The following is a 57,671-nucleotide window of genomic DNA, read 5'->3' as shown; positions in this document are numbered from 1 at the left end:
ACGACCATCATCTTCCCAGTAAGGCATTGAATCTTATCAAGTAACTGTTGAAACCCATATTGATTATGAGCGATCTCTCCCTCGTAAAGACATATTTGATCTTGATAAATAACGGCATAGCTTTTCCCCATTGAAACATCTAAGGCCATGATAAACTCCATATTTTCCCCTCTTTTCTAAGGCTTTGAAAGTTCTTCACTTATTCATTCCGATTCTAATTTCCTATACACGAGCTCTATGGCCCCAACATACTTAAACCTGATTCAAAAATGAAAGTGAAGAAGCCCTGTTTTTTATTCGGATTCGTAATCCCTGAGACTTTGGCCGGGCTTTCTTTCACTCCTCACTATAACTTAAAAAAGAAATAGTGGGTAAGATCACCCGTCGATGACCTTACCCACTAATCTTAGTATGTTTTTCTAGAGATTTGCCACAATCTAGCGCTTCGAACCCACTCCCTGGTAGGGGATTTATTTAGTGGAGAAATAGATATCTATACATTCCCTAATCAGAAACGACTTGAATTTCAAAATCATTAAGTCCGTACTGATCGAACAGATTTCCGAAGAAGCTTCAATCTATGAATGCGAAGATTGTTCAGGGTGCCCATTCCGTTCATCATGTACAAAAGTAAAAGAAGGCACCCACCGAAAACGAAAGCTTCGCGTTAATGGCAGTGAATATAAAACACTGCCAACAACTAAGAGAATAGAAGAATTACACGTAAAATAGGAAAAGGTGAATTTGAGCTACTTTGATTCACCTTTTCCACTATTAGACGCTAGTTATGTCCTACCTCTTTTCGTCATTATGATTAATCTTCCATTGTCGATAAATCACCGGTTGGCAAGTCTAGTTCCCATGCTTTTAAAACACGTCGCATGATTTTACCACTTCTCGTCTTCGGTAATTTTGCTCTGAATTCAATTTCACGAGGTGCAGCATGGGCTGCTAATCCTTTCTTCACGAATAAACGGATTTCTTCCTCCAGCTCCGCTGTTACCTCATACCCATCACGTAAAGCAATAAATGCCTTAATGATTTCTCCTCTAACGGGATCCGGCTTACCAATGACACCTGCTTCAGCGACTGCTGGATGCTCAACAAGCTTACTTTCTACTTCAAATGGGCCAACACGTTCACCAGCCGTCATAATGACATCATCTATACGGCCTTGGAACCAAAAATAACCATCCTCATCCATATAAGCTGAATCTCCTGAAACATACCAGCCTTCTAACCGAAAATAACTATCATACTTCGGCTTATTATTCCATACCGCTCTCATCATGGACGGCCAGCCGACTTTTAATGCTAAATTCCCCATACGATTTGGAGGTAATACATTACCTTGGTCATCAATAATGGCTGCTTCAACACCTGGAATTGGCTTACCCATTGAACCTGGTCGAATTTCCATCGATGGATAGTTACAAATCATTTGTGCTCCCGTCTCAGTCATCCACCATGTATCGTGAATTCGTAAATTGAAAACATTCTTTCCCCATTTAATTACTTCTGGATTTAATGGCTCACCGACACTCAAAATATGCCTTAATGAAGATAAGTTATACTTCTTCACTATTTGATCTCCAGCACTCATTAACATCCGAAACGCGGTTGGCGCACTATACCATACCGTAACTTGATACCGTTCTAACGTTTCATACCAATCTTGTGGACTAAACCGACCACCACGTATAACATTCGTTGCTCCTGCTAACCAAGGACCAAAAATCCCATAGGACGTTCCTGTCACCCATCCAGGATCTGCTGTACACCAATATATATCATCCTCTTTTAGATCTAATACCCATTTTGCTGTTTGATAGTGCTGAATCATTGCATTATGTACATGTAGGACACCTTTAGGCTTTCCTGTTGACCCAGATGTATAATGCAAAATAAGCCCATCTTCACGATCTACCCATTCAATATCGAACTCTGAGCTAGCTTCATTTAATCGTTTTTTGAAATCCAAATAAGAATCCTGCTCAGTAAACTCATCATCGACAATAAAAACCGTTTCGAGATGAGGAAGATCTGCTACTGGCACACGCTCTAATAAAGCAGGGGTTGTGACTAACACTTTAGCTTCACTGTCCTCCAAGCGATCTCTTACTGCGCCTTCCATAAAGGCTTCAAAAAGCGGTCCAACAATTGCCCCGACCTTTAGTGTACCTAGAAAGGCAAAATAGAGCTCTGGGGAACGTGGCATAAAAATAAACACACGATCGCCCTTTTCCACTCCAACACTTTTCAATACATTTGCAGCCTTGTTTGACTGTTCCTTTAATTGTATAAACGTGTATGATTCATCTCTTTTTGCATCACTGTAATAAAGAGCTATTTGATCAGCCTTTCCATTATCAACATGGCGATCAATCGCTTCATAAGCCATATTAACAAGTCCTGTTTCAGCCCAACTAAATGTTTCTTCAGCATCTTTCCAATTAAATGATTGGTTAGTACCCTCATAGTTTGTAAGATTAAATGTTCCTTTTTCAGACGGAAGCGCTTGCATTTTCATCACACATCTTCCCCTCTATTGATAAGTTTTCAATTTACATTATAATAGTAACTGAAAACGTATTCAAATTCAAACTGTAAACCTTGACTTCTTATGAGAAAATATTCCTGAAATTCTTTTCTCAAAATATCGTTGTTTACTCGTTTTTAATAAGGTGGTTACAAACATGCAGCATTTTAAAACCTACTTTTCTATGAATCTCCCCTTCCATGGAGACGAAGTACTAATTGAAGGACCAATATCACCCAACCGATTAAAGGAGTTAGATTTCCATGAAGATTTAACATCCTTTCGCCCACCATTAGAGCAAAAAGAAGCACTAATTGAAATTGCCGAGCTTCCTGAAGGACGAATTAATGTCATTTGTGATAATCAAATGATCATCGGCTATGTCACTTTTGTTTATCCAGATCCCCTTGAACGCTGGTCAGAAGGGCAAATGGAGAACTTAATTGAGCTTGGAGCGATTGAAATAGCTCCAAAATACCGAGGTGCTAAGCTTGGTAAGCATTTACTACAGTTTTCAATGAAAGATGAAGCTATGGAAGATTATATTATTATAACAACTGAATATTATTGGCATTGGGATTTAAAAGGTAGTGGACTTGATGTATGGGAATATCGAAATATGATGGAGAAGATGATGAACGCCGGTGGCCTCATATGGTATGCAACGGACGATCCTGAAATCTGTTCACATCCAGCGAACTGCTTAATGGCCAGAATTGGTAACCGTGTCAGCCAAGAGTCGATGCAACAATTTGATCAGATTCGCTTTCAGAATCGCTTTATGTACTAAGTCGTCTAACCGTGTACGAATTGAGATAGAAAGGTTGTTTTCAATGTTAATTAATCAAATAATGAAAGAAAACGTCATTACGCTAGAAGAAGATGCTACGATAAAAGACGCTATGCAAACAATTGAGTTAAGACAAATTAGACATATACCGATTGTAAATAAATCCAATCAGCTTGTTGGAATTATCTCTGATCGAGATATACGAGATGCTAGCCCTTCCATTTTCCATTCAACTGATCATTTGGAAGATTTCCTAAAACCTCTCTCTTCTATCATGGCGCGTAATGTCATTACCGCACATCCTCTCGATTTTGTAGCTGAAGCGTCTATCTTATTCTATGAGCATCACATCGGCTGTCTACCAATCGTTCAAGATAATCAACTAGTAGGCATTATTACAGAAACTGATATCCTCCATACACTAGTTCAATTAATGGGAGCCCATCAGCCTAGTTCACACATTGAAGTAAAAGTGGAGAATATTACAGGGAAGCTAGCTGATATCGCTAGCATTTTTAAAGAGAGGAAAGTTCCTATTACTAGTGTACTCGTCTATCCTTATCCTGATCCTCAATTCAAGGTATTAGCATTTCGAGTACAAACGATTGATCCAAGGCGTATTATTAGAGAAATTGAGAAAAGTGGCTACCATGTCATTTGGCCAAAAGGACCAGAGTGAGCTTGATGAAAAAGGATAGTATTTATATTTATTCAAATAAACAGCTCGGTTATCGTTTTAATAAGAATCATCCTTTCAATCATATTCGCCTTGAATCAACATTTGATTTATTGCAACACCTGGATGCCATAGACTCGAACGATGTCATTCCACCTCGAATAGCCTCAGATGAGGAGATTGCTTTGATTCATCAGGAGGATTATATCGAAGCTGTTAAAAAAGCGAGTAAAGGGGAATTAAAAATGGCAGAACCGTTCGGTTTAGGAACGGAGGATACTCCCATTTTTCCTGACATGCATAACGCTGCAGCCTTAATCGTCGGAGGAACGTTACAAGCTGTTGATGAAGTAATGGAAGGAAGAGCACAACATGCCTTACATTTAGGTGGTGGCCTCCATCATGGCTTTAGAGGGAGGGCATCGGGCTTTTGCATTTATAATGATAGCTCCATTGCGATTGAATATATGCGTAAACACTACAAGGCACGTGTGCTCTATGTAGATACAGACGCTCACCATGGTGATGGTGTTCAATGGACCTTTTATGATGATCCTGATGTATGTACACTAAGCATACATGAAACAGGTAGATACTTATTCCCAGGAACAGGTCAAGTCCATGAAAAAGGAAGTGGTCAAGGATACGGCTTCTCCATTAATGTACCTATTGATGCCTTTACGGAAGATGAATCTTTTTTAACATTATACGAAACAGCCTTTAGAGAAGTAATCGATTTTTTTAAGCCTGATGTCATACTCACTCAAAATGGAGCCGATGCCCACTTTCTAGATCCACTCACCCACCTTTGCTCTTCTATGAAAACTTATAAAAGAATTCCACAAATTGCACACGAGTTAGCTCATCAGTTTTGCAACGGTAGGTGGATTGCTGTAGGAGGTGGAGGTTATGACATTTGGAATGTTGTACCACGAGCTTGGTCATACATTTGGTTAGCAATGACGAACCAATTGGACAATTTACCAGAAGAATTACCAGAGAAGTGGATTGAACGTTGGAAGCAGCAGTCAAAAACGCCTCTACTCCGTTCATGGATAGACAATCCGGACACGTTTCCAGACATACCACGTCGAGCAATTATAACAGAAAAAAATTCAACCATACTCGACCAAGCACTATATCATATTCGAAATGAAAACAAGAGAAAAAAATAAGAAATATTCATAATACTAGAGAATTGAAAATATTGGTTTTCTTTTTCAGTATCCTTAAAGCAATGGACGAAACCGGTCCCTATTTTAAAAAGCCATTGCTAGGCAAATTAAAGAGCACTGAAAAAGTTGACTTGTACTTTTTCAGTGCTCTTTAAAACCAAGCTTTTCAGTGGACTTAGACCACTTCACTTTTTTGAGTCCCTATTAACGAATAGAGATCATGACATGTTCTTAATCATATTTGAAACAATTAAACGAGATTGCTCACTCGCTAGTTCAGTGAATTCTGTAAAACTCATAGAAGCTTCACCATTAGCTTTATCAGAAATCGAACGAATGATAACAAATGGAATGTTATTTAATGTCGCCACTTGAGCTACTGCCGAACCTTCCATTTCGACGCATACTGCATTAAACGTATCTCTTAAATCTCTAACCAATTCCGCATTTGCAATGAACTGATCGCCACTGACGACACGTCCCTTTAGTACTTTACGATGAACACTTGCTGTAGAGCTCTCTTCCGCTAGCTTGATAAGCTCAGTGTTTGCTTTAAAGTCGGATGATATAGGAAACATTGGAATCTCACCTCGTTTAAAGCCTAATGGGCTTGCGTCAATGTCGTGTTGCATCGCACTCGTTGAAATAATAATATCGCCAACCTCTAATTGTTCTTCAACAGCCCCCGCTACTCCTGTAAAGAGAATATGCGTTACTTGGAAATGGTCAATTAGAACTTGTGTCGTTAAAGCCGCATTGACTTTGCCGACACCCGATTGACAAAGGACTATATCCTTTGTAGACATTTTTCCTTCATAAAATTGAATGAGAGCAACCTCTGTTGATTGATGTATCGTCATTTCTTCCTTTAAAGCTGTGATTTCTTCTGCCATTGCCCCTATAATTGCAATTTTCATTTTAAATCGTCTCCTTACGCAAGATGTCCTATGAGTTCTTTATTAACCTCATAGGACATCTCTATCAATTTAATACGTATAGCCATCATCGTAAGACGGATCTGAGATGACAATAACAACACGCCGATTCTGACTCATATTTTCTGCCGACGTATTATCAACTACTGGACGAGTATCACCATATCCAGTAGATATGAAGCGATTCGGTTCTAAATCATACTCATCAATTAAATAACGAATCACACTACTTGATCTTGCACCAGATAGCTCCCAGTTAGATGGATAACGAAAGGTTGAAATCGGTCTACTATCTGTATGCCCTTCAACTTTCACGATATTAGGAATAGCTTCTAATAATGTTCCTACTTTATTTAAGATAAGCTGAGCCTCATCTAACAACTCCGCTTCACCTGATTCAAATAACGAGCGTTCTTGCAAAACTAATACGACACCACGATCATCTCTTGTTGCTGATATTAAATCATTTAAATCATTTTCATTAAGAAATTCATTGACCTCCTCTAACAGCTCGTCCATCTGTGCCTCGTTTGGAACATCATCTTGTTCTTGAGGGTCATCAGTACCTTGCTCGTCAGATTCCATATCTACATCAGCATCTCTTAACTCGTGGTCTCTTATTTCATTCGGATCTTGAAATTCAATGGCGGATGGCATGAAATCAAAAATTTGACGCTGTTGAAATGATTCAGCAATCGCTCGAAATTTTTGCGCATCGACAACGGACATTGAAAATAATAGAATAAAAAAGACGAGAATCAACGTCATCAAATCAGAAAAAGTAACCATCCATTTCGGAGCGCCTTTTTCCTCCTTTTTTCGCCTACGATTCAACATTTTCTTCTCCTGTTTCTTCTTTTTTATCTTTTTCACTAATAAAAGCACTGAGCTTTTCTTTTAAGATCTTAGGATTTTGTCCTGATTGTACTCCAATAACACCTTCAATAATAATTTGCTTAACAAATACTTCTTCATCGGTTTTATTATTTAGCTTATTTGCCATTGGAATAAACACTAAATTAGCAAGTACAATTCCATACAAAGTCGTTAACAAAGCAACTGCCATATTAGGTCCTAATGTTGAAGGGTCATCTAAGTTTTGTAGCATGAGGACAAGACCAATCACGGTTCCAATCATCCCCCATGTAGGTGCGAAATCTCCCGCTTTTTCTAAAAGAGCTCGTCCTTTTCTATGACGTTCTTCCATTGCAACTACTTCAGCCATCATAATGTCTTTAATAACATCTGGTTCAATTCCATCGACAGCTAGTAACACACCTTTACGAATAAATGGATCTTCTACTTCATCAGCACTTGCCTCAAGAGATAACAACCCCTCACGCCGTGCCTTACCTGAAAGATCAACAAATGTATCAATTAAATCATTTAAATCATGATTGTGTGAATGAAATGACTCCTTTAATACTTTTGGTATAACTTTGAGTTCTTGTAATGAGAACGAAATAATAATTGCGGCTGTTGTACCTCCACCAACAATTAGTATGGAAGCAATCTGGATAAAAAAGACAACCCCTCCAGCACCCGCATTATTAAAGATAGCTAGTAATAGGACAGAAATCCCCAAGAAGATTCCTATTACTGTCATCAGATCAAATTTCTTCATATTCCTCTCCCTATCTCTCTAAACGTATCTACTTATGATTTTGTTGATTGTCTAAGCTCAATACGATGAGGTAATACGACCGTATGTTCACTCACTTCCTCTTTATTCATATACTTCGTCAATAAACGCATAGAAACTGCGCCTATATCATAAATAGGTTGAACAACAGTCGATAGTGTTGGTCTAATCATTGTTGCAAGTCTTGTGTTGTCAAAACCAATTACTTCAATATCTTCAGGAATGCTTAATCCACGGTCTTGAGCACCATGAATAACGCCCAAAGCCATTTCATCAGTCGCTACAAAAATAGCACTTGGCTTTTCGCCAGAATCAAGGAATTGGTTCATTGCCTCAATCCCAGAGTCATACGTGTAATCACCAATTTTCACTAAATTTTCATTAAATGTTAAACCAGCTTCTTCAATGGCCCTACGGTAGCCTATGAATTTTTGGTACCCATTAACAGGGTCATCTAGAGTTCCTGTTACCATACCAATATTCTTATGCCCATTTTCGATCAAATGAGTAATGGCATCAAATGCAGCTTGTTGATAGTCAACATTAACGGAAGGCACTTCCAATTCCTTATCGAAAGTAGCAGCTAATACAATTGGAACAGGTGAACGTTTAAAATCTGTTACATGATCTTCTGTTATCTGACTTCCCATAAAGACAATTCCATCCACTTGTTTTTCAAGCAGTGTATTAATTAAATGAATTTCCTTTTCTTTATTTTGATCAGAATTACATAGAATAATATTATACTTATACATCGTTGCAATGTCCTCAATACCTCGTGCTAACTCAGCAAAGAAGATACTTGAAATATCAGGGATGATGACTCCAACAGTCGTCGTTTTCTTGCTCGCTAAACCTCGCGCTACAGCATTAGGACGATATCCTAATCGCTCAATTGCCTCAAGTACCTTTTTTCTTGTTGTTGGTTTTACATTTGGATTACCATTAACAACACGTGATACGGTTGCCATAGATACTCCTGCTTCTCTTGCTACGTCATAAATAGTCGTGTTCACTGTTATCCTCCTTATTTTTCATTCCTAATTATAGTTATCATACGACACTAAGTAGACGTTCGCAATGTCTTATACTACTTATATCGACAAGGAATGAAAATATTTTCATTATATTTTCATTTTTTTCAATAGTATATCCTTCCATACGGACAAATTAACGGTTCTTTCAAAAAAAATTGAAAGACAACACAATGAATACAATGCCAAAAAGGACTCGATATCGAGACCACTGAAAAGTACCAATCAACTTTTTCAGTACCTTTGATTTGACTAGCAATGACTTCACTCGTTACTCACTTGATACGAGAAACCCACTTTCAAACTTCTCAAAATAGGAAACGGTTTCGGACATTGCTGAAAGGGCACCGAAAAAGTTGAAAATCAAACTTTTTTCGGTGCCCTTTTGGCATTTAAGATGATCCAATTAGCGCTTATACAATCCAGAAGCTTGTAATTCATTTACAAACGTATTAAATTGGTCAATGTCCATTTGTTGTGCCGAATCAGAAAGAGCTACAGCTGGATCTGGATGAACTTCAGCCATAACCGCGTCTGCCCCAATCGCTAGTGCCGCTTTCGCACATGGAAGTAACAAATCACGACGACCTGTTGAATGCGTTACATCAACTAATACAGGTAAATGAGTCTCCTGCTTTAAGATTGGAACTGCAGAAATATCAAGAGTATTACGTGTTGCCGTTTCATACGTACGGATACCTCGCTCACACAGCATCACTTGGCTATTTCCCTTTGAGACAACATATTCAGCTGCATGAATGAATTCTGAAATCGTACCGGATAACCCTCTCTTAAGTAAAACAGCCTTATCAACTGAACCAACCGCATTTAATAATTCAAAATTTTGGGCGTTTCTTGCACCTACTTGAATAACATCAACATACTCTAACGCCATTTCCACATGCGCTGGATTAATAATTTCGCTAATGACAACCATACCTAGCTCATCAGCCACTTTTCTTAAAATTTGCAATCCTTCTTCTCCAAGACCTTGGAAATCATATGGAGATGTCCGAGGCTTAAAAGCTCCTCCACGTAATAACGTAATGCCACGCTCTTTTAATGCCTTAGCAACGGTGTACACTTGCTCGTAGCTTTCTACTGCACAAGGTCCCATAATCAAACGTTGCTCCCCGTCACCAATTGTCTCACCTTTTAAGTTTACAATTGTATTTTCTGGATGCTTTTTACGAGAAACTAGTAATGCTTTACTATTATCTTCTTCTTGTAGCTCAAGGCTAGCTTTGAAAATTTGTTTGAAAATATGTTGCAATGTTGAGGTCTCAAATGGACCATTATTATTGGCAGCAATATGATCAAGCATACTGCGTTCTCTCACAGGGTCGAAGCGATTGACACCTTGCGTCCCTTTAACTTTTCCAACCTCTTGTACAAGGCGTGCACGTTCATTAATTAAATCAAGAAGCTTCAGATTCACCTCATCTAATTCTGATCTCAACAAATCTACTTTCTCGTTACTCACTATACTCCACTCTCCCTTTATCTTTGGCTTCTTTTTAAGAATTTAACGTTATTATATCGGAAATCGACAAGAATGTCACGAATTTTTTCTTTATTAATTAAACGCTTTTAAGCGCTAAAGTGCTATTTATATCTTTTTCCTTACGTTTTCTTGAAATCTCTAGTAAAATATAAGGATATAATCGACAAAATACGGTTGAAGGTGTGGATCTTCATGACAACAAATCAAACAAACTCTCCTCTTTTTGCCTTAGATATAGGTACACGGTCTGTAGTAGGACTATTATTGCAACAAGAAGAGGATACTTTCTCACTGCTAGAATCATATACAAAAGAACATGACGAGCGCGCCATGCTTGATGGACAAATTCATGATGTTCCTTCTGTCGCTAAAGTGATTGAAATAATTAAACAGAAATTAGAAGAAAAACACGGACCACTAAAGAAGGTTTGTGTGGCAGCAGCAGGACGTTCATTAAAAACAATTCGAGCAAAGGTGTCAATTAATATCGACGCAAAGCCCATGCTGACTCGCGATGATTTATTACACCTCGAATTAAGTGCCGTTCAACAGGCACAATATGAGCTTGCAAATGAACGAACAGATTCTAGTACTGATTATTATTGTGTCGGCTATTCCGTTTTAGCCTATTTACTTGACGATGAACCAATTGGAAGCCTAATGGATCAAACAGGTACAGAAGCCTCAGTGGAAGTCATTGCAACATTCCTGCCAAAAGTGGTTGTTGAATCTCTTCTCGCCGCCTTGTCTCGAACGAATTTAGAGCTAGAAGCATTGACGTTGGAGCCAATTGCTGCCATTAATGTGCTGATTCCTCATTCGATGCGTCGACTAAATGTCGCTTTAGTTGACATTGGAGCAGGTACATCTGATATTGCACTGACAGAAGAAAATACCGTCACTGCTTACGGTATGGTTCCCGTTGCAGGAGACGAAATAACTGAAGCGATTAGCGATCACTTCTTACTCGATTTTCCTGACGCAGAAAGAGTCAAACGCGAACTATCGACTGAAGATGCTGTAACGATTACAGATATTCTTGGAATGGAAACCGTTCTTAATCGTGATGAAGTCGTCTCACCAATTGACGATGCGATCCGTCAGTTAGCTCAATCCATTAGTGATGAAATCCTCCGTCTTAACGGAAGATCACCAAAGGCAGTCATGCTAGTTGGTGGTGGGAGCTTAACACCGAAGCTCCCAGAGTACATCGCTTCAATTCTCGGGTTACCAGCGAATCGAGTTGCTATACGTGGTGCGGATGCGATAAAGCAATTGCAAAAGAATGATCAACAAACATACGGACCAGACCTAGTAACACCGATTGGCATTGCAATAGCAGCCAAAGAGAACCCAATTGAGTACATAAGTGTGACGATTAATGATCGTACATTAAGATTATTTGATGTCAAAACGTTAACAGTTGGCGATGGACTACTTGCTGCTGGAATTGATATTGCAAAATTGTATGGAAAGCCAGGATTAGCCAAAATGGTGACAATACAAGGGCGACTCATTTCAATACCAGGTGAACATGGGACACCACCTCGTATTTTGAAAAATGGGGAGAGCGCCAGCTTAGATGATTCTTTAAAGCCGAATGATTGTCTAACTGTTGAAAGAGGACAAGATGGGAAAGAGGCAACGATTACGATTGCTGAATTAGTAGGCGAAGACCCGACAGTCGTGGTTCATTTAAACGGTGAAAAGCAGGAGCTATTAGCTAAGATTAAACAAAATGGTCAGTTTGCATCCTTAGCAGCATCTGTTAACGATCGTGACCATATTGTCATTGAACAAGTAACGACCGTTCAAGAATTACTAGAACAATTTGGACATTCATTACAAGCCTTTCACCCATTCGAAATTGAATTAGATGGTAAAAAAATGTCTTTTACAAATCATATTCCTACTATCACCGTAAATGGAAAAACAGCAACATTACAATCAATACTGCAGCAATATGACAAGGTTCATGTTGACTATCCAACAAATGAAAGTAGCATTTATACCGTTCAAACGATGATCACTCTTCATCAGTTAGATGCCATGCAACAAATAACCGTTTCCTTTAATCAAAATCAGGTCCAATTAGCTAAACCTTTGTTATCCTTTATCCGAAACGGACAAAAGCTCTCTTTAGACGATGTGCTTGAAAACGGGGACACACTTAAAACGGCCCTGCAACAAACGGAACCGTTTATTTTACAAGATATTTTCTCAGTTGTGAACATTGAGCTATCTAGCTTATCTGGTAAATCATTTTCCATTCTGCTTAATAATGAAAAAGCATCCTTCACAAGTGAAATCAAACACGGTGATCACATTGAAATAAAATAATCTATTAAACAACGATTTCAATCGATTTCTATGTTGAATTAAAACTAAAAAAGAGACTGCGAAACAACTAACTATTAGTTGCCGTAGCCTCTTTTTCACTATTAAGATTTCACTTCGCTTACTTCTTTCGCTACCTTATCCTTAACGTCCGCAGCCTCTTTTTGAACATGATCTTTGACCTCGCCATGTGCAGATTCAACTGTTTCTTTTAAATCATCTGCAAGCTCTTCTCTTGAACTTTGAACTTGATTGGCAACGTCCTTTACTTTCTCTACTACTTGATTAGACTGGTCTGATACGACCTTTGCAATAGAGGAAGATTTATCCTTCGCATATGAAGCCCATTCGCTCCCTTTATCATATGCAGTTGATGTGAATTGACTTGTTTTTTCTTTTGCTAATTGTGCTTGTTCTGTTAAATCACTACGTAATTCTTTACCTGATTTAGGAGCAAGAAATAAAGCGGCTGAAGCCCCAACAATTCCTCCGATTAACGTTCCAATTAAAAAATCCTTCGTATTCATGTCACCCATCATTATTCCTCCTTCATATTTTTCGCGCTCTTCTTTTCCTTGTATCTAGTATAAAGATCAAGAGCAGCATTGCCCCATTGAATCACTTGAGCAACTTGATCTGACTGCCTATTCGCTTGATTGGAAATCGTCGTCGACATATGACGAATCGTATGTGTAAATTGTCCAACAGAATCCCCTAGTTCGTTCACAGAAGTAAATACAGCGTTAATCGAATTCGACTTACCTTGAATATCGTCTGCTAATCGATTCGTTCTCTGTAGTAGTGCTTCCGTTTCTTTCGTAATGCCATTCATTTGAGTTTCAATTCCAGCCATAGTATTTGCTACATGCTCCAACGTGCGATTAGCTGATTTCAACGTACGAACTAAATAAATAACAAGTACTGCAAAAGCTATTGCAACAATTAATGCGCTTATGTACAAAATGATCACCTTCGTCTTTCACCTCCTGTACAATGCATTGTTATAATGTCTAATACCCATAATTGTAACATTCTAAACATGAATCACAACAATAAATTCGAAATCCATGAATTATTTTCCTGTTCATACATATAAATAGGAGTTGTATGTTAAATAGTTTGATACAATTAATAGAAGAAGAATAGCAATATGTTAATAAATCTAACATAAAAAAGGAGAATAGTATGAAAGATCCTCGTATTCAACAATTAGCCCATAACCTTGTTACATATTCCATTAATGTTCAAAAAGGAGAGCGTATCCTTATTGAAAATTTCGGCTTACAAGGAGAGCTTGTAACAGCAATCGTACGAGAAGTATATAAAGCAAAAGGACATCCCTTTGTCTTATTAAAAGATCATCAAGTAGATCGTTCACTTCTCATGCAAGCAACTGAAGAGCAGCTGACTTTGCAAGCGAGCTTCGAAGCAAATATGATGAGCCATATGGATGGTTATATCGGTTTAAGAGCTGGTGATAACATTTCTGAGCATAGCGATATTCCAAGTGAACAATTAGCATTGTATAATCAAACAGTTGGAACAAAAGTCCATCGTGAAATTCGTGTACCAAAAACGAAATGGTGTGTCTTACGTTACCCTAACTTCTCAATGGCTCAACTAGCTAACATGAGCACTGAGGCATTCGAAGATTTTTACTTTAACGTATGTAACTTAGACTATCAAAAGATGAGTCGAGCCATGGATGCACTTGTCGAACTCATGAATGAGACGAATGAAGTATTCATTACAGGACCTGGGACGGAATTACGCTTTTCCATCAAACAAATCCCTGCTATTAAATGTGCTGGAACGTTCAACATTCCAGATGGTGAGGTTTTCACAGCGCCGATTAGAGAATCGGTCAACGGGACGATTACCTTTAATACAGCCTCACCTTACCAAGGATTCACTTATGAAAACATTTCATTTACATTTAAGAACGGGAAAATTATCGAGGCTCACGCTAATGACAGTGAACGCCTTAATCAATTACTTAATACAGATGAAGGTGCACGTTATATCGGAGAGTTTGCAATCGGAGTAAACCCGTATATCCAACACCCTATGAAAGATATTCTCTTTGATGAAAAGATCGATGGAAGCTTTCATTTCACACCTGGCCAATGCTATGAACAAGCATCTAATGGAAACCAATCAGCTATTCATTGGGATATTGTTATGATTCAACGTCCTGAATACGGTGGTGGTGAGATTTATTTTGATGGGAAGTTAATTCGAAAAGATGGTCGATTTATTCCAAAATTATTACAACCTTTAAACCCTGAGAATTTGACTTAATAGACATTCCTCTTTGTAGAAGGTCACTGAAAAAGTACAAATAACTATTTCAGTGGTTCTAAATTTATGAAAGGGCATGGCGAAAGTTGAAAAATCAAACTTTTGCCATGCCCTCCTTTACAGAACCCCTTTTCCACTTCATTGGCTATTAAGTTTATGAATGTCTAGCCCCTAAAGTGTCCTCGTATGCTCTTTGGAATTTCTGAACATCCCCAGCACCCATAAATAATAAAATACTACTTTCATGCTGACGTAAAACTTCAATTGATTCTACCGATATTAATTGCGCACCGGGAATTAATCTCTGCAAATCCTCAATTGACAGTGTACTGTTTTGTTCACGTGCAGACCCAAATATATCACAGAGATACACATAATCAGCAGCATGCAAAGAGTCTGCAAACTCTTGTAAAAACATTTCAGTTCTTGTAAATGTATGAGGCTGGAAAACCGCTACAATATCTTGCTTCGGATACTTTTGCCTCGCTGATTCAATCGTTGCAGCAATTTCAGTAGGGTGATGAGCATAGTCATCAACCAACACTTGTGTTCCGACTGCTTTTTCACTAAACCGTCTTTTAACTCCTTGGAATGTTACAATATGTTCCGCTGTCACTTCGACAGGAACTCCTTCATAGTGACAGAGAGCAATGACAGCTAACGTATTTAGAATATGATGATTCCCAAAGCGATGAATCGTAAATTTCCCATAAAGATGATTGCGAATATAAACGTCAAAATGAGTTCCTTCACTAGATGTTTCAACATGACGAGCTTGAAAATCATTTTGTTCACCGAAACCATAATAAACGACCGGGACATTCGCTTGAATACCTTCTAAATATTGATCATCACCACAAGCAACAATCGCCTTCTTTACTTGCTTCGCCATTTCCTGAAAAGCTAAGAACACATCATCTACGTCCTGAAAATAATCAGGATGATCAAAATCGACATTCGTCATAATACAATAATCAGGTTTGTAATTTAAAAAATGCCTTCTATACTCACATGCTTCGAATACGAAATAACGAGAATCCTCTTCGCCTTTTCCAGTACCATCCCCAATTAAATACGAAGTAGGAAACGCTGCGCCTAATACATGAGATAATAAGCCTGTCGTTGATGTTTTCCCATGCGATCCTGTAACAGCTACACTTGTAAATTGTTGAATGAAATTCCCTAGAAACTCAGGGTATTTCTGCACATTCAATTCAAGCTCTCGTGCCTTCTTCATCTCTTCATGGTCTTCACCATAAGCAGCAGACACGACTACCTGTTGTCCTTGTTGAATATTGCTTTGATTAAATGGTAATAATGCTATTCCTTTTTGTTCTAGAGGCTTTTGTGTAAAAAATGTCTTTTCGACATCAGAACCTTGCACAGAAAGCTTCATATCATGTAGTACTTGTGCCAGTGCACTCATACCTGAACCTTTTATTCCTATAAAATGATATGTCATAATTGGACCTCCGTCACTCACATGGTATTGTTGCGCCATGGACGCGCTTTACTTCATCCTCCAAATCGACGCGCTTAATAACAGTCATTTACGCTGCACTTCTTTTCATCCAATAGTATATGTAAAAAGTGTCAGAAAAGACCCTTTACAGCTAATCCTGTCTTAATCAACTAAAGTTAGTCGTGGATTATCCCTAAATCTTCGGCCCGCCTTAGCCTCATGTTCTCCACCTATTCGCACATTATCACCAGTAAACCCAATATTAATCTTCAGTAAGCTGCCACCTACTCCATAAATATCGATAGGTACACCAGCCTCCTCGTATTTTCGTATACGATCAGCATTAAATCCACCAGTTGCAATGATTTTGACGTGCTGAAAGCCTTCTTTATCTAGTGCTTCACGCAGCGCAAATAAAAGAGTTGGATTGGCTCCTCTGGGATCGAACGTTCCCATCACTTCTGGATTTCGACAGAAAAATTGGTCAACCATCATAGCAGAAGTATCAACCCGAACCCCTTTCAGATCAGCACCAAACTCTCTCGCCACTTTTAACGAGTCCGTGATAACATCATTATTATAATCAACAAGTGCCATTAGGTCATCTTCAGGATACGTTTCTTTATAGGCTCTCGTTGCCTCAACAATATCTCCTTCAAAAAGCTGTATAAGAGCATGTGGCATCGTCCCCATCCCTTTTTTCCCCCACCATTCATTCATCGCATGAGTCGCTTGGGCTTTTGATCCGCCAATAAACGCTGCATAACCGTCACCTGCTTGTTGAGTGAAATGATCATCACGATCTCCCATAAAAATAACCGGCTTCTGAAAGCCTGACTTACGAGCGGCCTTGACAACATTATAAACATTCGTTGCCACAGATGTTCTTCTCGCAAAGATCCCATCAATGATTCCTTCTAAATAACCAAAATCCTCATAGTTACCAGTAATAGTAAACACTGTTTCATAAGGCTTTATTTTATCGCCATCTTCTAAAGACCGAAGCTCTAATTGCTCTGGATTATTCGCAAACGTTTTAATCAATGCAATCACTTCATCTGTTCCACAAAGAACAGAATGTTCCTTTTGAAAAAACTGCATCGTGACGGCACGGCCTGGGCGATACCTTTTCACGATTTCTCGTGTTTTCAAGAAATAGACAGCGGAAAACCAGCCATCCTTAATACGCTCATCAAATTTAAACGTTTCATTCGTTAACCGTTTAATTTCTCCATTTAGTTTAAGTGTGATTTCTTTCATAAGATTGAGCTCCTTGTTATTCCTCAACTATTCTCCATATCTATATATCATATAGAACCTTGATCGTGAAAACAAGTTCAAAATAATTATGTCGATTCATGATATAAGACCTCTTCTAATTGAATCGAATCAACAAGGATATGACGCGGCTTACTGCCCATTGCTTCAGATACGATACCAGCATCCTCCATCATATCAATTAACCTCGCTGCTCTGTTGTAGCCAATTCGATACTTTCGTTGTAGACTTGAGGCCGAAGCACCACCTTGCTCGACTACATAATAGCAGGCTTCTTCAAATAATTCATCATCTACATCATCTGTTTTTGCTACTTTCATTAATTGCTCTTGTTCAAGTAAATACTCAGGCTGGCGTTGCTTTTTCACAAATGATACAACTTCTTCAATTTCTTCATCAGACACAAAGGTTCCTTGTACACGAATCGACTTCGGTGAACCATTTTCGTAGAAAAGCATATCTCCCCGACCTAATAAGCGTTCTGCACCACCAGAATCTAAAATCGTTCTTGAATCGGTTTGACTAGAAACTGAAAAAGCAATTCGTGTAGGGATATTTGCTTTAATAAGACCTGTAATGACATCAACAGAAGGCCTCTGTGTTGCAAGTAATAAATGAATCCCACATGCTCTCGCTTTTTGCGCAATCCGACAAATTGAGTCTTCTACATCCTGTGGTGAAACCATCATTAAATCAGCAAGTTCATCAATAACAACCAACATATACGGAAGTGCCGGTTTGTCAGGTGATTCAGAGTATAAGTCATTATATCTCTTCACGTCTCGTACACCATATTGACTAAAGAGCTCATATCTTCGTTCCATTTCCTCAACAACCCACTTCAAAGCAATCGTTGCTTGTTTCGCATCCGTTATGACTGGCGTTACGAGATGAGGTAATTCATTGTATGGTGCTAGCTCAACCATCTTCGGATCAATGAGCATAAGCTTGACTTCATCAGGAGTCGCTTTATATAAAAGGCTAATTAATATTGAATTAATACAAACACTTTTCCCCGATCCTGTGGCACCCGCCACTAACCCATGAGGCATTTTTTGCAAATCCGTCATAATCGGTTGCCCTGAAATATCTAAACCTAGCGCAACCGTTAATGGTGAGCTTTCTCTTATAAATAAATCTCTTCGCAACAATTCTCTTAAAAAAACCGGAGCTGATTGCTGATTGGGAACTTCGATTCCGATCGTATTTTTCCCTGGTATCGGAGCCTCAATTCGAATGTCCTTTGCAGAAAGAGCTAGCTTCATATCATCGTTAAGTCCTGTTACCTTCGTAACCTTCACACCTTTTCCAGGTTGAATTTCAAACCGTGTCACAGAAGGGCCCTGTGTGACATGAACAACCTTTGCTTCAACATTGAAACTATGTAACGTCTCTTCTAAAATGTACGCCTGCTGATGAAGCCATTCTTGATTATCCGCTTGCTTCTTCTCAGGGAAACGCAAGAGTTGAATCGAAGGAAATGTATACATGAACTGGTCTTCCTTCTTACTTTCCTTTTCCTCTACTTTGTTATTTGTCACTCTATCTTTTGGTAACATCATGACATTATAAGGAACCGTTTGTTCTTTTTGCTCCTGATTCGTTTTTGCAGTCCGTTGCTCAAGCTTGCGACGCATTCGTTCTTGATGATTTCTACTTTTCCCTTCATCTCCCATACTACCCGTTGCTGACGACCATTCATCTTTTACTTGCTCATGATCCCCGGTTAATTTTTCTTTACCTGTCATTCCTTTATGAACAGAGTCATCAGCTGACTCATTCATTTTTTCACGTTTAACAGTCTCCTGTTTCGTAGCAATTGACTCAACCCTTTTCTCGCGTTTGCGTGAGGTTAGGTCATTCGTTTCTATTAATTGTTCAGAATGCTTTAATTCAATGTTCGGTTCCTTTTTACTTTGCTCAACAGATTTCTGTTGGTCCTTGTAACCGTATATAGGAGATGGTGTGATCGTCCATTTATAATCATTTTTTGGAGTCGGAGTTTCACGAGATTCATAAGGAACAAAATGTTCTTCATGATTATCAACGGTTTCGGTTTGTTTTCGCACTTTATCCTCAATAACAGGAAAACGAAATTTGCCCTTACTAGGGTAATCGTACTTTACTCTAGCATTATTATTTGATTGCTCTGTTGAATAATGATACGAACGGCGCTCCTGTTCTTCTTCCATCATCTGCTCTTTTTCATCAAATAATTGTTTTATTTTTCTAACCCAGTGACGTAACATGCCCACTTTGTTCACCACTTTCTTTCAATGACATGTAAGAAGAGTTGCTCTTTAAATGAGAACAACTCCTCTCTTCTATTCAGGTCAACTTTATCATTTAGACCAATATATTGTTTTTTATTATATCATGTCCAAATGATCCTGTTCCGGTTTTTTTAAAAATCACGACTTTGGTTTACGCTGCGCTAAAATAAATGTCGGTTCTAACTCTCCATCTCCATACATAAATGGTAATGCTGTTACAGGGACGCGTCCTTCACCAAAGAATTGCAAAGCAATTTGTGCTAATACATCATAGCCTCTTTCATTTACTAAATCAGCAAAAATAAGCACATCCTGATGCGGTATCGAAACACCTAACTGTCCTACCGCTTGACGATTCATTTTCTCCAATAACGATTGGTCAAGGACTCTACTGGCATCGTAGCCATCCTTTGCACGCAGAAAATAAAACTTATTTCCTGCCACCTCGTCCTCTTTCAGAGGCTGATCTAATGAGCGAAGGTTAAATGTCGCCATTTCTCTAATCTTCGTTTTCGTCCACGATGTTTGTTCGAGTAATTGCTCATGAATAAGAGTATAAGACTCTCCTAGATCAATGACATAGTAAATCCTTGTCTCTGCTGTATGCTCGTCAAATAAAAGGACTTGCCCTTCTTTAGTCTCAGTCGGGAACGATGTCGCACGAATAATAGGAAAGATATTTCTCTCATTTCCATCGAGCATTGGCTTTGTACGCATTGATTCAAGCCCAACTTCTACATACCTAACGACCTCATCAATCGAATCAAATTCCTTCCGTTCCCACTTTGCTAACAATGGCTTTAAAGCTAAAGTGACCCCTTTTTTAATTTCTGTATCTTCAATGCGTAATGTTGCTTCTTTATGATCATAAAAAAGAGTCCATCCGTCTTTTTCTAACATTTGTTCAATCTTTTTACGGAATTCTCTCATTTCCATTTTCCATCACTCCTACTATCACTTGAATTCCTATTCAATCATGTTTCGAACAGAATCGCAACCTTTCTACTTAGTATAAAGCAAAGGCTCTTCTTAATTACGTCACGCGTTGTCGTCACAAGAACTTGAGCTATTCTGAATTGGAACACACTCTATCATGATTAAATGTCTAAGAAAATAATAAATTCTTTCTTAATTAAAAAGAAGGTCACTCTTATTTCATCACGAGTGACCTTCTTAACTCAACCGATATGCGCTTCTGCTTTCGTTAAAAATTCAACAATTTCTTCCTCGCTTTTGCGTTCCTTGCTAACAAAGCGCTCGACTTCTTTTCCATCCACATATGCAAGAAAGCTCGGAATTCCTAATATGTCTAATTCTTGACACAAGTCAATACATTCATCACGATCAACATAATAAAACGTGAAGCTCGGGAAATCCGCCTCAATACGTGGCAATAAAGGTTCAATCACCTTACAATCAGGACACCAATCGGCTGAAAAGACAAATACAGCTGACTCCTTAGTTGATATTTCCTTAAACTGTTCTACTGATTTAATCGATTCCATCTCTTTCTCTCTCCTTATTGGTCAATTTTCATATCACCAAAACGAATAAGACCCTTCTTCCTCATCCATTCTGACACAAGCAAGCTTATAACAGCTGGTCCGACAAAATGAAGCAATCCGATCGCAACGATTACATTGGTCGTTAAGCCCATCTCAGAAATGGTTAAAATCGGCCCAACTAATCCACTTGTTCCCATTCCAGCACCAGCGGCACTGTTTGACATTTGAAACATAACAGTTGCAAAAGGGGCTAGGATCGCTCCAGCTATAACAGGTGGTATAAGAATAAGTGGGTTCTTCATCACGTTAGGTACTTGTAGCATCGATGTTCCCATGCCTAAAGCGACCAAGCCTGACAAACGATTCTCACGATAGCTACTTACAGCAAATCCAATCATTTGAGCTGCGCAGCCTACTGTCGCTGCTCCAGCAGCCATTCCATCTAGCTCAAGCATGATAGCTAATGCAGCACTCGAAATTGGTGCTGTTAATGCTAACCCCATTAATGTCGCAACAACAATGCCTAATAATATTGGTTGTTGTTCGGTTCCCCATTTTATCAACTCTCCAAATTGTGTTAATGCCAATTGAATCCATGGTCCAATAAAATAGGCTGTAAGAAATCCTGAAACAATTGTAACAAAAGGCGTTACAATAATATCGATTTTTGTCTCTTGAGAAACAAGTTTTCCAATCTCAACGGACAGGACAGCAGCGATAAAGCTTCCAGCAGGTCCAGCAAGCTCAGCCCCAGCAGCTCCAGTAATAACAGCAGCAAATACGACTAGCCTCGGTGCTTTTAGACCATAAGCAACAGCCACACCAATGGCAGGACCCATTAAGCCCATCGCTAAATCTCCCATATCGACTAACAATGAAAATGCCGGAATATACGGTTCAATATTCTCTCCAGCCGTTTTCATAATCAAACCAATAATAAGAGAGGCAAACAAGCCTAATGCCATATAGCTAAGACCTGTAATAAAATATGTTCGCCATGAACATTCGATCCCTTTTCTTTTTAAGAACGCTCTCACGCATGCTCCTCCTATGACGATTCTTCAACATCAATTAATTGATAGGAATGAATCATTTTTGTCATTAGCTCAATATCTTCTACTAACTCCTCGTAAGTGGAAAGCGCAGATACTTTTACTCCACCTATCGAAACCAAAACAAATAGCTGATCTTCTTGCTGTGATTCTTCATCACTTTCTATTTCTTGCACATCTTCTTCTACTTCATCCTTTGAATTAACATAATCCTTAACAACTAGGAAGGAAAGATACTCATCGGTTTCAACCACTTCAAAGATAATGGCATCTTCTTCTAACTCTCTGTCACGCTCTAGATTAAACGAGCTCGTCTTAGGCTCTGTTGGATAATGAAATAGCAGATAACGTTGATCACCTTGTTGTTCCTCAATCAACATATTGAAGGGAGTGCTTTCCGATACAACTAAATGATCTGGTAAATACAAAGCAACGCCCTCTTCCTCTATGTTCGTCTCATTAGGCTCTTGTTGGATAAGATCCATATACGTCTCATAGCCTAATTCAAGCGCTTCTTCGTCTGATACTGAACACCCTATAATCAACATCGTTCCAAAAAGCAAAAAAACAATTCCAACTCGAGTCAACCACCGGTTCACTTTCAAAATAAGGACACTCCTTTAAAAGAACTTAAAGATACCTCCTTTATCATACCTTTATCCTATAGGGCTGACAAGAACCGTTTACAGCTAACATGACAGAATTTAATGTTTCTCGCTCAAAAGATATTGTCCATAAAGGAGTTTTACAATATGAGAAAACATTTCTTTTCGATCAACAAATCCATGACTAAATACGCCAATAGCCCCTTGTTTTTTTCGAACTTCTCGATCACCAACATACTCTGCCATGACATTCCCGAGCTCCTGACCGGTACGAAGTTGATTCGATATGTCTTCTGGGAGAGGAATTCGAGCCCCTCCGGCAATCCATTCTCTTCCATCCTGATGAAGAAGCACCCCCCAATTACATAACATAAGACCGAAGCGAGTCTCAATGACTCCACCTTCTAATCCGAAGGCCATTGTTGAAGTACTCAATTGTAGAAGAGCATCCTTCGCACGGTTTCGTGCACCTAGAATCGTCTCTTCGTCAGAAAAAGGTTGTGAGTCCACACTTGATTTAGCAGCTATCGGAATAAAGCGAATCTCTTCTTGAATAAGAGTAGCTTGAACAGCATGAACCTTTGCCGGATTTTTTGATCCAATTGCAACTATCATCTCATCCCTCCTTATTTCAATGGCACTGAAAAAGTTTAATTTTTAACTCATTTGATGTCCTCTTCTTCTCAAGGTTATACACTCTCTTGAATGGATCGGATTGTAGTCATATCAGTCGCTTTCACTAATTTCATTAACAGCTCCTTTGCAGCAGCGTAATCATCGACATGAATAATGGAAGCTGATGTATGAATATACCGTGCACAAATACCAATTACAGCTGATGGTACACCATCACCAGTCATATGAACTCGACCGGCATCCGTCCCTCCTTGAGAAATGAAATATTGATAAGGAATATCGTGTGATTCAGCTGTATCTAAAATAAATTCCCTCATCCCCCTGTGTGTAATCATCGAACGATCAAAAATACGCAATAACGCTCCCTTGCCTAGTTGACCAAAAGCATCCTTACCTCCAGTCGCATCATTAGCTGGACTTGCATCTAATGCATAAAAAATATCAGGCTTTATCATATTCGATGCAGTAGCAGCTCCTCTTAACCCAACCTCTTCTTGAACAGTCGCTCCTGAAAAAAGAATATTAGGGATTCTTTCATCCTTTAATTCCTTTAACAGCTCAATGGCAAGCCCAACACCATAACGATTATCCCATGCTTTAGCAAGAAGCTTCTTAGGATTTGCCATTTGTGTAAATGGGCAGACCGGTACAATTTGTTGTCCCGGCTTAATTCCGATCTTTACGGCATCATCCTGATTATCTGCTCCAATATCAATATACATGTGCTTCATTGCCATAGGTTTTTTTCTTTGTGCTTCGTCCAATAAATGAGGTGGCGTTGAACCGATGACTCCAATCACTGGTCCTTCTGCAGTTATAATTTGAACGCGTTGAGCAAGTAGAACTTGACTCCACCATCCACCTAACGCTTGAAATCGAATGAGTCCATTTTTACTAATAGATGTTACCATAAACCCAACTTCATCCATATGTCCAGCTACCATTACATTTGGGCCAGACTCATTACCACGTTTCACCCCAAAGATACTTCCTAATCGATCTTGAATAATTTCTTCTGTATAGTTCTCCAATTGCGTTCGAACATAATTTCGCACTGAATGTTCGAATCCTGGAGCACCTTGTAATTCTGTTAATGTCCGAAACATCGATAATGTATCTGAGTTCATCTCGAATCTCCTTTCTCTTTCTGTTCACTTCTATTCATTTTAGCTAACTTTTTTAAAGGATGCTACTTAGTTTGGTCAAATAACTTTTTTTATGTATACTACAATTGAACACAAGGAAGAATTGGACTCAATGAGAAGAAAGGAAGAAGAAAATGACCGTTAAACGCTTTTTACTTGGATTAGGTGTAGGGGTGTCTATAGGATTATGGCTCCAAAATAAAAAAAGACCTCAAAATATAACACCAGAAAACGCATTAAAAAAAGTCAAAAAAGCAATGCAACCGACGTATCACATTTCCGGCTCATGGATTCATATGGTTCCTGAAACAGTCACTCGTCAATCAATCGACTATCATGTCTATCGTGGTGGAATATCAACAGTTAATGATAATGGAACTGTTCAATATGAATTTCTCGTTGAAACGAACAGTGGCACAATTATCGAGTTAGAGCAATTGTAGCCTGAATGGTTCTCAGCACTCCATGAGAGAGATTTTTCATGGAGTGCATGATAATAACATCTTTGAATGCAACTAGACCAATGACACTGATCTAGATTATTTTATACTTACTCTTCTTTAAACATAGCTTCGCAGCGATAAATCCGCATTCCCTTTTTTGAAAATTTCTCTTCATATTCCGTCATGATATTTCCTTCAAACTGACTTTTATGTAGGTTAAGGCTAACATTTTTAACAATTAATCCAAACCTTGAGAAGCTCTCCAACGAATATTCAAACAAACCTTGATTGTCTGTTTTAAAATGAATTTCACCATCACTCTTTAACAATTGCTCATATAATTCGAGATAGTCCTTGTAAGTTAACCGCCTCTTTTCATGTCGGTTCTTTGGCCAAGGATCGGTAAAATTAATGTACACTCTACTTAAATCATCCTTTTCAAAGAATTGCAGCAAATCAATAGCATCCTCATTTAGAAATTTCAAATTGGGTAGCTTTAATGCTTTTGCTCGCTCTAAAGCGGTTAATAGGACAGTCTCGTATTTTTCAATACCTATAAAATTTACATTAGGGTACTGCTGAGCCATTCCGGTTAAAAATTGCCCTTTTCCTGTGCCAACTTCAATGTAGATCGGGTGACTGTTACCAAAAAGCTCTTGCCACTTCCCTTTATGCAACTCAGGGCGTTGAACCACTATTTCAGGATATTGGGCTAATTCTTCTTTCGCCCACGGCTTATTTCTTAATCTCATTTGCGTACACTCCTTAACGCGAAAATAACTAGATAAGTATATATTGTATACATTCGGTTACGATAACATTGTACATTGTTACGTTATTCATAAGATTGAAAGGAGTCTTTATAACATGCCGATTACTTCACAAACGAAGCTTCAATTATTAAAAGACCTCTTGCAAAACCAGGCGAATGAACATTATATGACAACTGATGAAGCAGCTCAAATTGAACGATTAGTGTCTAGCCTTTCAAATGATACTTCCTTAGCACCAGAACTACGTGCGACGCTTTCATCAATCCAACAGCTTCACACACTTAATCACCAGCCCTTTCCCGATGAAGAGGTCAGTCAATGGATGAACTCGCTAAACATCGAATAGTACATGCTCCATTCCCCCGGAAATAAGATGGTGAAATCTCAGTAATGTTATTTGTTCAAGTGGTTCTTAAGAGTGAACGAACAACCACTACTAATTGAGGGTGCCTTAAAGGTTTAAAAACCATTTAAAGCACCCTCGCTGTATTTAACTTAGTAATAAACTATTTAAATATACCTTCAGCTGTTCCACTTCATCTAATTGTTCACGTTCAAAATGCCAAATTAGTACAGAAATGGATTGCGATACAACATACCAGTGCATTCTCTCGCGCAAAGATTTATCTAACACTATTCCGTATTGCTCTAACCAAACGGCCCAATCTGATTCAGCAATATAAGAATAAAGTAACAAACCTAAGTCAATGGCTGGATCTGCTACTTTAGCTCCATCCCAATCAATTAAATAAAGATGCTCCTCATCATCAATCATCCAATTATTATGATTAATATCACAATGACATACGACGTAATGATGAAAGCGAACAGCTTCTAATTTATCAATTAAATACGTCATTGCTTGTTCAATTGTAGGATCTTCGAGGTGATGGGCTTGTAATTGTAATCGTAAATTCTCTACTATACGATAAGGAGTTAACGGTTCATTTCCAATTCGTTTAAACATATCGAGTAATTCACTAGAATTATGGATTTTTGCTAAAAGTGCTGCGACCCTATTTTCTTTCATTTCATAGGCTTTTAATTCTCGCCCACTTAACCAGCGCTGTGCTGTTACAACATCACCATTTTCAAGCCTTCGCGTCCATAGCAACTTAGGAACAATGCCTTCTGCCGAAAGAACAGCTAAAAATGGGGACGAGTTCCGCTTTAAAAAAACGGTTTGCTCACCTTGTTGAGCAATATATGCTTCTCCTGTCACTCCTCCGGCCGGCAATACCTTCCAGCCATCACCTAATAATTGTTCCACCCGATTCACCCTCATTTTCATTCACTGTCTTTTCCTATATGAGATCGAAGCTGAACGCTACATCGCTATCTTTCCTTCAAGTAAAAACATAAGTATTCTACTAAGAAAAGGCTTGAGCTCACGTTAATTGGTTATTTTAATAAAATGATCATCACTGTAATGGTAAGAAAAGATCACTTAACAATTAATAACCAACCTTTATTTATCAACTGTCTGTCTTCATCAAATCATTCGTTTTATTAATAAAGTGATAAAGCAGAGCTGCAACCGCCAGGCTCTGCTCACAAACATACGACACCTAATATAGTTTATCCTATCAGAGAAGCCTATGAACAGTCAATCTATAGTTACTATTATTTCTTTCCATCCGTTTACTATTCACAAATATCAAACGTTAAACTCATTAACAAAATCGTTTTTCTAATATGATTCATTGACAAAGAACCTAGTAATTTGCTTAAATATGTAAGATCCCTTTTACTTGTATATTGTATTTTCGTATAATGAAATGGATAGTAACAAATGTGGAGGACTTATAATGACAGTAAATAGCATATCGACGCAAGTTCGTTTATTAATTTCTTGTCACGATAAACCAGGTATTGTGGCAGCTGTTTCAGCTTTCTTACAAAAAAATGGAGCCAACATTCTTCAATCCGACCAATATTCAACAGACCCTTCAGGGGGTATGTTTTTTATGCGTGTTGAATTTGACCTATATGGCTCTTATCAATTAGAAGATCTTCGGCAATCATTCATTGAAATTGCGAATGAATTCTCAATGGATTGGCGTATGGAACCTGCTTCTAGAAAGAAAAAAATGGCCATTTTCGTCTCAAAAGAAGACCATTGCCTTCTTGAATTGCTTTGGAAGTGGAAAGCAGGTGAATTAAAAGCAGAGATTCCGTTAGTTATTAGCAATCATAAAGACCTGCAAAAAGAAGTTGAATCATATGGAATACCTTTCTTTTATGTACCTGTTACGAAAGAAAGTAAAGCAGAAGCAGAGCAAGAAGCAGTCAAACTTCTTCATAAGTATGAAATTGACTTCATTGTACTGGCACGTTATATGCAAATTTTATCACCGACCTTTGTTTCAACATTTCCTAAACGAATCATTAATATTCACCACTCTTTTTTACCTGCATTTATTGGAGCTAATCCTTATGCAAAGGCATTTGAACGAGGCGTGAAATTAATCGGTGCTACCGCTCATTACGTAACGGATGATCTAGATGAAGGTCCCATTATTGAACAAGATGTTTTACGTGTGAATCATCGTTACACAACCGATAAGCTCAAAATAGCCGGTCGTCAAGTTGAACGAATCGCACTTTCTAGAGCTGTTACATGGCATTTAAATGATCAAATTATCGTATATGGTAATAAGACGGTCATATTCTAAAATAACCTTTCAATCGTTGCTTAACACCTGAATAGACTTGAGGCTGTGTAGAAGTCCAATGAGGCTGGGACATAACAAACGTGTTTAGCTGTGAATCCGAACATTGTGCGAACGTATCGGGTCACATATACGTGACTCCTACGGGATGAAAAGGAGACAACTGAAAAGCAAAGGTGAGACCCCGCAGTGCCTAGCACGAGGACGAGGAAGCTCACCAACTTCCCGCTGAAAGCGAAGTATATTTCAGGAGCGTTATTTGTATCACTGTGTATATGTTCGGTTTCTCATTTATATAAACACTTTTGTGCCAAACTCTAAGCTTCTTAGATCTTTTATACATTCTTCTCTTTTAATAAAGAGGCTGGGGAATACATATCCCACAGCCTCTTTAAAGCTTCATTTCTTTAATTTCCTCGTTAATCCTATCGAACTCTTCTTTCTCCATCTCTTTTTCGATATAAATCAACTGAGCCGTATCTCTTACTTCAGGAAGCCGATCCATACCATTCTTTCTAATCCATTGGTAAAGCGCCTCTTCTAAATCATTTTTTGCATCGTTTACAGTTCGACCAAATGAAACACAATTGTCAAGATCAACGATTTCAATCATAATCTCCCTTTGTCCCATCCAGTTCCAAACCTTACGTATATTCCAATGGAAATCACTCGGTCTATACTTCAAACAAACTTCCCCCTACTCTTTCTCTTCTTCTTCATTCTCTTTTTTATCAACACATTCATTTAATAATAATGTAGCAACTTGCATTTGATTATGTTTGATCGGAGATGGATGGTTCTGTAACCTTTCCAACCACTTATTAAATTCACGCTTATCAATAAATTCCACATTCGTTCCTTGCAATTTATAATCAATCATTCCGTTACGACAAAGAACAACCTGCTTAATCGAAAATGTCATTGACGACTCCTTTAAACGTTCTTCAATAACAGCACGCATCCGCTTTAATGTAATAAGTGGATTAATCCGTTGCTTCTTCGTTTTATCAATGTACTCAAACCAATAACGACCTGACCGTGCTTCAAATACACTATGTTCTTTTCCATCTAAAATCGTAATACACCATATTTCTGATGGGCTAATAAGAACGATATCTAAATCAATTTCTGCCTTTTTATAAAGAAACACTGGATGATACAATAAGAAATAGCTATCTGGAATTTGTTGCGCAAAGAACCGTAGCCATTCGTCCTGTTCAAAGTCTTCATCCACATGTAATTCTCCTGTTTTCATTGACGTCGCCCATTTAATTTGCATCTTGAACAATTCATGAGCGTACTGCTTTTTCACATCATCTAACGTTTGAGCAGATCTATCAGAAGAATTGACATCTGGTATAATAGAATGTCCCCATCTTATAAATTTAGTGAAAAAAGAGCGAAGTCGATTATGATCCACTACCTGCTCTTGGTTCTCTCTGTCCTCATCAAATTGGAGTTGATCCCATTCTGTTTTTAAATAATACCATCTTTCCTTCTTATAGCGTGTATACTGACTAGGATATCGTTGAATATCAAATTGATAGCGTGACGAATAATCCTTTAATTTAATTAAATGAGCCACTTACGTCCCTCCCACCCCACATCTATTCTAAACCCTTCATAACATTATAATTCCATATTCCTTCAGTATAATAGAAAGACGAGTAAAGGAGCAATAATGGAAACAACGATTGCACTTATCGTCATCGCAATTGAGCTAATCGCTCCTTCTTGCTCACCATATTCTAACGCTTTTGCTGTTCCAATAGCATGAGAAGCACACCCAAGCCCGATTCCACGAGCAAGAGGATGATGAATGTGAGCTAATTGAAAAATATAAGATGAGATAACGGAGCCTCCAATTCCTGCTACCGCAACAAAGACCGCAGCTAATGCAGGTACCCCTCCGAGTGAAGCAGCAACATCCATTGCAACAGGAGCCGTAACTGATTTAGGGACAATTGATAATTGTAACTCTTCTTTGACTCCAAGTTCACCAGCTAATAAAAGTCCCGTACTAACACCAATAACTGCTCCAATACTAACACTGACTAAAATCGTCCGCAAATATTTGATAACTAAAGGTAGTTGTCGATAAAGCGGTAATGCTAACGCAACGACAGCAGGCCCTAGCAAATGGTCAAACCACTGCGCTCCAATATAATACGTTTCATAGGAAACATTGAAAACCGTTAAAAGAATCATAATACTAGCAGTCGCCGTTAATACAGGTAGTAAAAAAGGAATTCGAATCCTTTTATACACTGCTTTTGCAAGTATATACGCTAGCAAAGTCAAACTAAAACCAAATAACGTCACACCTACAATCAAGCTAGTTCATCTCCTTTTTTCCTTACCATTCGCTGTGAAATGAAACCAGAAATAGTCATAACGATAGCTGTACTTATAAGAGCAATGAGTAATAAGAGAGCAGCTCTTCCTTTAAACAAAGGCAAATACGGTAATGCTCCTACGGTTACTGGTATAAATAACAAAGGTAGGTGCTTAAGCATTAAAGATGCACCCTGTTCGACCCACTTTGGTGGAATGAGACCAATTGATAAAGCTAAGAATAATAGCGTCATCCCAATAATACTCCCTGGAATAAACAATGAAAATAATTGTTGTATCCAAACACCCAGATAATAAATAACAATGAAAATGGATAATTGCAAAGTCGTTTGTAAATACTTCATATTCCCTCCGAATTGATAGCGAAAGATATCTTTATTCTAAAAGCGCGATTATGATACACTATAGGAAGTTTCTTGACAGGAAAGGACGTGTACCCATCATGAAGGTAGTAAATAATATAGCCGATCTAATTGGACAAACTCCATTAATTCGCTTAAACCGCATCACTGACCCAAATGGGGCAGCTGTATATTTAAAAATGGAGATGCAAAACCCAAGTGGGAGTGTTAAAGACCGCGCTGCCTATCAAATGATTATACAAGCTGAACAAGACAACCTCATTCAGCCTAATTCCACAATTATTGAACCAACTAGCGGCAATACTGGTATTGGCATTGCGATGAATGCCGCTGCTCGAGGCTATAAAGCCATTCTAGTCATGCCTGATACGATGTCACAAGAACGAATTAACTTGTTAAAAGCATACGGTGCCGAAGTTGTTTTGACAGATGGTGATCTAAAGATGCCCGGTGCTATTCAAAAAGCAAATGAACTAGCTAAGACGATCCCAAATAGCTTTATTCCGATGCAATTTGAAAATAGTGCAAACCCTGATGCCCATCGCCATACAACAGCAGTTGAAATTAAAGACAGTCTTGATTCAATTGGCCAGTCACTTTCCGCATTTGTCGCAGCTTCTGGCACAGGCGGAACGATTACAGGTACTGGCGAAGAATTAAAGAAAATGTACCCGCAGTCAACGATCCATGTCGTTGAACCAGCTGGCTCTCCTGTTCTTTCAGGAGGGAAGCCTGGTCCCCACAAGCTTGTAGGGACTAGTCCAGGATTTGTACCACCTATTTTAAATGAAGATGTCTACGATCAGATCCATAATGTAGAAGACGAAGATGCCTATAACATAACGCTTCGCCTAGCACGGGAAGAAGCCATTCTTGTCGGCCCTTCCTCAGGTGCAGCTTGCTATGCAGCACTGCAAATCGCTAAGAAGCTCACAACACAAGATTCGGTCGTCGCCATTGCTTGTGACACTGGAGAACGATATTTATCCACAGATCTATTTGATTTCGAAAGTTAGTTCTTTCTTAGCGTTCGATCATTAATAGCGTCAACACCTAATGAGAAGACCCACACTTCTCATTAGGCTTTTAAACGTTAAAACAGAGCCAGGCACTTTCTATGTTGCGGCTTTCTCATAACATAAGTATTATTTGGCTAACTCATACATAGCATCGGCATAAATCGCCGTCATCTTCAACAAATCTTCAATTAGAATTTCTTCATTTTTCTGATGTGCTAGATCTTTTCTTCCAGGGAACAATGGGCCAAATGCGACTCCTTTGTGCAAAGATCGGGCATACGTTCCACCACCAATTGCTAGAAGCTCAGCTTTCTCACCAGTGTGACGCTCATAAACGGCCTGTAACGTTTGAATAAGCGGATCATCTTTCTCGACATAGCTTGGCTTCATATGATCAATAATCCGACAATTGAGCTTTTGCTCATTTGCAAGCGTTGTGAGCTTATTGATAAGAACATCACCATCTTTCGTTACAGGATAGCGAATGTTGCAGCCTAATTGCGCATCTCCATCCGCTTGGTAGGTGATTAAGCCTGCATTCACACTTAACATTCCTGAGACCTCATCCTTCATATCAATGCCTAAGGATTTCCCATTGTAGTCATGTCTCATCGTTGAAACAATTGAGAGAAATCGACTTACTTCATCTTGGAGATTACCTTGATGAACTAAGAAATATGCAAGCTCAACTCCAGCATTTACTCCTACTTCTGGTGTTGATCCATGAGCAGCCTTGCCATAACAGGTGAGTTCTATGTTGCTCTGTTTCAATCGAGCCATTCCATCTAATCCTTCATCTTGCAAATAGTGCTCATATTTCTCTTTAATCATTTCTAAATGTGTAAGATTCCCTTCAAGTAAGGCAACTGCTTCATCAGGTACCATGTTCATTCTCTCACCAGCAGTAAAGCGAACTAACTTGATAGTAGAGTTAGGCGGAGGCTGATTATTTACTTGTCTAGACTGTGATAGTATCACATCAATGATTCCTTTCTCAGCATGTATAATCGGAAAATCCGCATCAGGAGCAAAACCAATCACTGGCATTTCTTCTTGCTTAAAATAATGCTCAACACAACGCCAGTGGCTTTCCTCATCCGTACCGATAATTAATTGAACTCGCTTGTTCACCTCTAGTCTTAATTCCTTTAATAACACTAATGCAAAGAAAGATGCAATCGTCGGTCCTTTATTATCCATAGCTCCTCTAGCAATAATAGCCTGATCTCTCACCTCTGCAGCAAAAGGGTGCGTTTGCCAACCATTTGACTGAGCTGGCACTACATCAATATGACATAACACACCGACACTTTCTTCTCCATGACCATACTCTATTAACCCAGCGTAGCCATCAACATTTTTGGTTGATAAATTAAAATCCTTACCTCGTTGTAATAAATACGTTAATGCTTCGTCAATTCCCTTGCCAAATGGAGTCGATTCAGTCGCAGTCGATTCGTTAAGAACACTTTCAATTTGCAAAAATGCTCTAGCTGTTTCGACAATTTGTTCCTTCCGTTTGTTCACTTCTTCTCGCCAATTCACATCATATCCCCCATTTAAACAATTATGTAGTGCTTCGCTTTGCTTATTTATCTTGTCTATTGTAAAATGTAATTAATGAAAGGTTCTACACGTGTATAAATCAAAGAACCACTTAACGATACCTTTCTTAAAAGTAAATTGCAACTGTCCCTAAATGTCGATGTTGTTTCCCTCGTCCATGTAATAAGCGTCATGAAAGGAGCTTCTATTACATAGACTCTACTTAACAAAGTCATGATTAAGAAGAAGGAGTGGTTGTTTGAAAACTTCAACTGATCGTATGCTGACTCGAATTAAGTCTATCTACCTTTACATCAAACAAAAGGGGGCCGTCACAACGAATGAACTAGTTGAAGAGTTCGGAACGACTCAACGTACCATCCAACGTGATTTAAACGTCCTTGAATACAACAAGCTCGTTGAGAGCCCCAGTCGTGGGAAATGGACGGTCACGAATAAGAAAATCCGCGTATCGTAGCCAATAAAAACCAGAGGAACGAAATCCTCTGGTTTTTATTGGTTAGTATGATCATTAAATAGGAGAGGCCATTCATCCTCACGCAGTTCACGATATCCTCCCAATTCCAACGTTTCATCTAACCGTAAGTTAGCAATCTGTATTCGTTTTAATTCCATTACTTTCTTCCCCACTGCTTCAAACATCCTTTTGACTTGGTGATACTTTCCTTCAGTAATCGTTAATTGTACTATTGAGACCTCACCTGCTTTTAAAATGGTTAACTCTGCAGGCTTTGTCCAATAACCGTCATCTAATTCCACACCTTTTTGAAAAAGGAGTTTTTCCTTATCGGTTACTTGCCCATCCACTTCAGCTATATACGTCTTTTTAACATGCTTCTTAGGAGACATAAGCGAGTGAGAAAATTGACCATCATTTGTTAACAGTAATAATCCTTCTGTATCTTTATCTAGACGTCCTACCGGAAATGGGTCATATCGCTGATCATCAATCTCCAACAGATCAACAACGGTTTGGTGATGATGATCCTCTGTCGCCGAGATAACCCCTTTTGGTTTATTTAACATTAAATAGATAAACGGTTGATAATAAATGGTTTCATCATAGACGCTCACTGTATCATTTTGTGGGTCAACTTGCGTTTTCGCATCTTTCACAAAATTGGCATTCACTTTTACAGCACCTGTTTTCAGAAGCTTCTTCACTTCTTTTCTTGTTCCATAGCCTGTATGGGATAATAATTTATCAAGTCTCATTGATGATCCACCTTTTTTTGCACTTCATTTACAAATGTACGAGCAAAATGACCAAGATCTCCTGATAAATAACTGTTTAAAACACCAGGAACTACTTGTTTGAGCATTTGTGAAGAAATATCATCTGAGATACCTTTTTTCTTTAATTCCTTCTCAACAGTCATAGCCATTTCGATCGCTGCTTTCGTTGCAAGCGTGTTAGCCATCAGAACCTCTTCTTCTGTTCCAATGACAACTTGCATGAGAGGAAATAACTGATTGATCCAGTCTCGTTTTCCACTCCATTGCTTTTCGAGAACGAGCGTACCACCTTGATCATATGTCGCTTGAATCGCATGACCAGCAAACTTTAATGGAAGCACAGCTTGTCCTTGCAGCATCTCTTCAACATCTTCCTTCATCAACGCAGTTGCCATATGGTAAAGCGTCGCCTCTTTTTTTAAAAAAGGATTCGCTTCTTTAAAAAAAGCCTGATAGCTGGAGGCAGGGATACAAAGAAAGATATCATCAGCGACTTTTAATTGTTCGATAGAGACTTTCGTTAAATGGGAATACCTTGCTAATAACGATTGTATCTTACTTTCGTTTCGTCCATACACCCCGATTGTCTCTGAACGATTGACTCGATCAATAAGCAATGTTGCTAACCTTCCAGAACCAATGATTACTTTCATGATCATCCCTCCTCATTTTTTTCACTTCACAACTTCTTCTATCTATACCCGTGTTAACGTGCGTTCACTCTTATCATGACAAACTATTTTCATCAGATTCAAACATATAGTGCTTCGTTCGCATATTAACATTCAAAACAATTCCCATTGCAATCATATTCGTAATGAGGGCACTTCCCCCATAGCTAATAAAAGGGAGTGCCAAGCCAGTAATCGGCATTAATCCAATCGTCATCGCAATGTTTTGAAAAACTTGGAAAACAAGTAAGCCGATCACTCCTGAAACTAAATACGTTCCAAACAAATTGTTACACGTAAGGGCAATTATAATCATCCGATAAAATAATAAGAAATACGTCACTATTAAAATAACGGCTCCAAAGAACCCAAATTCTTCTCCAATGACAGTAAAAATAAAATCAGTATGAATTTCAGGAACCGTATCACTTTGTGTTTGCACTCCTTGCATGAAGCCAGTTCCATACAATTGCCCCGAGCCAATTCCACGAATAGCCGTAACGAGCTGATATCCGAAGCTTCCTTGATATTCATAAGGATTTAACCAACCATAAATACGATCTAATTGATGACCAGCAATAAATTTTGAAAACAATTCATAATTCGTATTATGGAGATAAATAAGCCCTAACAACCCGGCAACTGCTGATAGCCCAAGTGCAAGCAAAATCCTCCACGCAACCCCCGACAATAGTAGCATCGTTGCAATCACACTTGCAATAACAAGAGCCGTTCCTAAATCAGGTTGTCGCAAAATAAGGAAAAAAGGTGGCAACCCGACCGCTAACACTTTAAAAACAATAACAAGATCTGACTTCAAATCTTTAGACACACGATTATGGGTAATCTTAAATAACATGTGTGCCAAAATGATAATCAGAACGATCTTCATAATTTCTGACGGCTGTGGCTCCGCAAAGCCTAAATCTAGCCAGCGAGTTGCCCCATTTCTATGCACTCCTAAAGGTGTGAAAGATACTAATATTAAAGAAATTAAACTTATGAAATATAATGGGATTGAGAAGCTCTTAAACAAATCATAATCGACAAATAGCATCCCAATCATGATAATAAAACCCGCTACATAAAACACTAATTGTTGTGTAACGACAGCAGAAGGAACCAGGGCATATTGAGTAGAACCAGAAACCCCACTATAAATCGCTAACAAGCTAATACACATTAAAACAAACATTAAAAACAGTAGCGTATAATCGATCTGTTGAAAAGGTGTCTTTCTTTCTTCCATTTGACCCTCCATCTATAGAGCAGCAATCTTACTTATGAAGCAGAAAGCTGGACGTCATCTTTATTTTCATTTAAACGTTGTTGCCGAATGTTGTAGCGAGAAATATTGGCTAAAATCGCCAAAGAGACTAAAGTAACTAACAAGGATGAACCTCCATTACTAACGAGCGGAAGGGGAATACCTGTAATAGGTAATAGACCCGTTACCGCCCCAACATTAAACACTACTTGAATCGCAATTTGAAAGACAATTCCAAATGCTAACAAGCTCCCAAACGGGTTCTTACATCGTGTCCCGATCATGACCCCACGAAACAAGATTAGAGCATGTGCTCCTAAAACGAATAAAATGCCTAGAAGACCTAGTTCTTCAGAGATAACAGCTAGAATAAAATCCGTAAATGGCTCAGGTAAATAAAATAACTTCTGCACACTTTGTCCCAGACCCGTACCACTTATTCCACCATGAGCAATCGCAATATACGATTGAATCAATTGTAATCCAGAATCTAACGGATCAGCAAAAGGATCAACAAAAGAAGTTAATCGTCTTATGCGATAGTCCTCAGACATTGAAAAAGCAGCGAACAAAGATCCACCTACAACACCTAAACTTAATAAATGCCACCATTTTGCACCTGAAAAGAAAACAATGATGACTGCCACAAGCATAATGGACGTCGCCGTTCCTAAATCAGGCTGAAGCATAATGAGACCAAATATAAAACCTACAATGATAAGTGGTGGCATGACACCGCGAATAAATTGATCGATGTATGCTTGCTTTTGTGAATACACCTGTGCCAAATAAATAATAATCACAATTTTGACCACTTCCGAAGGCTGAATTTGAAATGATCCAATCCGAATCCATCTTGTTGCTCCATTGACAGTATAGCCTACTCCAGGTACTAGGACGAGTGCCAGTGCGATGAGTGATAAGATAATAAGCAATGGTGATAGCTTTTTATATAACCGAAAAGGAACATGCATGACGACAAAGAAAAAGAAAGCTCCAAGAGAAAACCATTGTAATTGTCGTTTTATAAAATAATATGGGTTTGGTGTTTCCATTGCGATTCCAAATACATAGCTTGCACTAAAGACCATAATAAGGCCAAATATCGTAAGAAGGAATACAGTTATTATTAAGAACCAATCATTATCTTTTCGAAATGAATATTTCATCGCATCCTCCAACTACACCCTATTTCTACCATTTCTGTTCAAGATTATTGTGAGCTATTCCTTTATTATATCAAAGGCGAAAAAAGAGCAAAAGAGGATATCATTAGCAACACTTGTCGAATGCCCACTAATTACCTTGCTGTTGTTTTGCCTTTTCTCTTTTCAAGAAACGAAAACGATTTCCTAATACTTGTCCTGCTAAATGAGAGCGGTAAGATAGGAACATAAAAATAACAAAACCTACTCCTGTCCCTAAAAGCAAAATTCCCCACTCAGCTAAACGTGTCAACTCTTCCAGCATTTGTCGCATCCCAAGGTTAATGACAATCACGCCTATAGCCATTATAAACGAGAAGATTGAAATAAGGAGTGCTCTTTTCATAATAAATCCATAATGGAATTGAGCGTATTTTCCAATCGCTGTGATCGTAACAGCAAGCGAAGTTATATAACCTAAATAAGTTGCGAAAACTCCCCCTATTGGACCAAGCCAAGAAAGTAACACTTGAGTTGTTAATAGCTTGACGAATAAACCTACTGCTAACGCGATGACAGCATATTTCTGTTTATTAAGCCCTTGTAAAATGGCTGCTGTTACAGCAAACAGTGCAAAGAATAAAGTGATTGGTGCATAATACCGTAAAATATAACCACCAATTTCAAGATCCTCTAGTCCGTATAAAGACCCAAAAACTGAATAAGAAAGTACAGATAGCCCTACTGCAGCTGGTATGGTTAAAAAGAGAATGATTTGAAAAGTTTGCGTAATCTGTTTCTGTAACGTTTGTTGATCACCGCTCGTATATGATTTAGTAATCGTTGGAATCAACGTCACAGATAAAGCAGTCGCTAAAGCCATAGGGATGAGAATAATTTTATGGGCTGTCCCTGAAAACACACCAAAATACGTCTCAGATACGACCTGATCCATCCCATTAGCCATTAGTGTATGATTAAACGTAAATAAATCAATTATTTGGTACAGAGGTAAAGCTAAACCAACAAACGAAAGAGGGAGAGCATACGCTATTAACTCTTTATACATCTCTTTATAGGAAAGCTGATGATCGACGGTGCTTTTATCAATTTGCTCATAGATAAACCGTCTTCGTTTAAACCAATACATCACTAATATGATTAAACCACCAATCGCACCTGTAAATGCTCCAAATGTTGCAAATCCAACTGCCGTACCTACTTCGCCATTCATCACTTGTATGATAAAGAAAGTCACAACTAGGATGAAGAAAATACGAACGAGCTGTTCAATCACTTGTGAGACAGCAGTTGGCCCCATTGATTGAAAGCCCTGGAAGTACCCACGGATTACAGCCATAATAGGAACGATAATTAAGGCAATACTCACCATTCGAATCGTAAAAACAATATCATCGTGTGTATTTCCGCGAAGATCTGAAGAATCAACGATAAGAGGAGCTAAAGATGGTGCAGACAGAAATAATAATAGAAAAGCGACACATCCTGTTATGGATAGAACGATGATTCCTGACTTAAACAAGCGATGACCTGTACGGTAATCACCTAATGTATGATATTTTGAAACAAATTTTGAAATCGCTAAAGGTACTCCTAAAGTTGCCAAACTAAGCAAAACCATGTAGGGGAGATAACCATAATTATATAATGCTACCCCAGTTGAGCCTACGATAGCTGTAAACGGAAAAATATAAATGAGACCAAGTACTTTTGAAATCATTGTCGCAGCTGTTAAGAGCATTGTGCCGCGCAATAACTTTTGATCAGACATCGTCATACCTTCTTTCCCTAAAGAAAAGCTGCATAGCAGTCTTTTCTTAATTGCATCGTGCGTAGCCGTTTCACGGGTTTGAGTTAATCGGAGAGTGAACTTCTTTCAGATTAAGTGTAACGTGCAAGCCGACGCCCTTCTCTGAATTCTCTTACACCCACTTTGGTTAATCTTTTAGAATTTTATAAATAAAGAAAAACGCAAGTAGCTTCTATTCTTAAATCCATATAACGTTCCTCGTCTTAACATTTACTTTTAAAGACTCCTTTGCATTTTACCATAGAGTCAAGTCTAGTGCTTAACTAAAAGGTTGCAAAATTCTAACATTCTTTGTAATTAATTTATACCCCGTGCTTGCTTTCCGTTTCATAAATTGGTATACTTCTTTATTCTTTGTATGAGATGAGGTGTAGAAGTGAAACAAGATGTCATTATCATTGGTGGTGGGCCATCTGGTCTAATGGCCTCTATTGCCGCTGCAACATACGGTGCCGACGTACTGCTTATCGATAAAGGAAGTAAACTCGGACGCAAACTAGCGATTTCAGGTGGTGGACGTTGTAACGTTACAAATCGAATGGAAACCGACCACCTGATTGCCCATATCCCTGGGAATGGACGATTTATGTACAGTCCTTTTTCTGTTTTCAACAATGAAGACATTATAGCTTTTTTTGAAGGGCTTGGTATCGCGTTAAAAGAAGAAGACCGCGGGCGCATGTTTCCCGTTAATGACAAAGCGACCACAGTAGTCGAAACGCTTTTACGTGAAGTTCATCGACTCGGCGTAACCATTCGGACAAATACTCACGTTGAAACGATAGAATATGTAGAAGGTGCTGTCGATTACGTTCAACTATCAACAGGAGAAAAACTATACACTTCCTCTGTTATTATCGCAACAGGAGGAAAGTCAGTTCCACACACCGGCTCCACTGGAGATGGTTACCCTTGGGCAACAAAAGCTGGTCATACGATCACCGATCTATACCCGACAGAGGTCCCAATTACTTCTAATGAACGATTTATAAAGAATAAAACACTACAAGGCTTATCCTTACGAGATGTCCATCTTTCTGTTCTTAATCATAAAGGAAAGAAAATAAAGACACATGATGGTGATATGATTTTCACACACTTCGGTCTATCGGGGCCAGCCGTATTACGATGTAGCCAGTATGTCGTAAAGGAACTCAAAAAAGGAAAAACACCCTCCATTAAAATGGAAATCGATCTCTTTCCTAACGAGTCACTAGAGGCTTTATTTCAAATGGTTCTGAAACGCATGCAAGCTGCTCCGAAAAAAGCCGTCAAAAATGTGTTAAAAGGCTTTATTAGTGAACGAATGCTTCAATTTCTGCTTGAGCGAAGTAACATTGACTTGAATGCTGACAGCCAAGCGATTGCTCATGATGAGTTGAGAGCATTCACTCAAGAATGTAAGCATTTTTCATTCGAAGTAAATGGTACGCTATCGATTGAAAAAGCGTTTGTTACTGGTGGAGGGGTTTCGATTAAAGAGGTGGAACCAAAAACGATGCATTCAAAAAAGATGCACGGGCTATACTTCTGTGGAGAAGTTCTGGATATCCACGGCTACACAGGAGGCTATAACATTACTGTTGCATTTTCCACAGGGTACACAGCAGGAAAATCCGCTGCAGAACAAGTTGTTCACAGTTAATATCCACATTACACACATGAATTTAATTATCTCACAAACATTTCCACAACCTAATTCCCCACAACAGCGGTACATATAAGCCGCTCCTGAAATATACTTCGCTACCCGCGGGAAGTAGGTGAGCGCATTCGAAGCGAATAATTATGGCCATGCTCTTTAATCAAAAAAGCGTATCGACTACCTCGCTATTGCGGAACTTTGTCGACAGGCTAAGACCATTCTGGATTACCAATCCAGAATGGTCTTTTTAGAACAATAAGGATTTAAAAAACTTTGTGTGTTTAATAAGGAAAACATCTCACACTCATCCAACAACTATATTCACAAGCTTACCTGGTACAGCAATGACTTTGCGAACGGATTTATTACCAATCGCTGCTGTAATCTTTTCATCAGCTAAAGCTAATTCTTGCATTCGTTCACGAGATGCATCTGCAGGAATAACAAGCTTAGAACGAACTTTTCCATTTATTTGAGCAACGACTTCAATTTCATTTTCCACTAAAAACGCTTCGTCATAAGATGGCCACTGTTCATATGCAATCGTTTCTGCGTGTCCTAGCTTCTCCCAAAGCTCTTCTGCTAAATGTGGTGTAATCGGTGCAATTATTTTTACAAAGCCCTCCATTAAGTCGCTCGGAAGACGGTCTTGCTTGTAGGCTTCATTTATGAACACCATCATTTGAGAAATCGCCACATTAAAGCGTAGCTCGCTCATATCCTCTGTTACTTTCTTCACCGTTTGATGATAAGCACGAATGAATGCTTCTTCACCTTTTGATGCTTGGATTTTATCGCTAAGCTCTCCTGATTCTTCATTTACATATAAACGCCAAATACGGTCTAAGAAACGACGCGATCCATCTAATCCGTTCGTTGACCACGCAATCGATCCATCTAATGGTCCCATAAACATTTCATATAAGCGAAGTGTATCAGCACCGTGACTCTCTACTACATCATCAGGATTCACAACATTCCCTTTTGATTTACTCATCTTCTCATTGTTTTCACCGAGGATCATGCCTTGATTAAATAGCTTTTGGAATGGCTCCTTCGTTGAAACGACACCAATATCATAAAGAAATTTATGCCAGAAACGAGCGTACAATAAATGCAGTACCGCATGCTCCGCTCCCCCTATATAAATATCAACAGGTAACCACTTTTCTAGCTTTTCCTTGTCAGCAAGCACTCGGTCATTGTGTGGATCTATATAACGTAAATAGTACCAGCAACTCCCCGCCCATTGTGGCATTGTATTTGTTTCACGTCGCCCCTTTTTACCTGTCGTAGGGTCGGTTACCTCTAACCAAGTTGTTTCGTTGGCAAGAGGTGATTCACCTGTTCCAGAAGGGCGAATCTCCTTCATTTTTGGTAACACTAAAGGAAGCTCTTCTTCTGGAACAGTTGTCATTGTCCCATCTTCCCAATGTATAACAGGAATCGGTTCCCCCCAATAACGTTGACGGCTAAATAACCAATCACGTAAACGATACGTTACTTGCTTTTTCCCATACTGATTTGCCTCTAACCATGTGATCATTTGCTTAATTGCTTCTTCTTTACCGAGGCCATTTAAGAATTCGGAGTTAACATGCTCACCATCTCCAGTATATGCCTCTTTGTCTACATTCCCACCAGCAACTACTTCTTGAATCGGTAAATCAAATGCCTTCGCAAACTCATAGTCTCGTTCATCATGAGCAGGAACGGCCATAATGGCCCCTGTTCCATAGCTTGCTAATACATAGTCAGCAATCCAAATAGGTACCTTTGCACCGTTAACAGGATTAACCGCAAATGCCCCAGTAAAGACACCTGTTTTTTCTTTTGATAGCTCTGTTCGCTCAAGGTCGCTCTTTGCCGCTACCTGTTGTTTATATTCTTCTACAACAGACTTCTGCTCATCTGTTGTAACAAGTGTTACAAGCTTATGCTCCGGGGCAAGTACCATATACGTCGCTCCAAACAAAGTATCTGGTCGTGTCGTAAACACTCTTACTTCTTGATCAGCGTGACCATCAACCGAAAAGATGACCTCCGCACCTTCAGAGCGTCCAATCCAATTGCGTTGCATATCTTTAATACTTTCAGGCCAATCCAACTCTTCTAAATCTTCTAACAGTCGATCTGCATAAGCAGTAATTTTCAGCATCCACTGCTTCATCGGACGACGTTCAACTGGATGGTCGCCTCGTTCACTTTTTCCATCAATCACTTCTTCATTGGCTAACACGGTTCCAAGTGCTGGACACCAGTTCACCGCAACCTCATCAATATAGGCCAACCCTTTTTCATATAGCTTCGTAAAAATCCACTGTGTCCATTTATAATAGGAGGGATCCGTTGTATTCACTTCACGGTCCCAATCATATGAAAACCCAAGAGCTTTAATTTGTCTACGGAAATTGTCAATATTCTGTTTTGTAAATTCCGCAGGATCATTCCCTGTATCTAACGCATATTGCTCTGCTGGTAATCCAAATGCGTCCCAACCCATTGGATGAAGCACTTGATACCCTTGCATACGTTTCATACGGGATAATATATCTGTAGCAGTATAGCCCTCTGGATGTCCAACGTGGAGACCTGCTCCCGAAGGATACGGAAACATATCTAAGGCATAAAATTTCGGTTTATCGTTCCCCTGTTCTTCATTCGTTCGGAACGTGTTATGTTCTTCCCAATACGTTTGCCACTTACGTTCAATTTCCTCATGTGAAAATGCCATCTTTGTTCCTCCTGTATCTAAATTAACCACGACGATTCATAGCCTTTACATGCATAAGCCTTTTATAGCTCTGCTCTGCAGCTAACAAAATCTAAACTTCTAAAAAAACCCCCACCCCTAACAGACGTTAGGGACGAGAGTTATCATCCCGCGGTACCACCCACATTAATGAATACATAGATTCATTCGCTCAAAACGTATATCGGACGTAACCCGTTGAAAAGGTTATGTATACCCTATTTCAAAAACTCCAAGGTAAGTTCACGATCATTGTTCGACTGACTCGCACCACCCGTCAGCTCTCTTAGTTCCCAACTTACGTTACTACTCCTTCTCGACATTCTTGCATTATGAACTTACTAGTATTGTATGAATTCACAGTCGTGCTGTCAAGCTAGCATATTGCTTTAGTGCCATTGACATTCAATAAGCATTTGAAACATGAATCGCTCGTGATAAACTGTTTAAAGAGTCAGTAAAAAAGCTGATCATTTACTTTGTTGATTAAAGGAGTTTCGTATGAGCATTAATCAAACTAAACCAAGCCACTTTGGCGATAAACGATTTTATTCATGGAACCATTATTTAAAGCAACAATTTGGTGAAAGAGTATTTAAAATCCCTTTAGATGCTGGTTTTGACTGTCCGAACCGTGACGGCCATGTCGCTTTCGGAGGCTGTACCTTTTGTAGTGAACGTGGTTCTGGCGATTTTGCAGGTGACAGACGTGATGATCTAGTTACTCAATTCCATTCAATTAAAGAAAAAATGCATCAAAAGTGGAAGTCTGGAAAATATATTGGGTATTTCCAAGCTTATACCAATACATATGCCCCTGTTGATACATTAAAAAATTATTTTGAAAAGATTCTTGAACAAAAAGGAGTTGTTGGACTTTCCATTGCTACAAGACCAGATTGTCTTCCTGACGATGTCGTGGCTTACTTAGCCGAGTTAAACGAGCGCACGTTTTTATGGATTGAGCTAGGGTTGCAAACGGTCCATGAGAAAACCGCAACAATCATTAATCGAGCCCACGATTATCAATGCTATAAGGAAGGAGTTGAGAAGTTACGAAAGCATGGAATACGAGTATGTAGTCATATCATTAATGGCCTTCCTTTAGAGACCGAGGACATGATGCTGCAAACAGCTGAAGAAGTGGCACATTTAAATGTACAAGGAATAAAAATTCATTTACTCCATTTATTAAAACGAACACCGATGGTTAAACAATATGAAAAAGGATTAGTTCAATTAATGGACTTTGATTCATATATTCGCCTAGTCGTGGATCAATTAGAAATCCTTCCACCAGATATGATCGTACACCGTTTAACTGGGGATGGCCCTGCAGACTTAATGATAGGTCCAATGTGGAGCTTAAATAAGTGGAAGGTCTTAAATGCCATTGAATCCGAATTAACAAATCGAAACAGTTGGCAAGGTAAATATTATCAAATAGAAAAGGAGTTTCAGCAATGAATGTACAAGGAATCCTTCCTTTTGCTCGAACACTTCTAGAAAACACATTAGAAAAAGGCGATATTGCCATTGATTGTACTGTCGGCAATGGACATGACACGGTATTTCTTGCTCAACTCGTTGAAGCAAGTGGACATGTTTATGGATTTGATATTCAAGAAGAAGCCATCAACAAAACGAAACAGCGGTTACGTAAAGAGCACCTTGATCAGGTTACACTCTTCCATTGTGGTCATGAACAGATCGTAACGAAACTTCCCACCGATCACTTGTGCAAAGTCAAAGCGGCTATTTTTAATTTAGGCTACTTACCAGGTGGAGATAAAAGCATCGTCACACAAGGTACAACCACAATTAAGGCGATTAAAGATTTGTTGCAAAAAATGCCTCAAGGGGGGACGATCGTATTAGTGATTTATCATGGTCACCCAGAAGGCAAAAAAGAAAAGGAAACTGTTGAATCATACGTGACGCAAATTAACCAGAAAACAGCCCATGTCCTTAAGTATCAATTTATGAACCAAGTGAATAACCCTCCATACGTCATCGGTATTGAAAAAAGATAACCTTGACAAATGGACAGGCTGTCAAAAATAATAGGAAGAACAGATCATAGCTGTTATACAAAAAAAGGAGTGAACGTAAGTGAGCTTATTAAAAACTATTTTAAATCATAATGAACATTTTGTAGCTTCTGAACAATTTAAACATTATGAAACAACAAAATTCCCAGATAAGAAATTAGTAATTCTAACGTGCATGGATACGAGACTTCATGATTTATTGCCTGCAGCGATGAACATTAAACAAGGAGATGCTAAAGTCATTAAAAATGCCGGAGCTGTAATTTCACACCCTTTCGGAAGTGTGATGAGAAGTATTTTAGTAGCCCTTTACGCACTTAAAGCAGACGAAGTGATGATCATAGGCCATCATCAATGTGGGATGGCAGGGTTAGAGTCGTCCAATATTCTCGATATGGCCGAATCTCGTGGAGTGAATATGGAATCAATCAAAGATTTAGAGTTTGTTGGTGTTGATGTTGACAAATTCTTAACTGGTTTTCAAAGTGTAGAAGAAAGCGTTGAGCATAGTGTAAACATTGTTCGCAAACATCCTCTAATGCCTGACGATGTTCCAGTCCACGGACTTGTTATTCATCCTGAAACAGGAAAACTAGACCTTGTGAGCAGTGGCTACAAACTTTAAAAACGAAAAGAAGCTGGGACATAACTAGCGTCAAGAGGAAGGGCGAGACTCCTCCCCGCGGAAAGCGAGGAGGCCACTGAAAAACTTCCGTTTTTCGTGCTAATAAGATTTTAATTGAAAAGAAAAGGCAAATTCCCTCCATTTTCGGATGAGAATTGCCTTTTCTTTTGCTACTTGTTACTCTTTTTCATTCAAAAGCTTTATTATTCTCTTGAGATTCACCGCAAATATCGTGGTAGCAGCTTGAATTTGCATACCAAACAGACCCGAGGATGATGCAATTTTTATCCCGTGTCTCTTTTTTAATTCGCTATTTTTTGCTTCTATTTTATAACGTGACTTTGCCATTTCTTTAAACTCTTCTGTTTGTTGAAAAGCTTCTTGATCAGAATGTTCCTCTGATTTAATCGTCACATAATACGATTTTTGTTTTTGCTCCTTTTTTATAACACCCTTCTTGAAATGGACAGATTTTGCACTTTTCAACATCAAATAAGTATCGGACTCGTGGATTCGTATCTTTCCCTTTTCGTTCATCATATTTTTTGTGAGTAGCCATATGTCAAGCTTTACAAACATACATCCCGGCATCTTTATTAATTAAATTCGAATTCATCATTTTTTCGTGTTCCATGTGTAATGATAGGATGTAGTTTGGAAACAAGGTTCATGTTATTTGTTTTTGCAAATAACATATTGTCTTTTTCAGAGTAGGCTGTTAAATACCCATATATGGACTGAGTGTTATTGTTTCTTCATTTGATATCTATGTACTACCTAAATTATAAAATAAAATGACAGGGAAGTGTTTGATAAAATGAAACTTCAAACTGTAGATAAAAGGCCTTTGAGTTTCCTTTCTCAAAGGCCTTTTTAGACTATTTCTCTTATTTTCTTTTTATCGTTGAAGAGTAGGGAATGTCTATCTTACCTCTCAACAAAGCGGACGGGATGGGAGGGCCGACTCCTGCAGGAGGGAAGGGCAGGTTGAAATCCACCGGCGCAGCCGGTTAGTTCAATGCCCGCCTGCGTAAAGCGTGCCCCCCATCCCGGGAACGAGGGCAAAGCTCCCTTTCAAGTCCGAAGTAAACGAGCACTTTTTCAGTGGCTTCGAAAGCGAGTGGCTGGAGCGCAATGGAACGAACCTTTGGCAGCTACATATTCCTTGAAATGTGAGGAGAGCCCAAAATAATAAAAGTCGGTGAGATTTTACGTCAAGTAAAATTTCACCGGCTTTTCATTTCAGAGGAGGGATTTGTCCCAGCCCCTTTTCCTGTGTTTTCAAATCATTCATTTATCGCCTCATCATCCAGTTGTTCAAATAAAAAATAAGCGCAGGCCAGCCACCCATTTTAATCATTTGTTTCGACTGAGCTTTTAGCTGCTTATTTGTTTGAACTTTTTCATCGGCAAGGTACATAGCAATAACACCTTTTAAAATCATACGATGAAACGCCCCATCAGGTAACGAGAGCACGTTATGCTCAGCCTGCTCAACAAAATACGTAAAACGTTCGATCATCTCATCATCATCCTCGTAATAAAACAAAAAGTTTAATTCATCATCGGCAATGTCTTCTTCTTGATCAATGAAATAATCGAGTAATAGATGAACACCTTGTACCCAAGGGAAATAACCATCCTTCAATTCTTTAGCAATTTGATCAGTTAACCCTTCTCTCGTTGAATATGCCGCAAGTGTATACAGCCCTAACGTTGAACCTGTACATGCAGAAAACTCATACCAAGTCATTGTCGGTACAGAATGCTGATGCTTCGAAAACCAGCTTTCCAGTCTTGGAATTCTTTCTTCTTTAATAACATGTTTATGTACTTGCAAATCACCATATAAGCGACTTAACATGAGCATATAAGGCTGTGCAATATCAAAAGAAGGGAATGCTTGTACTAGTCGTTGACAGGTTTCAACTAGCTCTCTTAAATAACCACCATCATTACTCTCCTGATGATAGGCATAATAATCACAATCTTTTGCCTCAGGATTTAATCCATTTAATAACGCTTGATGTAACTGTCTAAAATCATTTGGGTCAAGTGCCGGACTTTGATCACATAAATTATCTAGATAATCACACATCAATTGATAGGCAATCATAAATTGAATAAACTCTTCAAACAGATCTTGATCAGCAAGGAGGCCAAACACTCCTCCCCCTTCACAATGAAATCCTTTTCGATCTAATGCGTCTAATGCTTGAGCTCTCAACTCATCATTAGGAATATCTTTTGCACGCTCTTTCCACTGATCGTAATATGTATGAACAGTAGGTAAAACGCGGCGGTATATGCGATATAGCAATGGAATTGGTTTTGTAGGCACACTCAAAAAGTGATCACCCCTTCTTTCTCTATAAGTTTAGTTGTTCATCGTTCGTCCTTACATACAGTAGCACACAGATAGAGAAGGCTCAATACAAGTGTGATTAAGGTAATAAAAGATTCACAAAACCAATCGCATGACGAAACACTTGTTTCCTCTCAGGCTCATTAAACAATTCATGATACAAGCCTTCCCACTCCTTATAATACTTTTCTTGAGTTAGTAACAAATCAAACCAAGCACGAACCTCTTCCTTATTTACGACATAATCCTCACCTGACTGTAAAACCATCAAAGGGATATCTGGAAGTTTTTCTGGGTAACGATGAGCGAGTCTCATCGCTTTCATCAATTCTTGGTACCACCTTACAGAAACTTTTTTGACACGAAGCTCATCATGTGAATAGCGTTCACGAATCTCTTCATTTCTCGTTAAATGCTCTGTCTTCAAACCTGAGTCAGCACTAAATGTCGGAATAACTCGGTGTAGTAGCTTAGTACTTAGCTCTTTCAATTTAGGCGGAGGTGATGTTAACCCTAAGCACGGTGATGACAAAATTACACCAAGAATCATTGCTGGCTTTCGTTCCATCAACGTTCTAATGACAATTAAACCACCCATACTATGTCCGAATAAGATGATTGGCAACTGAGAAGCTTTCGCCTCCGCAATCCACTCTTCCACTGTATCTAAATAATAATCAAAAGATGGGATGTGTCCTCTTTTGCCACGCGTTCGTCCTTGTCCTGGTAAATCACCCATTATGACATCAAATCCATGTTCATTAAAACGCTCAGCTAACCATTCATAACGTGCATGATGCTCTCCAGCACCATGAACAACAACAACCGTTCCTCTCGGCTCTTCCACTTCCCATTTCCACATGATGTAGCCTCCTTTGCATGTCTGTAGAAAGTTAGACATCGTAACATGACTTTGCGTTACAATAAGTATAGCGATTTTTCTTACAAACGAAAAGGAGTTGATACTATTGATTTATCCTTATGAAGGAAAAATGCCCAAAATTGCTAATAGTGTTTACTTAGCTGATGGGGTCATTGTATCAGGTGATGTAACAATTGGTGATCTAACAAGTATTTGGTTTCATACAGTAATAAGAGGAGATGTGTCACCTACGATCATAGGAAAGCGAGTCAACATTCAAGATCAATCGATGTTACACCAAAGCCCCGCTTATCCGTTAATCATAGAAGATGATGCAACCATTGGTCATCAATGTATGCTTCATAGCTGTACGATTCGTCAAAAAGCATTAATTGGAATGGGCTCCATTATTCTCGATGGAGCGGAAATAGGCGAAGGGGCCTTTATCGGTGCAGGAAGCTTAGTCCCTCAAGGTAAAGTAATCCCTGCCAATACGTTAGCGTTCGGAAGACCAGCCAAAGTGGTACGTAATTTAACTGCGGATGATATTCAAGACATGACAAGAATTCGAAATGAGTACGTGGAAAAAGGGCAACATTACAAGCATTCTGAGCCTCAAAACAACGACTAACTCTTCCATATTACTACAAACAACAGACAGTAATGCGTGTTAGCAGATTCACTACACCTATATGGGCTGTATCGTATCATTTGCGTCCATACAGCCCCATTTTCACAATCTATAAATAACTTTTACATCTCCTTGATTTTCTCTCAATAATCAACCTTTAAACTATAAGTACGTGTAAGTAACAATCGAATTAGCCAATCACAAGGGAGGAGTCATATTTGTATCGACAACGTTTATATGAAACGGATTGTTCCTTTTTCCACTTTTTTAATCAACAAAACTATTTAACCTCCACCATGAAATATGTGACCCACTTCGGTGGCGCAAGCTTTACCATTCTATTTTCATTAAGTTTAAGCATCTTTGCTTCAGGACCCTTACAACGAACAGGCTGGATTGCCCTATTTGCTTTAATTGTAAGCCATACAGTTGTGAGCTTGATTAAAAAGAGGATTCCAAGGAACCGCCCTTACTTAGTACTACCAAATGTAACAGTAGTTGAAAACCCTTTTAAGGATCATTCCTTTCCATCAGGACATACGACAGCTATCTTTGCGATCATAGTACCATTTATGATTTCCTATCCAATTTTAATTCTTCCACTGTTCTTTGCGGCAGCACTTGTTGGATTATCAAGAATTGTTCTTGGACTTCATTACCCCTCTGATGTATTAGCTGGAGCAATTCTCGGTACTGTATCAGCATTTGGAAGTTATACACTAATGATCCATTTACCTATTATGTAAGCTTGATTAAGGAGGAGTTTAATGAGAGTATCATTATTTACAGATACGTATATCCCTCAAGTCAATGGAGTTGCACGTACATTACACCGGTTTGTCAATCATCTTGAGCGGAGAGGAATTCCTTATCAACTATTTGTTCCTGAATCCATTGAAAAAGAGAATCCATTCGCAAGTAATATACATGCCTTTACAAGCTTTCCTTTTTTTCTGTATCCTGAATGCAGATTAGCTGTTCCAAACATAATTAAACTAAGACAACGTCTCGAAACATTTAAGCCAGACCTTATTCACATTACAACTCCATTTAACATTGGATTAACAGGACTGTACTATGGAAAGAAGTATCATATTCCTATGGTTGGTTCTTACCACACACACTTTGACCACTATTTACGCTATTATAAATTATTATTTATGTCAGATATGCTTTGGAAATATGTGAAATGGTTTTATTCAGGCTTCGAGAAAACCTTCGTTCCATCACTTGAAACGAAAGAACATCTTCTCAATAAAGGTTTTAATTCAGTGGATTTATGGAAACGAGGAGTTGATTGTTCATTATATAACCCGAACAAGCAAAAGCCCTCAACCTCGAAAAGCAAATATACACTTATATACGTTGGAAGGATTGCTCCAGAAAAAGACATGGCGACATTGAGAAAGATTATTAGACAACTTCCTCGTGAAATGAAAAGGCACATTGAATGGGTCATTGTAGGCGACGGACCACTCCTATCCGAAATGAAAGAAGAGTTTAACAGTGAATCTGTTACATTTACGGGATATTTACAAGGAGAAGAGCTTGCTGCTGTTTATGCGAGTGCCGACTTATTTATTTTCCCTTCTACTACCGAAACCTTCGGAAATGTCGTCTTAGAATCACTCGCTTCAGGAACACCAGCTATTGTATCGAATCAAGGTGGCGTAAGAGAAATCGTTGAACATAATAAAACAGGAATAGTATGTGACGCAAAATCTCCTACAAGCTTTATTAACGCTATAACTGACTTAATTCAACACCCTAATAAGCGACGACATTTTGCCCAGCAAGCTCGTTCCTATGCACTTACCCAATCATGGGAAGCCATTTTTGATCAGTTGCTCTTACAATATGAACATGTCGCATTTATAAACAACAAGAAAAAACATCTCGCATAATGATGAATAAAACTGATTATTATTATCAATACTAAAGGTATAACACGGTTACTAAAATACGCCCTAAGCTAGTATGGGCTTGATGGGCGTATTTTCACTTCTCTATTAGTTCCTAGTGAGGCTTAAACGTTTTACAGTCTGTTTCTTCTGTACGCTCCGCTTGTTCGCGGTGACTAACGACATAAATTCGTTCTGCCTCACACTTATTCCCCTGAGACCAATGAACACAGTTATCCACTTCACAAAGTACATCTTGAGCCATTCTGTTCACCTCCTATTCAATAGTTTATCCTGCTTTTTTCCTTGACATACGTCACCATCTCCTCAATGAAGCCACATCATCCGTAAATCCACTTACTTTTCAAGCCTAATACTATAAAAAAAGAAACTGACCTCTTTATAAGGTTAGCTTCTTTGAACAAATTCTATTATATTTCCGCGTTTGCTTTTAACAATTCTGCCTTATCCGTTAATTCCCATGGTAACTCAACATCAGTACGTCCAAAATGTCCATACGCAGCCGTTTGCTTGTAAATAGGACGACGGAGATCAAGCATTTTAATTATACCAGCAGGACGGAGATCAAAATTATTTCTTACAAGTGAAACAAGTGTCTCCTCAACAACTTTGCCTGTCCCAAACGTATTAATTGAAATTGACACAGGCTGAGCCACTCCAATTGCATATGCTAATTGTACTTCACATTTATCAGCAAGACCTGCCGCTACAATGTTTTTTGCAACATATCTCGCAGCATAAGCACCGGATCGGTCAACTTTTGTTGCATCTTTTCCGGAAAATGCACCACCACCGTGACGTGCATAACCACCATATGTATCAACAATAATCTTTCGACCTGTTAAACCAGCATCCCCTTGTGGACCACCGATAACAAAACGGCCTGTTGGGTTAATGAGGTACTTTGTCTTCTCGTCAATTAAGTTCGCTGGTACTACATGATTAATGACATATTCCTTAAGGTTACGTTGAATCTGTTCTAACGTTACTTCAGGATGATGCTGTGTTGATATAACAATCGTATCAACACGAACAGGCTGATCATATTCATCATATTCAACCGTCACTTGCGTTTTCCCATCAGGACGTAAATAAGGGAGAATCTCTTCCTTTCGTACTTCCGTTAAGCGCCGTGCTAGCTTATGACTAAGTGAAATCGGTAAAGGCATTAATTCCTTCGTTTCATTATTCGCATAACCGAACATTAAGCCTTGATCCCCAGCCCCGATTGCTTCAATTTCCTCATCTGTCATATTGCCTTCACGTGCCTCTAATGCTTCATCAACTGCTTGAGCTATATCAGGAGATTGTTCATCGATAGATGTTAATACCGCACACGTTTCAGCGTCAAAACCGTACTTTGCTCGTGTGTACCCAATTCCTTTAATCGTCTCACGAACAACTTTGGGAATATCAACATAAGTACTCGTTGTGATCTCACCAGCAACTAATACTAGTCCGGTTGTAACCGTTGTTTCACAAGCGACACGTGCATTGGGGTCATTTTTCAAAATTTCATCCAAAATGGCATCTGAGATTTGATCACAAATCTTATCTGGGTGACCTTCTGTTACTGATTCTGACGTAAATAAACGACGACTTTGTAATTCTGACATACTTTTCATATCCTCCTTGGCACATCTTCCTTTTTAGGATGTGCTTTTTTTGAGACGGCACTCATTCCCATCAAAAAAAGTAAGGGAATCTCTTTCATAAGATTACACGAAACGATAAGAAAAACAGCAAATCATTCATTTTTTATACACATACATGTGCCATGAATTTATGAATAAGATTGATGTATCACTTTTTCATTTCAAGAGTATCTCACCAAAGGTGTTTTCATACAAATACAATAAAAAACCCTTTTCCTATCAAGAGGAAAAGGGTGTAAATGTTTACCTTTTGCCTCTTATCGTTCAAGGCAAATGCCTTGCAGGTTAGCACCTTTTCACTCTTGGCTATTAAGTGATGGTTGCTGGGCTTCGTCGGGCCTGTCCCTCCGCCAACTCGGGATAAGAGTATCCGTTCGAGGCATATCATATCGCACATCATCGTAAACTGTCAACTATATATTATTAAAAAATTATGAATCAACCAAATTCAGTCAATAATTGCTCGCCTCATCCATTGAGCTGCACTTGCAAGCACTTTTTTTTGCGCTTCATATGGAAATTGATGTTTAAAGGTTGGATATAACCACATATCAGCTTGTTTTTTAAATCGATCACAGCTTTTTTTTAAGCGAAAAGCATGCTCTACAGAAACATGCTCATCTAACAAACCATGAATGATTAATACACGTGATTGTAATTGCTCCAGTTTTCCTAACGGAGTCCTCCATTCATATCTCTCTGGATATTTATTCGGAGTTCCTCCAACAACACGTTTCATCATCCTTCTTAGATCAACACGTTCTTCATATGTAAGCTTCATGTCTGAAACACCATTCCAGCACGTAATCGTTTTCGCATTAGATCTCTCCATTCCCGTTAGTAAAGCCATTGTACCTCCTCTTGAAAATCCTACAATATGAATAGAGTGGCGATTAACTGAATCTAATGACTCTAAAACATCAAATGCTGAAATCGCATCTTGACGGTCCTCTCCACAAAAATCCTCTCTGCCTTCCCCACCAAAATTACCGCGATAAAAAGGGGCCATTACGACCATTCCTTCAGATGCCCATTGAATAACACGTTCGATTCTAACCATACCGACACGTTTAATGCCACCACGTAAATAAAGTAACCCAGGAAGCTTATTCTGATTACGAGGAGTAGCTAGATAAGCCTTTACACGTAATCCTTGACTACAATATGTGATTTCCATAAGCTCAATAGCAGAATGAGGAGATTTCAAATTCGTCTGACTTATAATCATGTTGTCAAGCCTTCCCTCTTCAACCAACTTAATGTAGCAGGAAGTACATCATCCTTCATAATAAAACTGTATCGATTATCATGTTTAATATTCTCGGGAAATTGTTTTACTAAAACCGGTCCTCCCGTTTCTCCGTAATCTTCCTTTGATTCAACATCTATAACTTCAGCAAAGAAAATAGCTTTATGAAATTCATGATCAATCTCATTAACAACATAAAATCCACAATACTTTAGTTGAGATAAAATAGCACCTGTCTCTTCCCATACCTCACGAAAAGCTGCTTCTTCAAGTGATTCTCCTTTTTCCTTCTTACCGCCTGGAAATTCTAATCCTCTACTGCAATGGTTCGTCACTAACCATTTCTGTTTAAATCGGCAAAAGACCAAAACATGTTCAGGTTCAATGGTAAAGTCTTCTCCAAGTCGTAAATGAACGAGACATCCATTTTGATCCATACATTGAATCATGCTCCACGTTACCACCTTCCACTAAAAATACGGTGTTCTTTAAGCAATGTGCGAAACTGTTGTCCATTTTGAAGAGCTTGATACGGGTAGGTATCTCGTATCAAGTGAGCAACGAATGAAGCCATTGCTAGTCAAATCAAAGGGACTGAAAAGTTGATTTGTACTTTTTCAGGTGGCCTCTGTTATCTAACTTATTCAGTGCCCTCGTGTTCTTTGTTTCCATCGCATTTTATCATGTCTATTACAGAAAAAAAACTGCAAATGCAGTTTTTCTTTTTAGATATCAATTTCAAAAACAAATTCATTTCACCACAACTACACCATTGCTTCAATATGTCCTAGAATAAATATTCCTTCAATCCCATGTAATTTTTATTTTTTGTTCAGGTTTAATCATTAGAAGCGCGACAACTAATGCGAGTATGCAAATTCCAGCATTGAGTAAGAAAGTAAAGGCATGTGTTGTTTTCATTAACATGGAGAAAACAGGAGGACCTAAAGCGACTCCTCCAAAACGCATACTACTATAAAGCGACGTAATCGAACCTCGCTGGGCCATCTCTATCCCTTCCGTTACTAGGGCATCTAAACTAGGAAGAGCGATGCCAATACCTACTCCACTTACTAATAAAGCTGTTAACAGTAAATAGATATCTTGAGAAAATGACATCGCAAATAATGCAATCGTTAATAAACTCACCCCAAACACCGTCATCCATTTCATTTTTTGTTTATCCTGTCCGATCACTTTACCGGTCGCAAATGATGCACAGCAAAGTGCCGCTAAAGGAATAGCTAATATAATTCCTTTCTTAATTCCATCAATTTGATGAGATTTTTCTAATAAATCTGATAAATAAAATAGTACCCCGAAGAGTACAAACATGCTAATTCCACCAACTATAAAAACAGCATATAACCATTTACCTTCTTGTTTAAAAATAAGAAGCAAGCTTTTTATAAACGCTTTAAAAGCTAACGGTTTTTCTTTCATCTTTGGTTCCTTCACCAATAAGCTTAACGCGATGATCGAAATAAAACAAAAAATTGGTATTGCGAAAAAAGGCATATACCAAACAATAAGTGCTAAGGCAGCTCCTAGTATAGGACTTAGCACCTTTCCTAATGTGTTAGAGGTTTCAATAATCCCTAGACCTCTACTAACATCCTTCTCTTCTGTAAACATATCTCCAACAAGTGGCATGACAATCGGAGCAGCTCCAGCAGCACCAATTC

Annotated in this window: 56 protein-coding genes, 1 pseudogene, 1 riboswitch and 1 other annotated feature (2 of these 59 running past the window's edge); of the genes and pseudogenes, 18 read left to right on the top strand and 39 right to left on the bottom strand. The window is 38.7% G+C overall.

Annotated elements, in window-relative coordinates:
* On the bottom strand, positions 1-161 hold the 5' end (the start) of the coding sequence (locus MW695_RS07940; RefSeq protein ID WP_247104685.1) for an IS110 family RNA-guided transposase. It extends 1,057 nt beyond the left edge of the window; only the first 161 of its 1,218 coding nucleotides appear in the window; its start codon is at positions 159-161; the stop codon falls past the left edge of the window.
* Positions 162-519: 358 nt separating this feature from the next.
* Between MW695_RS07940 and MW695_RS07935 the strand changes: the two genes are divergently transcribed.
* Positions 520-732 carry a transposase gene (locus MW695_RS07935; RefSeq protein WP_247104684.1) on the top strand — a complete coding sequence of 71 codons (213 nt, stop codon included), beginning with the start codon at positions 520-522 and terminating at the stop codon, positions 730-732.
* Positions 733-814: 82 nt separating this feature from the next.
* Here the strand turns inward: MW695_RS07935 and acsA are convergent, their stop codons facing one another.
* On the bottom strand, positions 815-2,530 hold the full coding sequence (acsA, locus tag MW695_RS07930) for an acetate--CoA ligase (RefSeq protein WP_247104682.1): 1,716 nt from the start codon (positions 2,528-2,530) through the stop codon (positions 815-817).
* Between the two features lie 166 nt (positions 2,531-2,696).
* On the opposite strand from acsA, the gene MW695_RS07925 reads away from it, so the two are divergent.
* The 3 genes from MW695_RS07925 to MW695_RS07915 are packed head-to-tail and all read left to right on the top strand — an operon-like array spanning position 2,697 to position 5,180.
* Entirely contained in the window at positions 2,697-3,329 is a 633-nt protein-coding gene (locus MW695_RS07925; protein ID WP_247104681.1) for a GNAT family N-acetyltransferase, read from the top strand.
* Positions 3,330-3,372: 43 nt separating this feature from the next.
* The gene (locus MW695_RS07920) at positions 3,373-4,008 is read left to right on the top strand and encodes an acetoin utilization AcuB family protein (protein ID WP_247104680.1); all 636 of its coding nucleotides are present in this window, start codon (positions 3,373-3,375) and stop codon (positions 4,006-4,008) included.
* Positions 4,009-4,013: 5 nt separating this feature from the next.
* The gene (locus MW695_RS07915; protein WP_247104679.1) at positions 4,014-5,180 is read left to right on the top strand and encodes an acetoin utilization protein AcuC; all 1,167 of its coding nucleotides are present in this window, start codon (positions 4,014-4,016) and stop codon (positions 5,178-5,180) included.
* Between the two features lie 218 nt (positions 5,181-5,398).
* Here the strand turns inward: MW695_RS07915 and MW695_RS07910 are convergent, their stop codons facing one another.
* The 5 genes from MW695_RS07910 to MW695_RS07890 all read right to left on the bottom strand — a co-directional run bounded on the left by MW695_RS07910 (position 5,399) and on the right by MW695_RS07890 (position 10,274).
* Complete coding sequence (locus MW695_RS07910) at positions 5,399-6,097, bottom strand: 5'-methylthioadenosine/adenosylhomocysteine nucleosidase (RefSeq protein WP_247104678.1); 699 nt, start codon at positions 6,095-6,097, stop codon at positions 5,399-5,401.
* Positions 6,098-6,166: 69 nt separating this feature from the next.
* Positions 6,167-6,952, bottom strand: a complete 786-nt coding sequence (gene motS, locus MW695_RS07905) for a flagellar motor protein MotS (protein WP_373647384.1) — start codon at positions 6,950-6,952, stop codon at positions 6,167-6,169.
* Positions 6,939-7,739, bottom strand: a complete 801-nt coding sequence (gene motP, locus MW695_RS07900) for a flagellar motor protein MotP (RefSeq protein ID WP_247104676.1) — start codon at positions 7,737-7,739, stop codon at positions 6,939-6,941. Before motP ends, motS begins: the two co-directional genes overlap by 14 nt.
* A 32-nt stretch (positions 7,740-7,771) precedes the next feature.
* Positions 7,772-8,773, bottom strand: a complete 1,002-nt coding sequence (gene ccpA / locus MW695_RS07895; protein WP_247104675.1) for a catabolite control protein A — start codon at positions 8,771-8,773, stop codon at positions 7,772-7,774.
* 424 nt (positions 8,774-9,197) lie between these two features.
* Entirely contained in the window at positions 9,198-10,274 is a 1,077-nt protein-coding gene (locus tag MW695_RS07890) for a bifunctional 3-deoxy-7-phosphoheptulonate synthase/chorismate mutase (RefSeq protein WP_247104673.1), read from the bottom strand.
* Positions 10,275-10,487: 213 nt separating this feature from the next.
* On the opposite strand from MW695_RS07890, the gene MW695_RS07885 reads away from it, so the two are divergent.
* Complete coding sequence (locus MW695_RS07885; protein ID WP_247104671.1) at positions 10,488-12,635, top strand: cell division protein FtsA; 2,148 nt, start codon at positions 10,488-10,490, stop codon at positions 12,633-12,635.
* A gap of 101 nt (positions 12,636-12,736) precedes the next feature.
* On the opposite strand, the gene MW695_RS07880 is transcribed toward MW695_RS07885, so the two are convergent.
* Positions 12,737-13,168 (bottom strand): YtxH domain-containing protein, encoded by a 432-nt coding sequence (locus tag MW695_RS07880; protein ID WP_247104670.1) that lies wholly within the window; start codon positions 13,166-13,168, stop codon positions 12,737-12,739.
* Positions 13,169-13,170: 2 nt separating this feature from the next.
* On the bottom strand, positions 13,171-13,602 hold the full coding sequence (locus MW695_RS07875; RefSeq protein WP_247104669.1) for a DUF948 domain-containing protein: 432 nt from the start codon (positions 13,600-13,602) through the stop codon (positions 13,171-13,173).
* 215 nt (positions 13,603-13,817) lie between these two features.
* Between MW695_RS07875 and MW695_RS07870 the strand changes: the two genes are divergently transcribed.
* Complete coding sequence (locus MW695_RS07870; RefSeq protein ID WP_247104668.1) at positions 13,818-14,933, top strand: aminopeptidase; 1,116 nt, start codon at positions 13,818-13,820, stop codon at positions 14,931-14,933.
* A 154-nt stretch (positions 14,934-15,087) separates the two neighbouring features.
* On the opposite strand, the gene murC is transcribed toward MW695_RS07870, so the two are convergent.
* The 9 genes from murC to MW695_RS07825 all read right to left on the bottom strand — a co-directional run bounded on the left by murC (position 15,088) and on the right by MW695_RS07825 (position 24,871).
* A complete protein-coding gene (gene murC, locus MW695_RS07865; protein WP_247104791.1) occupies positions 15,088-16,398 on the bottom strand; it encodes a UDP-N-acetylmuramate--L-alanine ligase in 1,311 nt (436 codons plus the stop codon).
* Between the two features lie 159 nt (positions 16,399-16,557).
* On the bottom strand, positions 16,558-17,655 hold the full coding sequence (locus MW695_RS07860; RefSeq protein ID WP_247104667.1) for a nicotinate phosphoribosyltransferase: 1,098 nt from the start codon (positions 17,653-17,655) through the stop codon (positions 16,558-16,560).
* 86 nt (positions 17,656-17,741) lie between these two features.
* Positions 17,742-19,922, bottom strand: coding sequence for a DNA translocase FtsK (locus MW695_RS07855; protein WP_274169698.1), 2,181 nt, complete (start codon positions 19,920-19,922; stop codon positions 17,742-17,744).
* Positions 19,923-20,084: 162 nt separating this feature from the next.
* Positions 20,085-20,882: a DUF1444 domain-containing protein gene (locus tag MW695_RS07850; protein WP_247104666.1), complete on the bottom strand. Its 798-nt coding sequence runs from the start codon at positions 20,880-20,882 to the stop codon at positions 20,085-20,087.
* A 242-nt stretch (positions 20,883-21,124) separates the two neighbouring features.
* The gene (locus MW695_RS07845; protein ID WP_247104665.1) at positions 21,125-21,451 is read right to left on the bottom strand and encodes a thioredoxin family protein; all 327 of its coding nucleotides are present in this window, start codon (positions 21,449-21,451) and stop codon (positions 21,125-21,127) included.
* A gap of 14 nt (positions 21,452-21,465) precedes the next feature.
* A complete protein-coding gene (locus MW695_RS07840; RefSeq protein ID WP_247104664.1) occupies positions 21,466-22,488 on the bottom strand; it encodes a PTS sugar transporter subunit IIC in 1,023 nt (340 codons plus the stop codon).
* Between the two features lie 11 nt (positions 22,489-22,499).
* On the bottom strand, positions 22,500-23,108 hold the full coding sequence (locus tag MW695_RS07835; protein ID WP_247104663.1) for a hypothetical protein: 609 nt from the start codon (positions 23,106-23,108) through the stop codon (positions 22,500-22,502).
* A gap of 99 nt (positions 23,109-23,207) precedes the next feature.
* Complete coding sequence (locus MW695_RS07830) at positions 23,208-23,723, bottom strand: DUF84 family protein (RefSeq protein ID WP_247104662.1); 516 nt, start codon at positions 23,721-23,723, stop codon at positions 23,208-23,210.
* A 74-nt stretch (positions 23,724-23,797) separates the two neighbouring features.
* A complete protein-coding gene (locus MW695_RS07825; protein ID WP_247104661.1) occupies positions 23,798-24,871 on the bottom strand; it encodes a M42 family metallopeptidase in 1,074 nt (357 codons plus the stop codon).
* A 152-nt stretch (positions 24,872-25,023) separates the two neighbouring features.
* Between MW695_RS07825 and MW695_RS07820 the strand changes: the two genes are divergently transcribed.
* Complete coding sequence (locus MW695_RS07820) at positions 25,024-25,332, top strand: PepSY domain-containing protein (RefSeq protein ID WP_247104660.1); 309 nt, start codon at positions 25,024-25,026, stop codon at positions 25,330-25,332.
* A 107-nt stretch (positions 25,333-25,439) separates the two neighbouring features.
* Here MW695_RS07820 and trmB read toward each other — a convergent pair whose 3' ends face one another.
* On the bottom strand, positions 25,440-26,084 hold the full coding sequence (gene trmB / locus MW695_RS07815) for a tRNA (guanosine(46)-N7)-methyltransferase TrmB (RefSeq protein ID WP_247104658.1): 645 nt from the start codon (positions 26,082-26,084) through the stop codon (positions 25,440-25,442).
* 115 nt (positions 26,085-26,199) lie between these two features.
* Here trmB and MW695_RS07810 point away from each other — a divergent pair, with 115 nt between their 5' ends.
* Positions 26,200-26,451 carry a YtzH-like family protein gene (locus tag MW695_RS07810; protein ID WP_247104656.1) on the top strand — a complete coding sequence of 84 codons (252 nt, stop codon included), beginning with the start codon at positions 26,200-26,202 and terminating at the stop codon, positions 26,449-26,451.
* 144 nt (positions 26,452-26,595) lie between these two features.
* Here MW695_RS07810 and MW695_RS07805 read toward each other — a convergent pair whose 3' ends face one another.
* Positions 26,596-27,390 (bottom strand): phosphotransferase family protein, encoded by a 795-nt coding sequence (locus tag MW695_RS07805; protein ID WP_247104790.1) that lies wholly within the window; start codon positions 27,388-27,390, stop codon positions 26,596-26,598.
* 523 nt (positions 27,391-27,913) lie between these two features.
* Here MW695_RS07805 and purU point away from each other — a divergent pair.
* Positions 27,914-28,780: a formyltetrahydrofolate deformylase gene (purU, locus tag MW695_RS07800; protein ID WP_247104655.1), complete on the top strand. Its 867-nt coding sequence runs from the start codon at positions 27,914-27,916 to the stop codon at positions 28,778-28,780.
* Positions 28,781-29,168: 388 nt separating this feature from the next.
* Here purU and MW695_RS07795 read toward each other — a convergent pair whose 3' ends face one another.
* The 4 genes from MW695_RS07795 to MW695_RS07780 form a co-directional block, all read right to left on the bottom strand.
* The gene (locus MW695_RS07795) at positions 29,169-29,462 is read right to left on the bottom strand and encodes a type II toxin-antitoxin system HicB family antitoxin (RefSeq protein ID WP_247104653.1); all 294 of its coding nucleotides are present in this window, start codon (positions 29,460-29,462) and stop codon (positions 29,169-29,171) included.
* Between the two features lie 12 nt (positions 29,463-29,474).
* A complete protein-coding gene (locus MW695_RS22970; protein WP_247104652.1) occupies positions 29,475-30,362 on the bottom strand; it encodes a nuclease-related domain-containing protein in 888 nt (295 codons plus the stop codon).
* 62 nt (positions 30,363-30,424) lie between these two features.
* A complete protein-coding gene (locus MW695_RS07785; protein ID WP_247104651.1) occupies positions 30,425-31,111 on the bottom strand; it encodes an LrgB family protein in 687 nt (228 codons plus the stop codon).
* Positions 31,108-31,476 carry a CidA/LrgA family protein gene (locus MW695_RS07780; RefSeq protein ID WP_247104650.1) on the bottom strand — a complete coding sequence of 123 codons (369 nt, stop codon included), beginning with the start codon at positions 31,474-31,476 and terminating at the stop codon, positions 31,108-31,110. Before MW695_RS07780 ends, MW695_RS07785 begins: the two co-directional genes overlap by 4 nt.
* Before the next feature lie 98 nt (positions 31,477-31,574).
* Here MW695_RS07780 and cysK point away from each other — a divergent pair, with 98 nt between their 5' ends.
* Positions 31,575-32,510, top strand: a complete 936-nt coding sequence (gene cysK, locus MW695_RS07775) for a cysteine synthase A (RefSeq protein WP_247104649.1) — start codon at positions 31,575-31,577, stop codon at positions 32,508-32,510.
* A gap of 129 nt (positions 32,511-32,639) precedes the next feature.
* On the opposite strand, the gene pepV is transcribed toward cysK, so the two are convergent.
* The gene (gene pepV, locus MW695_RS07770) at positions 32,640-34,058 is read right to left on the bottom strand and encodes a dipeptidase PepV (RefSeq protein WP_247104648.1); all 1,419 of its coding nucleotides are present in this window, start codon (positions 34,056-34,058) and stop codon (positions 32,640-32,642) included.
* A gap of 259 nt (positions 34,059-34,317) precedes the next feature.
* Between pepV and MW695_RS07765 the strand changes: the two genes are divergently transcribed.
* The gene (locus MW695_RS07765; protein WP_062047670.1) at positions 34,318-34,536 is read left to right on the top strand and encodes a DeoR family transcriptional regulator; all 219 of its coding nucleotides are present in this window, start codon (positions 34,318-34,320) and stop codon (positions 34,534-34,536) included.
* A gap of 35 nt (positions 34,537-34,571) precedes the next feature.
* On the opposite strand, the gene MW695_RS07760 is transcribed toward MW695_RS07765, so the two are convergent.
* The 5 genes from MW695_RS07760 to MW695_RS07740 form a co-directional block, all read right to left on the bottom strand.
* Positions 34,572-35,294: a pseudouridine synthase gene (locus MW695_RS07760; protein ID WP_247104647.1), complete on the bottom strand. Its 723-nt coding sequence runs from the start codon at positions 35,292-35,294 to the stop codon at positions 34,572-34,574.
* The gene (locus MW695_RS07755; protein ID WP_247104646.1) at positions 35,291-35,968 is read right to left on the bottom strand and encodes an NAD(P)-binding domain-containing protein; all 678 of its coding nucleotides are present in this window, start codon (positions 35,966-35,968) and stop codon (positions 35,291-35,293) included. The genes MW695_RS07760 and MW695_RS07755 overlap by 4 nt, the downstream gene beginning before the upstream one ends.
* Positions 35,969-36,041: 73 nt before the next feature.
* Positions 36,042-37,235 (bottom strand): rod shape-determining protein RodA, encoded by a 1,194-nt coding sequence (gene rodA, locus MW695_RS07750; RefSeq protein ID WP_247104644.1) that lies wholly within the window; start codon positions 37,233-37,235, stop codon positions 36,042-36,044.
* A gap of 32 nt (positions 37,236-37,267) precedes the next feature.
* A complete protein-coding gene (gene ftsW / locus MW695_RS07745; RefSeq protein WP_247104643.1) occupies positions 37,268-38,422 on the bottom strand; it encodes a putative lipid II flippase FtsW in 1,155 nt (384 codons plus the stop codon).
* Positions 38,423-38,549: 127 nt separating this feature from the next.
* Positions 38,550-40,190, bottom strand: a complete 1,641-nt coding sequence (locus MW695_RS07740) for a putative polysaccharide biosynthesis protein (RefSeq protein WP_247104642.1) — start codon at positions 40,188-40,190, stop codon at positions 38,550-38,552.
* A gap of 415 nt (positions 40,191-40,605) precedes the next feature.
* Between MW695_RS07740 and MW695_RS07735 the strand changes: the two genes are divergently transcribed.
* A complete protein-coding gene (locus MW695_RS07735; RefSeq protein WP_247104640.1) occupies positions 40,606-41,874 on the top strand; it encodes a BaiN/RdsA family NAD(P)/FAD-dependent oxidoreductase in 1,269 nt (422 codons plus the stop codon).
* A 304-nt stretch (positions 41,875-42,178) separates the two neighbouring features.
* Here the strand turns inward: MW695_RS07735 and leuS are convergent, their stop codons facing one another.
* A complete protein-coding gene (gene leuS / locus MW695_RS07730) occupies positions 42,179-44,608 on the bottom strand; it encodes a leucine--tRNA ligase (protein WP_247104638.1) in 2,430 nt (809 codons plus the stop codon).
* 126 nt (positions 44,609-44,734) lie between these two features.
* Positions 44,735-44,955: a binding site (T-box leader), on the bottom strand.
* 172 nt (positions 44,956-45,127) lie between these two features.
* Between leuS and mnmL the strand changes: the two genes are divergently transcribed.
* The 3 genes from mnmL to MW695_RS07715 all read left to right on the top strand — a co-directional run bounded on the left by mnmL (position 45,128) and on the right by MW695_RS07715 (position 47,302).
* The gene (gene mnmL, locus MW695_RS07725; RefSeq protein WP_247104637.1) at positions 45,128-46,093 is read left to right on the top strand and encodes a tRNA modification radical SAM protein MnmL/YtqA; all 966 of its coding nucleotides are present in this window, start codon (positions 45,128-45,130) and stop codon (positions 46,091-46,093) included.
* Positions 46,090-46,659, top strand: coding sequence for a tRNA 5-(aminomethyl)-2-thiouridylate-methyltransferase MnmM (mnmM, locus tag MW695_RS07720; RefSeq protein ID WP_247104636.1), 570 nt, complete (start codon positions 46,090-46,092; stop codon positions 46,657-46,659). Before mnmL ends, mnmM begins: the two co-directional genes overlap by 4 nt.
* Before the next feature lie 79 nt (positions 46,660-46,738).
* Positions 46,739-47,302, top strand: a complete 564-nt coding sequence (locus MW695_RS07715) for a beta-class carbonic anhydrase (RefSeq protein WP_247104635.1) — start codon at positions 46,739-46,741, stop codon at positions 47,300-47,302.
* A gap of 177 nt (positions 47,303-47,479) precedes the next feature.
* Here the strand turns inward: MW695_RS07715 and MW695_RS07710 are convergent.
* From MW695_RS07710 to MW695_RS07700, 3 genes and pseudogenes are all read right to left on the bottom strand, one after another.
* A pseudogene (locus MW695_RS07710) lies at positions 47,480-48,021 on the bottom strand (transposase); the annotation flags it as partial.
* Positions 48,022-48,596: 575 nt separating this feature from the next.
* Positions 48,597-49,643, bottom strand: a complete 1,047-nt coding sequence (locus MW695_RS07705) for a tetraprenyl-beta-curcumene synthase family protein (protein ID WP_308446077.1) — start codon at positions 49,641-49,643, stop codon at positions 48,597-48,599.
* A gap of 103 nt (positions 49,644-49,746) precedes the next feature.
* The gene (locus MW695_RS07700; RefSeq protein WP_247104633.1) at positions 49,747-50,529 is read right to left on the bottom strand and encodes an alpha/beta hydrolase; all 783 of its coding nucleotides are present in this window, start codon (positions 50,527-50,529) and stop codon (positions 49,747-49,749) included.
* A gap of 106 nt (positions 50,530-50,635) precedes the next feature.
* Between MW695_RS07700 and MW695_RS07695 the strand changes: the two genes are divergently transcribed.
* The 3 genes from MW695_RS07695 to MW695_RS07685 all read left to right on the top strand — a co-directional run bounded on the left by MW695_RS07695 (position 50,636) and on the right by MW695_RS07685 (position 53,064).
* A complete protein-coding gene (locus MW695_RS07695; protein ID WP_247104632.1) occupies positions 50,636-51,160 on the top strand; it encodes a gamma carbonic anhydrase in 525 nt (174 codons plus the stop codon).
* Positions 51,161-51,378: 218 nt separating this feature from the next.
* Positions 51,379-51,906, top strand: coding sequence for a phosphatase PAP2 family protein (locus MW695_RS07690; protein ID WP_247104630.1), 528 nt, complete (start codon positions 51,379-51,381; stop codon positions 51,904-51,906).
* Between the two features lie 21 nt (positions 51,907-51,927).
* Positions 51,928-53,064, top strand: a complete 1,137-nt coding sequence (locus MW695_RS07685; RefSeq protein WP_247104628.1) for a glycosyltransferase family 4 protein — start codon at positions 51,928-51,930, stop codon at positions 53,062-53,064.
* A gap of 112 nt (positions 53,065-53,176) precedes the next feature.
* Here the strand turns inward: MW695_RS07685 and MW695_RS07680 are convergent, their stop codons facing one another.
* From MW695_RS07680 to bcbE, 5 genes are all read right to left on the bottom strand, one after another.
* Positions 53,177-53,326: a DUF1540 domain-containing protein gene (locus tag MW695_RS07680; RefSeq protein WP_081728101.1), complete on the bottom strand. Its 150-nt coding sequence runs from the start codon at positions 53,324-53,326 to the stop codon at positions 53,177-53,179.
* A gap of 166 nt (positions 53,327-53,492) precedes the next feature.
* Positions 53,493-54,698, bottom strand: coding sequence for a methionine adenosyltransferase (gene metK / locus MW695_RS07675; protein WP_247104627.1), 1,206 nt, complete (start codon positions 54,696-54,698; stop codon positions 53,493-53,495).
* Positions 54,699-54,991: 293 nt separating this feature from the next.
* A riboswitch (SAM riboswitch) is annotated at positions 54,992-55,104 on the bottom strand.
* An 81-nt stretch (positions 55,105-55,185) separates the two neighbouring features.
* On the bottom strand, positions 55,186-55,965 hold the full coding sequence (locus MW695_RS07670; RefSeq protein ID WP_247104626.1) for an alpha/beta hydrolase family protein: 780 nt from the start codon (positions 55,963-55,965) through the stop codon (positions 55,186-55,188).
* A complete protein-coding gene (gene ytkD / locus MW695_RS07665; RefSeq protein ID WP_247104625.1) occupies positions 55,962-56,435 on the bottom strand; it encodes an RNA deprotection pyrophosphohydrolase in 474 nt (157 codons plus the stop codon). Before ytkD ends, MW695_RS07670 begins: the two co-directional genes overlap by 4 nt.
* Before the next feature lie 355 nt (positions 56,436-56,790).
* Positions 56,791-57,671, bottom strand: partial view of a bacillibactin exporter BcbE gene (gene bcbE / locus MW695_RS07660; protein WP_247104624.1) — the 3' portion only. The gene runs 331 nt beyond the window's last position; the window shows 881 of its 1,212 coding nt (coding positions 332-1,212); the start codon falls outside the window, past its right edge; the stop codon is at positions 56,791-56,793.

Source organism: Halalkalibacter sp. APA_J-10(15), assembly GCF_023017105.1.
Lineage (GTDB): Bacteria > Bacillota > Bacilli > Bacillales > Bacillaceae_D > Halalkalibacter.
The sequence above is the reverse complement of the archived record's forward strand: the minus strand, read 5'-3'. Positions and strand labels throughout refer to the sequence as shown.

Bases quoted from the DNA above. Each gene is read 5' to 3' on its own strand.
- acsA (WP_247104682.1), bottom strand. From the start codon at position 2,530: ATGAAAATGCAAGCGCTTCCGTCTGAAAAAGGAACATTTAATCTTACA.
- MW695_RS07925 (WP_247104681.1), top strand. From the start codon at position 2,697: ATGCAGCATTTTAAAACCTACTTTTCTATGAATCTCCCCTTCCATGGA.
- MW695_RS07920 (WP_247104680.1), top strand. From the start codon at position 3,373: ATGTTAATTAATCAAATAATGAAAGAAAACGTCATTACGCTAGAAGAA.
- MW695_RS07915 (WP_247104679.1), top strand. From the start codon at position 4,014: ATGAAAAAGGATAGTATTTATATTTATTCAAATAAACAGCTCGGTTAT.
- MW695_RS07910 (WP_247104678.1), bottom strand. From the start codon at position 6,097: ATGAAAATTGCAATTATAGGGGCAATGGCAGAAGAAATCACAGCTTTA.
- motS (WP_373647384.1), bottom strand. From the start codon at position 6,952: ATGTTGAATCGTAGGCGAAAAAAGGAGGAAAAAGGCGCTCCGAAATGG.
- motP (WP_247104676.1), bottom strand. From the start codon at position 7,739: ATGAAGAAATTTGATCTGATGACAGTAATAGGAATCTTCTTGGGGATT.
- MW695_RS07885 (WP_247104671.1), top strand. From the start codon at position 10,488: ATGACAACAAATCAAACAAACTCTCCTCTTTTTGCCTTAGATATAGGT.
- MW695_RS07880 (WP_247104670.1), bottom strand. From the start codon at position 13,168: ATGGGTGACATGAATACGAAGGATTTTTTAATTGGAACGTTAATCGGA.
- MW695_RS07870 (WP_247104668.1), top strand. From the start codon at position 13,818: ATGAAAGATCCTCGTATTCAACAATTAGCCCATAACCTTGTTACATAT.
- MW695_RS07860 (WP_247104667.1), bottom strand. From the start codon at position 17,655: ATGAAAGAAATCACACTTAAACTAAATGGAGAAATTAAACGGTTAACG.
- MW695_RS07855 (WP_274169698.1), bottom strand. From the start codon at position 19,922: ATGTTACGTCACTGGGTTAGAAAAATAAAACAATTATTTGATGAAAAA.
- MW695_RS07850 (WP_247104666.1), bottom strand. From the start codon at position 20,882: ATGGAAATGAGAGAATTCCGTAAAAAGATTGAACAAATGTTAGAAAAA.
- MW695_RS07845 (WP_247104665.1), bottom strand. From the start codon at position 21,451: ATGGAATCGATTAAATCAGTAGAACAGTTTAAGGAAATATCAACTAAG.
- MW695_RS07830 (WP_247104662.1), bottom strand. From the start codon at position 23,723: ATGATAGTTGCAATTGGATCAAAAAATCCGGCAAAGGTTCATGCTGTT.
- MW695_RS07825 (WP_247104661.1), bottom strand. From the start codon at position 24,871: ATGAACTCAGATACATTATCGATGTTTCGGACATTAACAGAATTACAA.
- MW695_RS07820 (WP_247104660.1), top strand. From the start codon at position 25,024: ATGACCGTTAAACGCTTTTTACTTGGATTAGGTGTAGGGGTGTCTATA.
- trmB (WP_247104658.1), bottom strand. From the start codon at position 26,084: ATGAGATTAAGAAATAAGCCGTGGGCGAAAGAAGAATTAGCCCAATAT.
- MW695_RS07810 (WP_247104656.1), top strand. From the start codon at position 26,200: ATGCCGATTACTTCACAAACGAAGCTTCAATTATTAAAAGACCTCTTG.
- MW695_RS07805 (WP_247104790.1), bottom strand. From the start codon at position 27,390: ATGAGGGTGAATCGGGTGGAACAATTATTAGGTGATGGCTGGAAGGTA.
- purU (WP_247104655.1), top strand. From the start codon at position 27,914: ATGACAGTAAATAGCATATCGACGCAAGTTCGTTTATTAATTTCTTGT.
- MW695_RS07780 (WP_247104650.1), bottom strand. From the start codon at position 31,476: ATGAAGTATTTACAAACGACTTTGCAATTATCCATTTTCATTGTTATT.
- cysK (WP_247104649.1), top strand. From the start codon at position 31,575: ATGAAGGTAGTAAATAATATAGCCGATCTAATTGGACAAACTCCATTA.
- MW695_RS07760 (WP_247104647.1), bottom strand. From the start codon at position 35,294: ATGAGACTTGATAAATTATTATCCCATACAGGCTATGGAACAAGAAAA.
- MW695_RS07755 (WP_247104646.1), bottom strand. From the start codon at position 35,968: ATGAAAGTAATCATTGGTTCTGGAAGGTTAGCAACATTGCTTATTGAT.
- rodA (WP_247104644.1), bottom strand. From the start codon at position 37,235: ATGGAAGAAAGAAAGACACCTTTTCAACAGATCGATTATACGCTACTG.
- ftsW (WP_247104643.1), bottom strand. From the start codon at position 38,422: ATGAAATATTCATTTCGAAAAGATAATGATTGGTTCTTAATAATAACT.
- MW695_RS07740 (WP_247104642.1), bottom strand. From the start codon at position 40,190: ATGTCTGATCAAAAGTTATTGCGCGGCACAATGCTCTTAACAGCTGCG.
- leuS (WP_247104638.1), bottom strand. From the start codon at position 44,608: ATGGCATTTTCACATGAGGAAATTGAACGTAAGTGGCAAACGTATTGG.
- mnmL (WP_247104637.1), top strand. From the start codon at position 45,128: ATGAGCATTAATCAAACTAAACCAAGCCACTTTGGCGATAAACGATTT.
- mnmM (WP_247104636.1), top strand. From the start codon at position 46,090: ATGAATGTACAAGGAATCCTTCCTTTTGCTCGAACACTTCTAGAAAAC.
- MW695_RS07700 (WP_247104633.1), bottom strand. From the start codon at position 50,529: ATGTGGAAATGGGAAGTGGAAGAGCCGAGAGGAACGGTTGTTGTTGTT.
- MW695_RS07685 (WP_247104628.1), top strand. From the start codon at position 51,928: ATGAGAGTATCATTATTTACAGATACGTATATCCCTCAAGTCAATGGA.
- MW695_RS07680 (WP_081728101.1), bottom strand. From the start codon at position 53,326: ATGGCTCAAGATGTACTTTGTGAAGTGGATAACTGTGTTCATTGGTCT.
- metK (WP_247104627.1), bottom strand. From the start codon at position 54,698: ATGTCAGAATTACAAAGTCGTCGTTTATTTACGTCAGAATCAGTAACA.
- MW695_RS07670 (WP_247104626.1), bottom strand. From the start codon at position 55,965: ATGATTATAAGTCAGACGAATTTGAAATCTCCTCATTCTGCTATTGAG.
- ytkD (WP_247104625.1), bottom strand. From the start codon at position 56,435: ATGATTCAATGTATGGATCAAAATGGATGTCTCGTTCATTTACGACTT.